The sequence below is a fragment of the Achromobacter semiaridum genome, from assembly GCF_053543755.1.
The window spans coordinates 66,676-119,154 of record NZ_JBLVOL010000048.1; the positions used below are offsets into that span (position 1 = coordinate 66,676).

General features: G+C 62.6%; 63 protein-coding genes and 1 pseudogene. 16 read left to right on the forward strand and 48 right to left on the reverse strand.

All coding sequences use genetic code 11. The features are described 5' to 3' along the window. From ACNPP0_RS14715 to tssA, 7 genes are all read right to left on the reverse strand, one after another. Positions 1–341: type VI secretion system baseplate subunit TssF (locus ACNPP0_RS14715; protein ID WP_448706308.1), on the reverse strand; the 341-nt coding region annotated here is incomplete at its 3' end. After that, positions 341–919: a type VI secretion system baseplate subunit TssE gene (gene tssE, locus ACNPP0_RS14720; protein ID WP_442880282.1), complete on the reverse strand. Its 579-nt coding sequence runs from the start codon at positions 917–919 to the stop codon at positions 341–343. The genes tssE and ACNPP0_RS14715, both read right to left, overlap by 1 nt. Beyond that, entirely contained in the window at positions 919–1,779 is an 861-nt protein-coding gene (locus ACNPP0_RS14725) for a type VI secretion system accessory protein TagJ (protein WP_448706309.1), read from the reverse strand. Before ACNPP0_RS14725 ends, tssE begins: the two co-directional genes overlap by 1 nt. 12 nt (positions 1,780–1,791) lie before the next feature. Further along, the gene (tssD, locus tag ACNPP0_RS14730; protein ID WP_046807432.1) at positions 1,792–2,277 is read right to left on the reverse strand and encodes an Hcp family type VI secretion system effector; all 486 of its coding nucleotides are present in this window, start codon (positions 2,275–2,277) and stop codon (positions 1,792–1,794) included. 50 nt (positions 2,278–2,327) lie between these two features. Beyond that, complete coding sequence (gene tssC / locus ACNPP0_RS14735; RefSeq protein WP_046807433.1) at positions 2,328–3,830, reverse strand: type VI secretion system contractile sheath large subunit; 1,503 nt, start codon at positions 3,828–3,830, stop codon at positions 2,328–2,330. 31 nt (positions 3,831–3,861) lie between these two features. Then, positions 3,862–4,410, reverse strand: a complete 549-nt coding sequence (gene tssB, locus ACNPP0_RS14740; RefSeq protein ID WP_332609436.1) for a type VI secretion system contractile sheath small subunit — start codon at positions 4,408–4,410, stop codon at positions 3,862–3,864. Between the two features lie 41 nt (positions 4,411–4,451). Then, positions 4,452–5,564, reverse strand: coding sequence for a type VI secretion system protein TssA (gene tssA / locus ACNPP0_RS14745; RefSeq protein ID WP_448706310.1), 1,113 nt, complete (start codon positions 5,562–5,564; stop codon positions 4,452–4,454). A gap of 530 nt (positions 5,565–6,094) precedes the next feature. On the opposite strand from tssA, the gene ACNPP0_RS14750 reads away from it, so the two are divergent. Genes ACNPP0_RS14750 through ACNPP0_RS14770 form a run of 5 tightly spaced genes read left to right on the forward strand, consistent with a single transcriptional unit; the run spans position 6,095 to position 13,014 of the window. Beyond that, positions 6,095–8,482, forward strand: coding sequence for a type VI secretion system Vgr family protein (locus ACNPP0_RS14750; protein WP_448706311.1), 2,388 nt, complete (start codon positions 6,095–6,097; stop codon positions 8,480–8,482). Positions 8,483–8,489: 7 nt separating this feature from the next. Then, positions 8,490–8,918 carry a hypothetical protein gene (locus tag ACNPP0_RS14755; RefSeq protein WP_332609430.1) on the forward strand — a complete coding sequence of 143 codons (429 nt, stop codon included), beginning with the start codon at positions 8,490–8,492 and terminating at the stop codon, positions 8,916–8,918. Positions 8,919–8,921: 3 nt separating this feature from the next. Continuing rightward, positions 8,922–11,549: a DUF2169 family type VI secretion system accessory protein gene (locus ACNPP0_RS14760; RefSeq protein WP_448706312.1), complete on the forward strand. Its 2,628-nt coding sequence runs from the start codon at positions 8,922–8,924 to the stop codon at positions 11,547–11,549. After that, the gene (locus tag ACNPP0_RS14765; protein ID WP_448706313.1) at positions 11,546–12,604 is read left to right on the forward strand and encodes a pentapeptide repeat-containing protein; all 1,059 of its coding nucleotides are present in this window, start codon (positions 11,546–11,548) and stop codon (positions 12,602–12,604) included. The genes ACNPP0_RS14760 and ACNPP0_RS14765 overlap by 4 nt, the downstream gene beginning before the upstream one ends. Before the next feature lie 26 nt (positions 12,605–12,630). Continuing rightward, a complete protein-coding gene (locus ACNPP0_RS14770) occupies positions 12,631–13,014 on the forward strand; it encodes a DUF4150 domain-containing protein (RefSeq protein WP_046807439.1) in 384 nt (127 codons plus the stop codon). A gap of 15 nt (positions 13,015–13,029) precedes the next feature. Here the strand turns inward: ACNPP0_RS14770 and ccsB are convergent, their stop codons facing one another. From ccsB to ACNPP0_RS14785, 3 genes are all read right to left on the reverse strand, one after another. Next, on the reverse strand, positions 13,030–14,397 hold the full coding sequence (ccsB, locus tag ACNPP0_RS14775) for a c-type cytochrome biogenesis protein CcsB (protein WP_332609425.1): 1,368 nt from the start codon (positions 14,395–14,397) through the stop codon (positions 13,030–13,032). Between the two features lie 8 nt (positions 14,398–14,405). Then, complete coding sequence (resB, locus tag ACNPP0_RS14780; RefSeq protein ID WP_332609424.1) at positions 14,406–16,484, reverse strand: cytochrome c biogenesis protein ResB; 2,079 nt, start codon at positions 16,482–16,484, stop codon at positions 14,406–14,408. 119 nt (positions 16,485–16,603) lie between these two features. Continuing rightward, positions 16,604–17,305, reverse strand: coding sequence for a c-type cytochrome (locus ACNPP0_RS14785; RefSeq protein WP_104142798.1), 702 nt, complete (start codon positions 17,303–17,305; stop codon positions 16,604–16,606). A 221-nt stretch (positions 17,306–17,526) separates the two neighbouring features. Here ACNPP0_RS14785 and yihA point away from each other — a divergent pair, with 221 nt between their 5' ends. Continuing rightward, positions 17,527–18,150, forward strand: coding sequence for a ribosome biogenesis GTP-binding protein YihA/YsxC (yihA, locus tag ACNPP0_RS14790; RefSeq protein WP_006216506.1), 624 nt, complete (start codon positions 17,527–17,529; stop codon positions 18,148–18,150). After that, entirely contained in the window at positions 18,147–19,163 is a 1,017-nt protein-coding gene (gene hemB / locus ACNPP0_RS14795) for a porphobilinogen synthase (protein ID WP_332609422.1), read from the forward strand. Before yihA ends, hemB begins: the two co-directional genes overlap by 4 nt. Here hemB and ACNPP0_RS14800 read toward each other — a convergent pair. The 3 genes from ACNPP0_RS14800 to cutA all read right to left on the reverse strand — a co-directional run bounded on the left by ACNPP0_RS14800 (position 19,160) and on the right by cutA (position 22,437). After that, positions 19,160–20,035: a DMT family transporter gene (locus ACNPP0_RS14800; RefSeq protein ID WP_332610243.1), complete on the reverse strand. Its 876-nt coding sequence runs from the start codon at positions 20,033–20,035 to the stop codon at positions 19,160–19,162. The two genes, hemB and ACNPP0_RS14800, sit on opposite strands and share 4 nt — an antisense overlap. A gap of 129 nt (positions 20,036–20,164) precedes the next feature. Continuing rightward, a complete protein-coding gene (locus ACNPP0_RS14805) occupies positions 20,165–21,991 on the reverse strand; it encodes a protein-disulfide reductase DsbD (RefSeq protein WP_448706328.1) in 1,827 nt (608 codons plus the stop codon). A gap of 98 nt (positions 21,992–22,089) precedes the next feature. Continuing rightward, positions 22,090–22,437, reverse strand: coding sequence for a divalent-cation tolerance protein CutA (cutA, locus tag ACNPP0_RS14810; RefSeq protein ID WP_046807443.1), 348 nt, complete (start codon positions 22,435–22,437; stop codon positions 22,090–22,092). A gap of 192 nt (positions 22,438–22,629) precedes the next feature. On the opposite strand from cutA, the gene ACNPP0_RS14815 reads away from it, so the two are divergent. Then, positions 22,630–23,067: an HIT family protein gene (locus tag ACNPP0_RS14815; RefSeq protein ID WP_332609419.1), complete on the forward strand. Its 438-nt coding sequence runs from the start codon at positions 22,630–22,632 to the stop codon at positions 23,065–23,067. An 80-nt stretch (positions 23,068–23,147) separates the two neighbouring features. On the opposite strand, the gene rplQ is transcribed toward ACNPP0_RS14815, so the two are convergent. The 19 genes from rplQ to ACNPP0_RS14910 all read right to left on the reverse strand — a co-directional run bounded on the left by rplQ (position 23,148) and on the right by ACNPP0_RS14910 (position 33,328). After that, complete coding sequence (gene rplQ / locus ACNPP0_RS14820; protein ID WP_006216513.1) at positions 23,148–23,540, reverse strand: 50S ribosomal protein L17; 393 nt, start codon at positions 23,538–23,540, stop codon at positions 23,148–23,150. Positions 23,541–23,723: 183 nt separating this feature from the next. Continuing rightward, positions 23,724–24,710, reverse strand: a complete 987-nt coding sequence (locus ACNPP0_RS14825) for a DNA-directed RNA polymerase subunit alpha (RefSeq protein ID WP_006216514.1) — start codon at positions 24,708–24,710, stop codon at positions 23,724–23,726. Between the two features lie 213 nt (positions 24,711–24,923). After that, positions 24,924–25,547 carry a 30S ribosomal protein S4 gene (gene rpsD / locus ACNPP0_RS14830; protein WP_006216515.1) on the reverse strand — a complete coding sequence of 208 codons (624 nt, stop codon included), beginning with the start codon at positions 25,545–25,547 and terminating at the stop codon, positions 24,924–24,926. An 11-nt stretch (positions 25,548–25,558) separates the two neighbouring features. Then, positions 25,559–25,960, reverse strand: a complete 402-nt coding sequence (gene rpsK / locus ACNPP0_RS14835; protein WP_006216516.1) for a 30S ribosomal protein S11 — start codon at positions 25,958–25,960, stop codon at positions 25,559–25,561. 15 nt (positions 25,961–25,975) lie between these two features. After that, positions 25,976–26,341 (reverse strand): 30S ribosomal protein S13, encoded by a 366-nt coding sequence (rpsM, locus tag ACNPP0_RS14840; protein ID WP_006216517.1) that lies wholly within the window; start codon positions 26,339–26,341, stop codon positions 25,976–25,978. 43 nt (positions 26,342–26,384) lie between these two features. Then, positions 26,385–26,498, reverse strand: coding sequence for a 50S ribosomal protein L36 (rpmJ, locus tag ACNPP0_RS14845; RefSeq protein WP_003806928.1), 114 nt, complete (start codon positions 26,496–26,498; stop codon positions 26,385–26,387). A 34-nt stretch (positions 26,499–26,532) separates the two neighbouring features. Continuing rightward, positions 26,533–26,751, reverse strand: a complete 219-nt coding sequence (gene infA / locus ACNPP0_RS14850; RefSeq protein WP_003806927.1) for a translation initiation factor IF-1 — start codon at positions 26,749–26,751, stop codon at positions 26,533–26,535. Between the two features lie 8 nt (positions 26,752–26,759). After that, positions 26,760–28,085, reverse strand: coding sequence for a preprotein translocase subunit SecY (gene secY / locus ACNPP0_RS14855; RefSeq protein WP_039882533.1), 1,326 nt, complete (start codon positions 28,083–28,085; stop codon positions 26,760–26,762). Between the two features lie 14 nt (positions 28,086–28,099). Further along, positions 28,100–28,540, reverse strand: coding sequence for a 50S ribosomal protein L15 (gene rplO / locus ACNPP0_RS14860; RefSeq protein ID WP_013397002.1), 441 nt, complete (start codon positions 28,538–28,540; stop codon positions 28,100–28,102). A gap of 9 nt (positions 28,541–28,549) precedes the next feature. Then, on the reverse strand, positions 28,550–28,735 hold the full coding sequence (gene rpmD, locus ACNPP0_RS14865; protein WP_006216520.1) for a 50S ribosomal protein L30: 186 nt from the start codon (positions 28,733–28,735) through the stop codon (positions 28,550–28,552). Positions 28,736–28,738: 3 nt separating this feature from the next. Beyond that, positions 28,739–29,260 (reverse strand): 30S ribosomal protein S5, encoded by a 522-nt coding sequence (gene rpsE / locus ACNPP0_RS14870; RefSeq protein WP_006216521.1) that lies wholly within the window; start codon positions 29,258–29,260, stop codon positions 28,739–28,741. Between the two features lie 15 nt (positions 29,261–29,275). Continuing rightward, complete coding sequence (gene rplR / locus ACNPP0_RS14875; RefSeq protein WP_006227039.1) at positions 29,276–29,641, reverse strand: 50S ribosomal protein L18; 366 nt, start codon at positions 29,639–29,641, stop codon at positions 29,276–29,278. A gap of 21 nt (positions 29,642–29,662) precedes the next feature. After that, complete coding sequence (gene rplF, locus ACNPP0_RS14880; protein WP_105555708.1) at positions 29,663–30,196, reverse strand: 50S ribosomal protein L6; 534 nt, start codon at positions 30,194–30,196, stop codon at positions 29,663–29,665. Positions 30,197–30,208: 12 nt separating this feature from the next. Then, positions 30,209–30,604 (reverse strand): 30S ribosomal protein S8, encoded by a 396-nt coding sequence (gene rpsH, locus ACNPP0_RS14885; RefSeq protein ID WP_006216525.1) that lies wholly within the window; start codon positions 30,602–30,604, stop codon positions 30,209–30,211. Between the two features lie 10 nt (positions 30,605–30,614). Next, on the reverse strand, positions 30,615–30,920 hold the full coding sequence (gene rpsN, locus ACNPP0_RS14890; protein WP_006216527.1) for a 30S ribosomal protein S14: 306 nt from the start codon (positions 30,918–30,920) through the stop codon (positions 30,615–30,617). A 12-nt stretch (positions 30,921–30,932) separates the two neighbouring features. Beyond that, positions 30,933–31,472 (reverse strand): 50S ribosomal protein L5, encoded by a 540-nt coding sequence (rplE, locus tag ACNPP0_RS14895; RefSeq protein ID WP_006216529.1) that lies wholly within the window; start codon positions 31,470–31,472, stop codon positions 30,933–30,935. 12 nt (positions 31,473–31,484) lie between these two features. Next, the gene (rplX, locus tag ACNPP0_RS14900) at positions 31,485–31,805 is read right to left on the reverse strand and encodes a 50S ribosomal protein L24 (protein WP_006227036.1); all 321 of its coding nucleotides are present in this window, start codon (positions 31,803–31,805) and stop codon (positions 31,485–31,487) included. 11 nt (positions 31,806–31,816) lie between these two features. Then, positions 31,817–32,185 (reverse strand): 50S ribosomal protein L14, encoded by a 369-nt coding sequence (gene rplN / locus ACNPP0_RS14905; RefSeq protein WP_046807446.1) that lies wholly within the window; start codon positions 32,183–32,185, stop codon positions 31,817–31,819. A 354-nt stretch (positions 32,186–32,539) separates the two neighbouring features. Further along, the gene (locus ACNPP0_RS14910; RefSeq protein WP_442880306.1) at positions 32,540–33,328 is read right to left on the reverse strand and encodes an aspartyl/asparaginyl beta-hydroxylase domain-containing protein; all 789 of its coding nucleotides are present in this window, start codon (positions 33,326–33,328) and stop codon (positions 32,540–32,542) included. Positions 33,329–33,485: 157 nt separating this feature from the next. On the opposite strand from ACNPP0_RS14910, the gene ACNPP0_RS14915 reads away from it, so the two are divergent. Both ACNPP0_RS14915 and ACNPP0_RS14920 read left to right on the forward strand, forming a co-directional pair. Further along, the gene (locus ACNPP0_RS14915; RefSeq protein ID WP_332609407.1) at positions 33,486–34,913 is read left to right on the forward strand and encodes an NAD-dependent succinate-semialdehyde dehydrogenase; all 1,428 of its coding nucleotides are present in this window, start codon (positions 33,486–33,488) and stop codon (positions 34,911–34,913) included. A 185-nt stretch (positions 34,914–35,098) separates the two neighbouring features. Continuing rightward, positions 35,099–37,270 carry a metallophosphoesterase gene (locus ACNPP0_RS14920; protein WP_448706314.1) on the forward strand — a complete coding sequence of 724 codons (2,172 nt, stop codon included), beginning with the start codon at positions 35,099–35,101 and terminating at the stop codon, positions 37,268–37,270. A gap of 62 nt (positions 37,271–37,332) precedes the next feature. On the opposite strand, the gene ACNPP0_RS14925 is transcribed toward ACNPP0_RS14920, so the two are convergent. After that, positions 37,333–38,292: an AraC-like ligand-binding domain-containing protein gene (locus ACNPP0_RS14925; protein WP_448706315.1), complete on the reverse strand. Its 960-nt coding sequence runs from the start codon at positions 38,290–38,292 to the stop codon at positions 37,333–37,335. 159 nt (positions 38,293–38,451) lie between these two features. Between ACNPP0_RS14925 and ACNPP0_RS14930 the strand changes: the two genes are divergently transcribed. The 6 genes and pseudogenes from ACNPP0_RS14930 to ACNPP0_RS14955 all read left to right on the forward strand — a co-directional run bounded on the left by ACNPP0_RS14930 (position 38,452) and on the right by ACNPP0_RS14955 (position 44,161). Beyond that, positions 38,452–39,348, forward strand: coding sequence for an alpha/beta fold hydrolase (locus ACNPP0_RS14930; protein ID WP_448706316.1), 897 nt, complete (start codon positions 38,452–38,454; stop codon positions 39,346–39,348). Positions 39,349–39,370: 22 nt separating this feature from the next. Beyond that, complete coding sequence (locus ACNPP0_RS14935) at positions 39,371–40,543, forward strand: substrate-binding domain-containing protein (RefSeq protein WP_448706317.1); 1,173 nt, start codon at positions 39,371–39,373, stop codon at positions 40,541–40,543. Positions 40,544–40,558: 15 nt separating this feature from the next. Beyond that, on the forward strand, positions 40,559–41,329 hold the full coding sequence (locus tag ACNPP0_RS14940; RefSeq protein ID WP_332609402.1) for an ABC transporter ATP-binding protein: 771 nt from the start codon (positions 40,559–40,561) through the stop codon (positions 41,327–41,329). Beyond that, positions 41,326–42,078, forward strand: coding sequence for an ABC transporter ATP-binding protein (locus tag ACNPP0_RS14945; protein WP_448706318.1), 753 nt, complete (start codon positions 41,326–41,328; stop codon positions 42,076–42,078). The genes ACNPP0_RS14940 and ACNPP0_RS14945 overlap by 4 nt, the downstream gene beginning before the upstream one ends. Next, a complete protein-coding gene (locus tag ACNPP0_RS14950) occupies positions 42,075–43,085 on the forward strand; it encodes a branched-chain amino acid ABC transporter permease (protein ID WP_448706319.1) in 1,011 nt (336 codons plus the stop codon). The genes ACNPP0_RS14945 and ACNPP0_RS14950 overlap by 4 nt, the downstream gene beginning before the upstream one ends. 10 nt (positions 43,086–43,095) lie before the next feature. Then, positions 43,096–44,161: pseudogene (locus ACNPP0_RS14955) on the forward strand (branched-chain amino acid ABC transporter permease). Positions 44,162–44,220: 59 nt separating this feature from the next. Here ACNPP0_RS14955 and ACNPP0_RS14960 read toward each other — a convergent pair. From ACNPP0_RS14960 to ACNPP0_RS15030, 15 genes are all read right to left on the reverse strand, one after another. Then, entirely contained in the window at positions 44,221–44,661 is a 441-nt protein-coding gene (locus tag ACNPP0_RS14960) for a hypothetical protein (RefSeq protein ID WP_332609395.1), read from the reverse strand. A 151-nt stretch (positions 44,662–44,812) separates the two neighbouring features. Then, positions 44,813–45,298 (reverse strand): hypothetical protein, encoded by a 486-nt coding sequence (locus tag ACNPP0_RS14965; protein WP_448706320.1) that lies wholly within the window; start codon positions 45,296–45,298, stop codon positions 44,813–44,815. A 110-nt stretch (positions 45,299–45,408) separates the two neighbouring features. Then, positions 45,409–45,690, reverse strand: a complete 282-nt coding sequence (gene rpsQ, locus ACNPP0_RS14970; protein WP_006216549.1) for a 30S ribosomal protein S17 — start codon at positions 45,688–45,690, stop codon at positions 45,409–45,411. A gap of 2 nt (positions 45,691–45,692) precedes the next feature. Beyond that, positions 45,693–45,884 (reverse strand): 50S ribosomal protein L29, encoded by a 192-nt coding sequence (gene rpmC / locus ACNPP0_RS14975; RefSeq protein WP_003806912.1) that lies wholly within the window; start codon positions 45,882–45,884, stop codon positions 45,693–45,695. 11 nt (positions 45,885–45,895) lie between these two features. Further along, positions 45,896–46,312, reverse strand: a complete 417-nt coding sequence (gene rplP / locus ACNPP0_RS14980; protein ID WP_006216552.1) for a 50S ribosomal protein L16 — start codon at positions 46,310–46,312, stop codon at positions 45,896–45,898. 2 nt (positions 46,313–46,314) lie between these two features. Next, on the reverse strand, positions 46,315–47,109 hold the full coding sequence (gene rpsC / locus ACNPP0_RS14985; protein WP_006216553.1) for a 30S ribosomal protein S3: 795 nt from the start codon (positions 47,107–47,109) through the stop codon (positions 46,315–46,317). A gap of 9 nt (positions 47,110–47,118) precedes the next feature. Then, positions 47,119–47,448 (reverse strand): 50S ribosomal protein L22, encoded by a 330-nt coding sequence (rplV, locus tag ACNPP0_RS14990; protein WP_006227021.1) that lies wholly within the window; start codon positions 47,446–47,448, stop codon positions 47,119–47,121. 3 nt (positions 47,449–47,451) lie between these two features. Next, a complete protein-coding gene (rpsS, locus tag ACNPP0_RS14995) occupies positions 47,452–47,727 on the reverse strand; it encodes a 30S ribosomal protein S19 (RefSeq protein ID WP_006216555.1) in 276 nt (91 codons plus the stop codon). Between the two features lie 12 nt (positions 47,728–47,739). Continuing rightward, the gene (rplB, locus tag ACNPP0_RS15000) at positions 47,740–48,567 is read right to left on the reverse strand and encodes a 50S ribosomal protein L2 (protein WP_006216556.1); all 828 of its coding nucleotides are present in this window, start codon (positions 48,565–48,567) and stop codon (positions 47,740–47,742) included. After that, positions 48,568–48,864 carry a 50S ribosomal protein L23 gene (gene rplW, locus ACNPP0_RS15005; protein ID WP_006216557.1) on the reverse strand — a complete coding sequence of 99 codons (297 nt, stop codon included), beginning with the start codon at positions 48,862–48,864 and terminating at the stop codon, positions 48,568–48,570. It lies immediately after the preceding gene. Beyond that, complete coding sequence (rplD, locus tag ACNPP0_RS15010; RefSeq protein ID WP_006216558.1) at positions 48,861–49,481, reverse strand: 50S ribosomal protein L4; 621 nt, start codon at positions 49,479–49,481, stop codon at positions 48,861–48,863. Before rplD ends, rplW begins: the two co-directional genes overlap by 4 nt. A gap of 4 nt (positions 49,482–49,485) precedes the next feature. After that, positions 49,486–50,175 (reverse strand): 50S ribosomal protein L3, encoded by a 690-nt coding sequence (rplC, locus tag ACNPP0_RS15015; protein WP_052946063.1) that lies wholly within the window; start codon positions 50,173–50,175, stop codon positions 49,486–49,488. A 385-nt stretch (positions 50,176–50,560) separates the two neighbouring features. Next, the gene (locus tag ACNPP0_RS15020) at positions 50,561–51,328 is read right to left on the reverse strand and encodes an ABC transporter permease (protein ID WP_448706321.1); all 768 of its coding nucleotides are present in this window, start codon (positions 51,326–51,328) and stop codon (positions 50,561–50,563) included. After that, positions 51,329–52,117: an ABC transporter ATP-binding protein gene (locus tag ACNPP0_RS15025; protein ID WP_448706322.1), complete on the reverse strand. Its 789-nt coding sequence runs from the start codon at positions 52,115–52,117 to the stop codon at positions 51,329–51,331. Continuing rightward, positions 52,110–52,479: substrate-binding domain-containing protein (locus ACNPP0_RS15030; protein WP_448706323.1), on the reverse strand; the 370-nt coding region annotated here is incomplete at its 5' end. The genes ACNPP0_RS15025 and ACNPP0_RS15030, both read right to left, overlap by 8 nt.

Here is a 52,479-nt window from a genome sequence, read left to right on the forward strand (position 1 = left end):
GTGCCACGCGGCAATTCGAAGCCGCCCGCCAAGGTGCCCTCGTTCATGCTGGGTGCAAATTGCACGATCGCCATCGATGGCGTGGGCGCCAGATAGTTCGGGTACACCACTTCAAGCAAGCGCTGCGAGAAGCGCGGAAACTCCGCATCCATCTTCATCTGGATGCGCGCGGTCAGAAAGCTGAAGCCTTCCAGCAGGCGCTCGACGTAAGGGTCCGCGACTTCCGTCGCGTTCATGCCCAGCCGCCCCGCTACCTTGGGATGCGCCTGCGCGAATTCCGCCCCCAGCTCGCGCAGATACACGAGCTCGCGGTTGTAGTAGTCCAGCAGGCGGGCGTCCATCAGAGCCCGCCCAGATCGCGCAGGTCCATGTGGCCGCTTTCCAGATCGATGTCGGTGCGGAACAAGAATTCAAGCGGGTGCGGCACGCACCACAACATGCCTCGTATCTCCAGGCTGAGGACATTGTGATGTTCGAGCGTGCCCGTGTCCGTTACGCAACGCACCTCGACCGAGGAATCCAGGATGCGCGGTTCAAACGCGGATATCGCGTGGCGAATGGATTCTTCGACGTCGATCCAGTCAATCTCCGACATACGCTTGCCGGCCATCGCGCGCACACCGAAATTCACGGTCGACGTGGCAACCTGATGATGCGCCGACAAGTCCTGCGAGGTCTGCAAGTTGACGGTATTGAGCAACCAGCGCAGATCACGCAACACCGCCGCGCGCAGCTGCTCGTGCGTGAGCATGGCGCTGTCGCGAGGCTCTTCACGACGCGTCGGCTCGTTGTCCATCAGCCGGTCCAGCAACGACGGTTGCAGGCGGTCCCGCATGGCGCGCCGCGTACGCTCGGCAGACGCGCGTTGCGCACTTTGCACGGCGGGCCTCCAGCGGGCGGTGTCGTCGGCGTGGCCCATCACGCGAACTCCAGGCTGCGCAGATCAAGCAGCGCGAACTCGCCCGCGTCGGTCAGCCACATCTTCTGGCCCACGCCCGCGTAGGTGTCGGCATACAGCGGCCGCCACTCCGTGACCCGCCCCAGCTTGACGGGATCGGGCTGATCGATCATGCGAGCGCCCGGCGCCGGCGGGTAGCGAGCCGGCACCAGGCCTTGCAGCGTACGGCCGCCCACCAGTTCGATCTCGGCGCGTGACCACACCAGATCGCACAGACCTTCGGGCGCCAGCAGGCGCAGGCGTTTAAGCGCGGTGAAGGGCAGCCACACGTAGCGCCCAGCGCCCAGGAATTCGAAGACGGGTCCCAGGCGGCTGTCGCCGTCGCAAATCCACTGAAACGGCAGCAGCGTATCCGGCACACCGCGCGCCCCCTGCACCACCCCTTGCCCAACCCCCTGCATAACGCCTTGCACGGTGCCCCCGCGCGCATCAGCGTCCTGCAAGGCGCGGGAACGCTGCTCGGCGACCTCGTCCTTCGGACCCTGCCCGTCCCGATGCAGCGCCGACAGCAGGGCCTGCATCCACGCATCAGGCTCGGCCAACATGACGGGCTCGCCGTCGCCCGCCAGCACGGCTTCGCGCTCACGCTCTGCCGCGATGGCGCTGGCGTACAGCGCAACCATGGGCCGCGCCTGCGCACTCAGCGCGCCGCACACGCTTAGTTGTTCAGCGGCGCGTGCCCAGTCGCCCTGCACCGCCAACAATTGGAACAGTTGCGCGCGCAGGTCCGCGTCGGCCGGTCGGCGGCGAATCTGCGCCTGCACTTCGTCCAGCTGGCCAGACAGGCTGATCGCGCCGAATGGAACGGCAACCATAGACATCGTGGCCCCGCCCTAGCCGACTTCCTTGTTCTGCTTGATGTCCCAAGCCACCAGGCTTTCGGCCCCCTTGCCGCCCTTTTCCGTCTGCTCCCAATACTGCTGCTTGACCTTGGCGGCCTGGAACGCATAGTTCACCACCACGCCCTCGGCGCTACGGTCGCCGGAAATCTGCACCGAGGACACAAGCACGTCTTCCAGCGTGATCTTGGAATATTCGATCTGCTCGCCGCCCGCCTTGCAAAGCGACAGCTCGATCTTGCCCAGGTGCTTGCCGCTGGCGCAGTGCTTCATCACGGCAGGCGACGCCTTGTCGATGCGCGCCACCACGTGCAGGTCGTTGAAGCTTGCCTTGCCGGCGCCCAGGCCGCCGCCGCTGGCCAGGTTGCCCGGCTGCGTCGCGCCCCACGAGAAGGACACGATATCCGTCCAGTCCTTATGGTTGGCGTCTTTGGATTCACCGTTGGCGCCATCGATTTTCATGAACATATCCACAGCCACATCTGTCTCCTGAAGTTATCGGGCGCGGCTGCGCCCATCCTGTCTGACGCTCAGCCTTCGTTCTGCTTGAGCGAAGGCAGCTTGGACACCAACCGCAGCGACACCGTCAGCCCTTCAAGCTGATAGTGCGGCCGCAGGAAAAACTTGGCGGAGTAATAGCCCGGGTTGTCTTCGATTTCCTGCACCTGCACCTCGGCCGCCGCCAAGGGCTTGCGCGCCTTGGTTTCCTGCGACGAGTTCACCGGGTCGCCATCCACGTAATTCATGATCCAGTCGTTCAGCCAACGCTCCATGTCGTCGCGTTCGCGGAACGAGCCGATCTTGTCGCGCACGATGCACTTCAGGTAATGCGCAAAGCGGCAGCACGCAAACAGGTACGGCAGGCGCGCGGCCAGCTTGGCATTGGCCGATGCGTCGGCCTCGTAGTACTCGTGTGGCTTTTGGAGCGACTGCGCGCCGATAAAGGCAGCGAAGTCGGAATTCTTGCGATGCACCAGCGGCATGAAGCCGTTCTTGGCCAGCTCGGCTTCGCGCCGATCGCTGATTGCGATTTCGGTCGGGCACTTCATGTCCACGCCACCGTCATCGCTGGGAAAGCTGTGGCACGGCAGGTTTTCCACCGCGCCGCCAGACTCCACGCCCCGGATCGACGTGCACCAGCCGTACAACTTGAACGAGCGATTCACGTTCGCCGCCATCGCATAGGCCGAGTTGGCCCAGGTGTAGCGGTCGTGGTTGGCGCCGTCGGTGTCTTCTTCAAAGTCGAATTCGTCCACCGGATTCGTGCGCGCGCCGTAAGGCAGGCGTGCCAGAAAGCGCGGCATCGCCAGCCCGATATAGCGCGAATCCTCGGACTCGCGCAGACTGCGCCACGCGGCGTATTCGGTGTTGGTGAAGATCTTGGTCAGGTCGCGCGGGTTTGCCAATTCCTGCCACGAATCCATCTGCATCACATTGGGCGATGCACCCGCTATGAACGGGCAGTGCGCGGCGGAAGAAATCTTGGCGATCTCGCCCAGCAGCTCCACATCCGGCGGGCTATGGTCGAAGTGATAATCGCCCACCAGGCAGCCGATCGGCTCGCCGCCAAACTGGCCATACTCTTCTTCGTACACGCGTTTGAAGATGGGGCTTTGGTCCCAGCCCACGCCCTTGTGGCGCTTCAGCGTGCGCCCCAGCTCCGCCTTGGAAATGCTCATCACGCGGATCTTCAACAGCTCGTCGGTTTCGGTGTTGGTGACCAGGTAATGCAGGCCCCGCCACGCGCCTTCCAGCTGTTGGAATTCGGGATGGTGCATGACGCGGTTGATCTGCTCGGACAGCTTGCGGTCGATCTCGGCGATGATCGCCTGGATGGTGCGGTAGGCGTCCGACGACAGGCCGACGCCGCTGTTCTCAAGCGCCTGATGCGCCAGGGTGCGCACGGCGTGTTCCACCGCCTCGCGCGCCTGCTCGGTCTTGGGTTTGAATTCTTTCTTCAGGAGCGCGGACAGGTCGTCGGCTTCCAGGGTATCGACAGCGCGCGCGTCGGCGCGTTTGGCCACTGCGGTCATGGCATTCTCCGAATAGCGATTCCAGCGGAAACTAGGCGGCCGGGTCCGTGCCGGCGGGGTCGGATGCGGGCGGCGTGTCAGGCTTGGGCGCCGCCGCCAGCGCGTTCATCAGCGCGGGGTTCTTGAGTACGTTGCCGATCAGTTCCTCGGCGCCTGTCTTGCCGTCCATGTAGGTCAGCAGGTTGGCCAGCTGGGTCCGCGCGCTTAACAGCTCGTTCAACGCGCCGACCTTCCTGGCGACGGTGGCCGGCGAGAAGTCATCGATGCTCTCGAACGTGATGTCCACGTTCAGGTTGCCTTCGCCGGTCAGCGTGTTCTCGACCTGGAATGCCGCGCGCGGCTGGATCGAGCGCATGCGTTCATCGAAGTTGTCGATATCAATGTCCAGGAACTTGCGCTCGCCCACGTCGGGCTGGGGCGTTTCCGACTTGCCCGCCAGGTCGGCCAGCACGCCCATCACGAAGGGCAGCTGGATCTTGCGCTCGGCGCCGTAGATTTCCACGTCGTACTCGATCTGTACACGCGGCGCGCGGTTTCTGGCGATGAACTTCTGGCCGCTTCCTTTCAGGCTGGTCGCCATGGTGTTGTCTCCTCTTGTTGGTCTCTGGGGGCTGGCCCGCGCTACGATTCCGGCCGGCTGTCGGTGTCACGCGGCAGCCAGGCCTCGAATTGCTCAAGGCCCTGGGGCGCCAGGTTTTTGATGATGTCGTGAAAGCTCATCGGGATAAGTTGCTGGGTGCGACGAATGAGGTACGGCGCCGGATGCCCCGGCTCGTTGGCTTCGAAGTACGCGCACACCTTGCTCAACATGGCCATGGCGTCTTCGCGCGACTGGATGCGAGCGTCTTGCCAGCGCATGCCGGCCTGCGCAGCGGAAGTGCCCCGCGCCGGGTCCGCCGACCGCACGGCTTCGTCTTGGTGATTGCTGTGCTGGGCGCCTGGCTCATTGCCGATGCCCGCGCTGGCCGTCTGCGCGGCGGCGGCCATTCCAGGCCTGTCCGAAGAGGTCTGCCCCTCGCGCGCGGCGTCCAGCACAACGTTCAACGTGCGCAGGACCGCGCTGTAATCCGGCGTCCACGTGGCGCCCAATTTGTCCGTCACCAATTTCTGGATGCGGCGCAACGCATCGCCCGCGGCGGCCAGCGCCAACACATCGGCGTCGCGTTGCGCCCAGGCTTCGCGCAAGCGCGCCACAACCCGGGGACGGCCGCCCGGATAACAGTCGGCGTCCTGGCGGCTGCCATCCAGCAGCGCTTCGGTATCGCGCAAAGACAGCTGCCCGTGCACACCGTTGACCAGGCTGGCCGAGCGCACGCTGCGCGCGCAGCCCTGCATATCGCCGAACGCCGCCAGCGCATTCATGCGCGGCATGGGGTCGTCCTCACCCACGCTGTCCAGGCGCGGATGCACGGGTTCCCAATAACGTTCAAGGGTGTCGACGGCCAGCGCCAGGCCGTCCGCGTAGCCGGGTATCCCGCGGATCTCGGTCCAGGCACAGGTCAACAGGCTGATCACGCGCAGGTCTCGCGTGCGCTCAAGCAAGGCACGGGCCAGGCGTTCGACCTCGCGCCAGTCGGGCGGCTGCGCAGCGATGATGGTCGAGCCGAACTGCTGTTCGTCCCGGCCCGCCGCGGCTTGCTGCAACTGCAGAAAGTCAGCGTCGTATTCGAGGTCTTCCCCGCAGGGCAGACGTGAATCGAGTGTATTGAGGATATCGGCGAAGTCCATAGTCATTGCTTAAATGCCTGGGGATGCTGCCTGGAACCAACCACTACGCTCCGCGCTGCTTCACGGAAGGGAGAATTCTAGGCAGGTCTTTCCGTATGCAACCGACAACTCACAACTTCAGATTTTTCTTACAGATAGCTAACAAGCCACTAAACAAATGCACACTTCCCGCCCTGCTACGTTGATGTTTTGACATATTCCTTACGTGATACCGCTCTATCTGCAAGCGTTGTTACGGAGGCGTAAAAAACACAAAAGCATGTGATTGGCCTTCGCAGCCGCTTTGCGTGATGCCTACAATCGGCGCTCACGCTGGCAGCAGACCGGCGCGTAAACAGATTCACGAGACAGACGTCCCCGGCATCGGCGCTTTTTGCTTTTCACTTTTCGCGCGGCAGCGCCCGCCCTTTGCATGCGGCCACGGTGTGTGGCCGGCCATCCCATAGCAGTCATTACGATGCGCGTCGTTTGCGCGTCCGCGGCAACCCCACCTAGCAAGCGCAGCAGCAGTTGAATTCTCATAAGGAGACGATGAGATGGACCGCAACGTGCCAAGCGAACGCGTCGTCAAGGCGCATACGCCCCTGCCGCCCGGGCAATTGAAATTTCGCGGCATGCACGGCGCCGAAAGCCTGTCACAGCTATTCGAGTTCGAGGTTGAGCTGGTCTCGGAGTCGTATTCGCTGGACATGAAGTCGCTGCTTGGAAAACCGCTGACGCTTGAAATCGAAACCACGCCGGGCGCGCCGCGTTATCTCAGCGGACACATCACGCGTTGCGTGCTGGTGGGCCGCGAGAACAACACGTCGCGCTACACCATCTACCGCGCCACGGTACGGCCGTGGCTCTGGTACCTGACCCAAACGTCGGACAACAAAATCTTCCAGAACAAGAACGTGCCCGACGTGATCCGCGAAGTGCTTAAGGATTACAGCTACCCCGTTGAGTTCAAGCTGACGGAGACATATCGCAACTGGGAATACTGCGTGCAGTACCAGGAAACCGATTACGCCTTCATCTGCCGGCTGATGGAACACGAGGGCATCTATTTCTGGTTCCAGCACGACAACGGCAAGCACACGCTGGTGCTGAGCGACGACATCACGCAGCACGAGCCGGTTCCGGACTACGAGCAGATTCCGTATTACGGACCCGACCGCATCACGGTTCCGCGCGAAGACTACATCCACAAATGGGAAGTGGCCGAGCAGATCACGCCGGGTGCGTTCGCCACCACCGACTATCACCCACTGACGCCCGCCGCCAGCCTGGAAGCGCGGCGCAACAACCCCGGCGCCTATGACCACGGCGACCTGGAAATGTACGAATGGCAAGGCGGCTACACCAACCCGGACGACGCCGAACACTACACGCGCGTGCGGCTGCAAGACCTGCAATGCAGACAGGAGCAAAGCACCGGCGCGTCCAATGCGCGCGGGCTGGCAACCGGGCATCTGTTCACGCTGCGCAACCATCCACGGCAAGCGGAAAACCGCGAATATCTGGTCGTCAGCACCTACTACCGCATTCGCGAAACAGGCTACGCCAGCGGTCAGAGCGACCCTGGTGATTTTGATCTGGAATTCGTGGTGCTGCCTTCCAGCACACAGTTTCGCGCGCCGCGCGTCACGCCGATCCCGCGCACCCACGGCCCGCAGACGGCAACGGTGGTGGGCAAGCAGGGCGAGGAAATCTGGACCGACAAGATGGGCCGCGTCAAAGTGCAGTTTCACTGGGACCGCTACGGCAAGAAGGACGAGAACAGCTCGTGCTGGGTGCGAGTTTCCAGCCCCTGGGCGGGCGGCGGCTTTGGCGGTATCCAGCTGCCGCGCGTGCGCGACGAGGTGATCGTGGATTTTATTGGCGGCCAGCCCGACCGCCCCATCGTGATCGGACGCGTGTTCAACGCGAACAACCTGCCGCCGTGGGACCTGCCCGACAACGCCACGCAAAGCGGCTTTCTCAGCCGTTCGAAAAGCGGCACACCCGCCACCGCGAACGCGCTGATGTTTGAAGACAAAAGCGGCTGCGAGCGCATCTGGCTGCATGCCGAACGCGAGCTGTGCACCGAAGTCGAAGCCAACGAGACGCACTCGACCGACCTGAACCGCAACACTACCATCGGCCAGAACGACACCACCAAGATAGGCGGTTTTCGCGACATCAACATCACCGGCACCGACAACTTGAAGGTGGGCAAGCGCCGAGACGTGTACATCACGGGGCACGAGGAATACACCGTCAAGGCCTCGCGCACCGTCAATGTGAAAGACGGCCTGATGGACGAGAAGTTCGACAACGGCTTAAAGACCACCGTGGCCGCCAAGGGGGAAGAACGCGAGATCACGGGGCTGTTCAAGGAAACGTTGAAGACGGGCCAGGAGGTCAACGTCACCAGCGGCAATTCGCTGCATCACGTCAAGGACGGCACGCTGACCGAAAAGGCCAAGGGCAAGGTCGAAGTGCTGTCCACCGATGCCAACATGGACGTGAAGGCCAAGACCGCGATGCTGGTGCAATCGGAAACCGCCACGATGGACATCAAGTCCAAGGGCAAGGCGCACATCGAATCGGAAGGTTCCACGGTGCTGGTCAAGGCGCAGGGCAACATCATGCTGCAAACGCCGGCCGACGTCGTGATGGACGCCGCCAACGTGAAGGACCTGTCCAAGGAAAGCTGGTTGCAGGCCACGCCGTTCTCGATCGGGCTGGCGGTGGCCAAGGCGGAATTCGGCTTGCATCGACTGGCGTTGTTTCGCACCACGGTCATGCTGAACCTGTCGTTCACGAACTACGCGGCGGTCAGCAGCATTGGCCAGCTAGTGTCGTACCGCACGACCGGGTCCAGCTACGCGTTCGACCTTCAGAAGGCCGAACAGGTCGGGCTGGGCGCGTCCATGGTCGGCCTGTGGTCGATCATTTGAGACGCCCATGTCGGACTTCGTGACGGCTTGGCCGGACTGGGGGAAATGGGTGGTGCTGGGCTTGCTGTTGTCGGGCGCGCAGGCGGCCTACATGCTTCATCGCGAACGCCGGCGCCGGGCGGCCGGGCGCGCGGAAACCCAACGCCTGGACGCCGTGCGCGCCACGGGCGTGGCCAGCACGGCGCGCGTGATTGCAGCGCGCGACACGCGCACCCGCATTGGCGAGACGCTGTATTTCGTCATCGAGCTGGAGCTGGAGGTTGCCGCCACCGACGCCACGCCGGCATTTACGCGCACGGTACGCGTGCCGCTGTCGCCGCTGCATCTGGCCGAGTTCGGCGCGGGCAAGACCGTGCAGGTGCGCGTGCAGGCACGGGAAGGGTCGCAGGACCATGCCGCCGCCTATGACGTCGCCATTGATCAGCCCACCGGGTAGCCCATGAAGACCATCAAGCCTTTCCGCCTGGGCGTCCTGACGCGGCCCTACCGATGGCAGCGCCGCGATCTGTTGGGCGTGTCGGTCTTTGCGCTGGTCGATATCGCGCAGTCCCCCACGTTGTTGACCGACCAGGACCTTTGGAAGCTGGCCGCCGAAGAAGGCATCGGCGCGCTGGACCTGGCCACGCCCAAGCAGTACCCGGAAGTGCTGGTCTCGGGCCATGCCTACCCGCATGATGCCAGGCAGCCCGGCGCATGCGGTGTGCGCGTGCAGGTGGGCGCCATCGACAAGTCATTGCTGGTCTTCGGCGACCGCTACTGGATCGACGGCAAGGCGACCGCGCCGCAACCGTTCGCGCGCATGCGCCTGGACTGGAGCCGCGCCTATGGCGGCCCGGACGTCGCCGAGAACCCCGTGGGTATCGGCGCGCAGGACGAAGTCATCCACGGCGTGCGCACCCGCCGCCTGCCAAACATTGAACATCCTTTGCAGCGCATCAGCGTCCCCGGGCAACGCGTGGCGCCCGCGGGCTTTGGCGCACTGCCCGTGGAATGGCCGCAGCGCGCCTCCCACATGGGCCGTGACTACGGCCAGGAATGGCTGGAGCACGACTATCCGGGCTTCGCACGCGACATGGACTGGCGTTTCTTCAACGCGGCGCCGCCCGACCAATGGGGACCGGCCAACGCCGAGCTTGCCGGGGGCACAGACTACGCGCTGTGGAACCTGCATCCGGAACAAGCAGTGTTGCGCGGCCAGCTGCCGCGCTGGCGCGCGCGCTGCTTTGTCAGCCGCCAAGCGGATGGCAGCGCGCTTGAAGAGGTTTCGCTGCGCCTGACCACCGCGTGGTTTTTTCCCGATCACACGAAGATGGTGCTGATCTGGCACGGCGCGGTGCACGTGCGCGAGGATGACGCGGCGGATATTCGCCACATCATGCCCGCGCTGGAACACGCTGATCAGCCGCGCGACGTCAGCCATTACCAGGACGTCGTGCGGCAACGCCTGAGCCCGGAGCTGGGCCCGGTGTATGCCTTGCTGGACACGCAGCTTGTCCCTGAAGAGCTTTGTGGCGGCGGGTTGGAAGGCGATGCGCAAGCCTTGACCCTGCGTGCCACCAACAGGAATGTCCACGCCGGCCTGGCGCGCCGCCACGCGCGCGAACGCGAGTCGCTATTGGCGCAGGGCCTGGACCCTGATCTGTACATGGCGCCGTTGGAGCCCCCGCCTACAGCGCCCAGACTTGCCGATTTGCCACAAACGATATTGCGCATGCAGCAAGAGCTCGAAGAGGCCAAGCGCCTGTCCGGGGGGCCGGGCGCGCGAGCGCTGGCCGATCCCAACCTGCCGCGGATGGCCGAGGTGGCCGGCGTGGACATGGACGCGCTGCGCCGGCAAGAGGCAGACGGCACGCTGCCGTCGGGCTTCGATCCGCGCAGGATAATACGACACATCGCCGAGTTCGATGCCAGCCCGCATGCGCAGGCCAAACGCGCATCGGCGGATAGCCCGGCATCCCTGCCACCGCTGGCCGACACGCTGGGGCCGCAGGTGCATCAGGCGTATCAACAGTCGGCTCACCATTTCGCTCCGCCCCCGCCCATGCCGCCGTTGCGCGCGCAGCGCACGCGCCGCAAGCTGGACGCGCAACTGAAAAACAACCGCGACTGTCGCGACATGAATCTGACCGGTGCGGATCTATCGGGTATGGACCTGTCGGGCGTCAATTTTCAGCGCGCGATTTTCGCCGGCGCAAAGCTCGCGGATACGCGGCTGGACGGCTGCGACCTGACTGATGCCGTGCTGACCGGCGCGGACTTGAGCCGCACAAACCTGTCCGGTGCGAACCTGACGCGCGCCAACCTGGGCCGCACGCAATGCGTGGGCACCCGCTTCGCCCAAAGCCAGTTCAAGGAATGCACGTGGGACCACGCGCAATGCGAAGACTGCAATTTTGCCGAAAGCGCATGGCAGCTGGGGCGCTTGCATCAGGCGCGTTTGATACGTTGCGACTTCAGCCGCGCCAGCTTCAGCCAATGGGCGGCGATGAGCGGCACGTTCGAAGACTGCGGCTTTCGCGACACGCGGCTTGAGCAGTGCGTGTTCATGCAGGGCGCGCTTGCCAATGCGGACTTTTCCGGGGCGTCGTTGGTGCGGCTGAGCTTCATGGACGTGGCGTTTTCAGGCTGTTTCAGCATGGAAAACGCCACGCTGGACGGCTGCGCCTTCGCGGGCCGTGTCGAGCTGGCGGGCGCCCGGCTGCGCGGCATGCAGTTCAAGCACGGCAGCGCGCGCGGCGCGACGCTGACGGGCGCCGACCTTTGCGGCGTCACCCTGAACGCCTGTGACTTTTCCGAGTGCCAGCTGCAAGACGCCGACCTGAGCGGCTTGACCGCCCCCGACACACACTTCGTGCGCGCGGATTTCACCGGCGCCCGGCTACGCAATGCCAACCTGATCAACAGCTTGCTGGGCAAGGCCATCTTCTTGCGTGCCGACCTGACGGGCGCGAACTTTTTCCGCGCCGATGTCGCGCAAACGCAAATGGACGACAGCACCGGGCTGGACCACACCTACACGCAAGGTGCCAAGCGCTGGCCCGCCCGGCAACCGGAGCAGCCCGCATGAACATCGACAAGTTGCTGGACAGCGTGCGCCATGGCGAGCCGATACAACACATCAGCCTGGCAGGCGCCGATCTGGCCGGGCTGGATCTGGCGGGGGGTTTTTTCGATCACGTTGATTTCACGGGTGCGCGGATGGCGGGCAGCCAGTTGCAGGACAGCCAGTTCATCAGCTGCGACATGGGCCACGTGGATGCCGTCGGCGCCACCCTGGATACCGCGCGCTTGCTACGCTGCCACGCACGGGATGCAAAGTTCAGCGGCGGCCGCTTTCATGGCGCGAGCTTCACGGAATGCGATCTGACGGGCGCCCGGCTAGACCAGGCCGCCCTGTACGAATCGTCTTTCACCGCCACGTCGCTGGAGCGCGCATCGTTGCAGGCCGCTTGCGTGGAACGCTCGGTGTTTTCACGCGGCACCTTCGCCAACGCCGATCTGACGCAAGCGCAGCTTGGCTACACCCTGTTCCATCAGCTGGACCTGCGCAGCGCCACGCTGACGGGCACCAATGCCGCCAGCACGATGTTCGCGGAATGCAATCTGACGGAGCAGCGCTTTGCCGGGCAGTCGTTTGCGTTGTGCCATTTCACCGATTGCCAGCTGGACGCCGCGGACTTTCGTCAGTGCGATTTGCGCCAGTCGGGCTTCAAGGGTTCATCGTTGCGCGGCGCGCGCTTTACCGGCGCTTGCGCACCGCAGGCCCTGTTCCCCCAGGCCGATCTGGCCGGGGCGGACTTGCAAGGCGGTCGCTTTGACGGCGCCATCTGGGCCGAGGCCACGCTGGACGGCGCGAACTTTCGCGACGCCAGCCTTTGCCTGTGCATATTTCAGCGCGCGCGCTGCGCCGGTACGGACTTTCACGGCGCCCAACTGACGGACGCGGATTTTTCGCTGGCTGACCTGGAAAGCGCCGATCTGCGCGACGCCACTTTCCTGCGCACGCGGATGCATCGTGCGCTGACGCGCGGTGTGCGCTGGTCGCAGCGCCACGGCATCATCGAAAACGACGCGCCCCTGCTTGAAGCCGAACTGTGGTCGGCGGCACGCGCAAACCTTTGATCCCTATCGCAACAGGAGTGCAAACCATGCAAGTGCTCTGTCAGCTACCCAGCGTCGGCTTGGGATTTCCCGACGTCTGCAAGACGCCCGTGCCGCCGGTGCCGCACATTGACGTGTCGACGTCATCCATGGGAATTCCGGTGGTGTGGAACGTGTGGTTGAGCTGCATGCCGATGCACAACATGGTCACGACAATACCCGTAACGCTGGGCGACACCGCCGGCGTGGGCGGTGGCGTGATATCCCAGACATTCATGGGGCAGGCGCGCTACATCACCGGGGCGTTCACCGTGCTGGTGCGCGCCGCGCCGCTGGTGCGGGTGACCAGCCTGACGTTGCAGAACACGATCAACACGCCGGGCTTCAAGGCGGCCACGCCGCAAAAATCGATGTTTGCGTTGGCGGCGTGACGCGCTTGGGGCGAATTACAGCTGGCCGTAGGAATGCAGGCCGGACAGGAACATGTTCACGCCCAGGAACGCGAAACCGGTGATGAGCAGGCCCATCAGCGACCAGTAGGCCGCCATGGTGCCGCGCAAGCCCTTGATCAGGCGCATGTGCAACCAGGCTGCGTAGTTCAGCCAGACGATGAGCGCCCAGGTTTCCTTGGGGTCCCACTGCCAGTAGGCGCCCCAGGCGTCCGCCGCCCACAGCGCGCCAAGAATCGTCGCCACGGTGAAGAAGGCGAAGCCGATGGCGATGGCGCGGTACATGATGTCGTCCAGCACCTCCAGCGAGGGCAGCGCGGCGGCAATACGGCGGCGGCCCAGCAGGATGGCGCCCACGATCACCGCGCCCACGCCGAAGTACAGCATCCACGTGGCCGACAAGCCGTCGGTGCGGAATACCATCGGCTCGGCGCACAGCAACACACCCAGGATGAACAGCGGCGCCAGCTTGGCCCACGACGTGGTCTGGCCATGCTGCTTGATCAGGTAGGCAAAGCCCACCATCGCGGCCAGCGAAAACGTGCCATAGCCGATGAAGTTGGCCGGCACATGCAGCTTCATCCACCAGCTTTTCAGCGCCGGCACCAACGGTTGGATCTGGCCGGCATCGCGCGTGAAGGAATACCACAGCAGGAACACGACGGCCGAAGTCACCACCAGCAGCACGAATCCGCCTAGCGCGCGCGTGGCGTACTTGCGTTCGTAATACAGATAGAACAGCGCGGTGATCAGCGAGAACAGCACGAAGACTTCGTACAGGTTGCTGACGGGAATATGGCCCAGGTCGGGGCCCATCAGATGGCCTTCGCGCCAGCGCACCAGCAGGCCGGTGACCCCGGCGAATACCGCGCCCCACGTCAGCGCCGTGCCCAGCCACGCGGCGGTGGGGCTGAATACGCCGATCCAGTAGCAGACCATGGCCAGCGCAAACAGCGCGCACATCCACAAGATGGCCGACTGCGAGGAAAACAGGTATTTCAGGAAGAACACTTGCTCGGCGCGGGCCAGGTCGTTGCCGTACAGCATCAGGGCCAGCCCCGCCGCGATGGCACAGGCGACCATCAGGCGGCGCAGCGGACGCCACAGCCAGCCCATCCAGGCCAGCGCGGGCACGGTGCCGCACAGGATGATCTTCTCGTAGTAGTCCATCGCGTTGCCGTGGCGGGTCAGCGCGAAGCCGGCGCCCACTGCCAACAGCAGGAAGAAAACAACGTCGGTCCAGTCCGGCTTGCCGCGACGGGCGCGGTTATCGCCCGTTTCAGACAGGCTGTCTTGCCACAGGGTATCGGGCGACGCGTTCAACGTGTCCGGCGAGGAGGGGTGCGGGGTGGTCGTAGTCGACATAAATAACCTTAAGGCCTCTTCTGGCGCAGCAGCGCCTGCTTGAAACGTTCAAACTCCTGATTGAAGTCGAGTGTACGCTTCTGGGACGTCATGGCCGCCAGAACGCTGCTGCCGCTGCCTTGCGGCTTGACCCAGATCCAGACGCGGCGATCGCGGATGTAGAACATCGAAAACACGCCCAGGACCAGCAACAGGCTGCCCAGGTAAACCGTGTTCTTGCCCGGCGTGCGACTGACCTGGAACACGCTGGCCTGCACATGGTTGAAGTCCGCCAGCGACAGGAACACCGGCGCCGGATAGACCGTCAGGTCGGACAGCGCCGCCACGGCCAGGCGCGACCAGACGGCCGCGCGTTCGCCATCCGGGCCTTCCACGGCCACGGCCGGCAAGCCGGCGCGCTCGCGCTCGATGGCGCGCAATTCGTTCATGCTGGCCCCGATCAGCCGGATCACCACATCCGCGGCGCGTTCCAGGTCGGCGGCGGGCGTGTTGGCTTGCAGGAATGCGGCCACGGCTTGCAGGCCGCCCGAGGCAAAGGTTTCCAGCGCGCGCTCCGCGGCGGTTTGCAAGGGCTGGCGGTCGGCGCCGGACGGACTGTTGCGTTCCGCGAAACGACGAGCCGCTTCGCGGCGCGCGGCCGGGTCGGCCAAGGTGGCGCGCAAGCGCATGAATTCACCGATGGAACTGTCGTCGTCGGCAGGAATGCGCAGGTAACGGAAGGGCTCGGATGCATTGTTGCGTACCCCGGCCAGGAAGACGGTGGCGCCGTCCAGTTCCATGGGCAGCATGTAGTTCTGGAATTCATGCGCCTGGCCGGCATCGTCGATCAACTTGTATTCGACGCTGGGCCCCACGTTGCGCAGGTTTTCGTTTTTCTTGCCCGCGGCGCTGCCGGACACCGAGGCCACGTGCTCGGCAAAGCTCTGGTTGGCGCCCTTGGGGTCGCCGCGCGTCAGGTCCTCGACGTTGATCGGGCGCATGGCCGTGATTTCCACGCCCATGCCGCGCGGACCACCCGACGTTTGCGCCGTCACTTCGCTGGTCTTGCCGACCGTGCCGTTCACCGAGAAGGTCGCGGCATTGGCGCCGACCAGCGGGTAGCCCTTCAAGACCACCGTGCTGCCGCCATCGTCAAAACTGGACTGGTACACGGTCATGCCCTTGAAGCGCAGCGGCTCGTTGACCTCGATGGTGGAATCGAAAGTCTTGCCCGTATCCGGGTCGGTGACTTCAACTTCGCTGGCAAAGCGGCTGGGCATGCCGGTCGAGTAGTAATCGACCACGAATTTCTTCAGCTTCAACGTGAAAGGCATCGGCTGCACCAGGGCGCCGTCGCCCACCATGACCACGGCCGTGCTGGCCTGCCCGCCTTCGGGCACCAGCACGCTGGCGCGGAAACTGGGGTTGTTGACCGACAAACGGCCGCTTTCGGGCACTTCCGAAATCAGCATGTTGTCCACAATGGGCTGCTTGCCGCCGAACATGACCTGAAGCCGTACCGGCAATTCGCTATCGAGCAGCCCGCCGATGCAGATGATGACCATGGCCGCGTGGGCGAACACATAGCCCAGCCGGTTGGCGCTGCCCTTCTTGGCGGCCAGCAGCACGCCGTCGGCGTCCTGCCGCTGCCGTACGGCATAGCCCAGACGCTCAAGCAACGCTTTCAGGCCGGCCGATGTCTGTGCCACGTCGGTGGGTTCGTCGGTTTCCACACGATGCGGGAAGGCGCGCAGGCTGCTGGCGCGCACGTGCTCGCGGAAGGACCGCGCGTCGCGCAGCATCTTGGGCGCGTTGCGGATCAGGCACACCGAGGTCGACACGACCAAAAAGCCCATGATCAGCAGGAACCACCAGCTGTTGTAGACGTGCCAGATGGAGAATTTGTCGAACACCTCGTACCAGAATGGGCCGAACTGGTCGATGTAGTTGCTGGACGAGCGGTTCTGCTGCAACACCGTGCCCACCAGGCTCGCCACGCAGATGAACATCAGCAGGCTGACGGCGAAACGCATCGAACCAAGCAGTTCGAAGAAGTCGCCAGGCAGGCTGCGCAAAGAGGGGCGGGTGTGGGTTCGTGTTGAATTCATGAAAAAAGGGGGGCCGCGCGATCGGCTACCCCCCTCATAGACAGCGCGCAACGGAATCAGGTTCCGTCACGCTCAGGTTGCATGAACGCGGACCAGCCGCGCGTGTTGCCGGCGTTGGCCTACCGCAAGCCCGCTGCGTAGTCGGACACGGCCTTGATATCGGCATCCGACATGCGGTCTGCGATCGCGAACATGATTTCGTTCTTGCGGTCGCCGCTGCGGAACAGCTTGAGCTGCTCTTCGATGTACATGGGGAACTGCCCCGACAAGCGGGGGTACTGGCTGGGCATGCCCGCGCCGTTTGCAGAGTGGCACGCCGCGCACGCCGGCACATTGCGTTCCGGCAAGCCGCCGCGCCAGATCTTCTGGCCCAGGTCCACCAACTTTTCCTGGCCCGCCGTGGCGGGTTCTTTCAGGGGTTGTTGCGCCAGGTACAGCGCAATGTTCTGCATGTCGGCCGGTGTCAGGTTCTGCGCCATGGCCGTCATCGGGGTCGGATTGCCCCCCGCGCCATTGCGCACGGGCAGCTTGGCACCCTGCTTGATCTGGAAGTCGGCCAGTTGCTTGGCCAGGTATTCGTGGGGTTGCGCGGCCAGGTTGGGGTTCACCGGGATGGTGCTATTGCCTGCCGCGCCATGACAGGACGCACAGGCAATGATGCCCCGCGAGGCGTCGCCCTGGTCAAACAGCTGACCGCCCTTGGCGGCATCTGGCTTGGCCGGGCCCGCTGCGCCGTCGGCGGCGAAACTGGGTGTAGAGAAGGCGGAGGCGCCGAGCAACAGCCCGCTCGCAACCAACATCCGGGACAGCACACGCTTCATGAAGACCTCGACGATCACATCGATCAAGGCGCAAAAAGGCGCCCACGCCTACCCCGCACACCCTGGAAAACCGTATCGAACCTCTCTGCCCGTTCTGCCTGCCAAGTTGCCGCAGGCACCTAAACAGTAAGCAAAAAAGACGGCTCCGCGCACGGGGACCACTGTTGCAAACGCCGGATTATACAATAGGGCTCGAAACCAACCGTATCCAAAGCCCATCCGTGTCCCTCCTACATCGCGCCTCCTTCCTTACCTCCGCAGCTCGCCTCGACCAGTTGCCGGCCGCCGGCGCTCCCGAGGTCTGCTTTGTCGGCCGCTCGAACGCCGGCAAATCCACGGCCATCAACGTGCTGTGCAACCAGCGCCGTCTTGCGTTTTCCAGTAAGACGCCGGGCCGCACGCGCTTGATCAACATGTTCGGCTTGCCCGACCCGCTGGATCCGGAAGGCCACATCGGTTTTCTCGTTGACTTGCCCGGCTACGGCTATGCGTCTGTCGCGCGCAACGAAAAAGAAAAATGGGCGGACATCCTCGGCGGCTACCTGCGCGACCGCGAGTCGCTTGCGGGCATCGTGCTGCTGATCGACATTCGCCGCGGCGTCACCGAGCTTGACCGCCGCCTGGCCAACTTCATCGCCCCCACCGGCCGCCCCGTGCTGGCGCTGCTGACCAAGGCCGACAAGCTGCCCTATGGCCAGCGCATGCGCACCGTGTTCTCGGTCCGCAAGGACCTGGCCGACATCGGCGCCCTGCACACCATCCCGTTTTCGGCGCCCGAGCGCATCGGGCTGGAAGAGGCCGGCGCCCACATCGAAAATTGGATTTCCCCCAAGGTCGAATCATGAACCCGCAGATCATTACCCCTGAATTTCCGGTTTCCCGCCCCCGCCGCCTGCGCCGCGACGACTTCACCCGCCGCCTGGTGCGCGAGAACGCACTGACGGTCAATGACCTGATCTACCCGGTGTTCGTGGCCGACGGCACGGGCATCGAGCAAGCCGTGCCGTCCCTGCCCGGCGTGGTCCGCTATTCGCTGGATACGCTGCTGCCCGTGGCCGAGAAATGCGTTGAACTGGGCATCCCCGTGATGGCGCTGTTCCCGGTCATCGACCCGTCGCTGAAGACGCCCGACGGCATCGAAGCGACCAACCCGCGCGGCCTGATTCCGCGCGTGGTGGGCGAGCTGAAAAAACGTTTCCCCGAGCTGGGCATCCTGTGTGATGTGGCGCTGGACCCGTACACCAGCCATGGCCAGGACGGCGTCATCGACGAAAACGGCTACGTCATCAACGAAATCACGGTCGAGATCCTGGTCAAGCAGGCGCTCACGCAGGCCGCGGCCGGCGTGGACATGGTGGCCCCCAGCGACATGATGGATGGGCGCATCGGCGCGGTCCGCAAGGCGCTGGAAGCCAATGGCCACATCCACACGCAGATCATGGCCTATTCGGCCAAGTACGCCAGCGCGTTCTACGGCCCGTTCCGCGACGCCGTGGGCTCGGCCACCAACCTGGGCAAGTCCAACAAAATGGCTTACCAGATGGACCCGGGCAACCTGGACGAAGCACTGCGCGAAGTGGCCGCCGACCTGCAAGAAGGCGCGGACATGGTCATGGTCAAGCCGGGCATGCCGTACCTGGACGTGCTGCGCCGCGTGAAGGACACCTTCCGCGTTCCCACGTTCGCCTACCAGGTCAGCGGTGAATACGCGATGATCAAGGCCGCCGCCGCCAATGGCTGGCTGGACCACGACAAGGTCATGATGGAAGCGCTGCTGGCGTTCAAGCGCGCCGGCGCCGACGGCATCCTGACGTACTTCGCCATCGAAGCCGCGACGCTGCTCAAGGCCCAGCGCTAAGCACTTTTGGGGTCAGGCGCCGGCGTGGTCCGGCGCAGTCCCAGCCACGTTCCTCCGAGCACGCAGGCCAGCCCCAACACATGGGTCAAGGTGACGTGTTCGTCCAGGAACAGCGAGGCGAACAACAGCCCGAATATCGGCAACCAGTTTACGAACAAGGCGGCGCGGCTGATGCCCAGCCGGGCGATGCCGGCGTTCCAGATGATGTTGCTGACGCCCGAGGCGATCACCGCTGAAAACAGCAGGACCAGCCACGGCCACCACGTCATCTGCCAGGTGTCGGTCTGGTACGAAGACGGCGTTACCAACGCGTGCGCGACCAGCATCAGCCCGCCTGCCAGGTACATGTACCAAAGCATGCCCAGCGGGTCCATCGTGCGCGACATGCGCTGGATCACCAGTCCGCCGAACACGAACACCAGCACGGCCACGAACACCACCGCGTCGCCCCAGCCGTTAAGCCCGAATTGCGCGCCGCTGGCGGCCACCACCATGCCCACGCCCAGCAGCCCGAGCAGAGCGCCGCAGATGCGTACCAGGGTCAGTTTTTCACGATAGAACAGTGCGGCCAGCAGTGCCGACAACAAGGGGCTGGTGGCCATGATCAGCGTGCCGTTGGCGGCCGAGGAAAACCGCAGCCCGGAGACCAGCGCCACCTGGTGCGCGTACACCACCAGAAAGCCCGCCAGCGCCACCCAGCCCAGTTCCACGCGGCCCAGCTTGGGCACGCGGCCACGGCGGGCCTTGATGATGAGGGTGACGGTGATGAACGCAACCACGATCCGCACGGCGGCAAGCGCCTGGATGTCCATGTGTTGCGTGAGGTACTTGATGGAGACGATGTTCAGGCCCCATGTGGCCATGACGAACATCAATTGAACATAGATCAGACCGTTACGGTCGTGGCTTGCATCAACTGTCGGGGACGTCACGGGCGCCGGCCTGGAGGGAGTGGGATGCGCCGCCCACGCAGCGCAGCCGCCATGGTATATCGCCCGCCGTCAGCGCACCAGCACCTTGTCCAGCGATTCCGTGAAGCGCTTGGCGTCCTGGAAACCCACTACGCGCGCATCCGGAAGTTCCTTGCCGCCCGGCTCGAAAAACATGATTCCCGGCGGGCCGAACAACCGGAAACGCTTGAGCAGCGCGCGGTCGTCGGCGTTGTTTGCCGTGACGTCGGCCTGCACCAGCAACATGCCCGACATGCGCTGCGCGACACCGGGATCGCTGAACGTGAAGCGCTCCATTTCGCGGCACGACACGCACCAGTCCGCATAGAAGTCCAGCATGACAGGTTGGCGGCTTTGCGCCAGCAGCGCGTCCAGCTCTGCGTTGTTGCGCACGCGCGTGAATTGCATTTCGCCCTTGGCGACGGCCGTGGCCGCCGGCGCGTCGCCACGTGCGGCCAGATGCGACAGCGGCTGCAAGACATCGCGGCCGCCGCTGGCCGCGCCCACCAGCCAGGCGGCAGCGGCTAGCGCCAACAGCAGCCCCAGCCCCTTGGCGAACATGCGACTCGCACCGGCGCCCGCGGGCAAGGCGTCAAACGCGCGCAGCATCACGGCGGACACGGCGGCCAGGAAGGCCCAGCCCGTCATCTGCACCCAGGTCGGCACCACCGGGATCAGCATCCACCACGCGGTCGCCAGCAGCAGCATGCCGAACAGGCGCTTGACGCCATCCATCCAGGGGCCCGCCTTGGGCAGCAAGGCGCCCGAGGACGCGCCCACGATCAGCAAGGGCCCGCCCATGCCCCAGGCCATGGCAAACAAGGCCGAGCCGCCCAGGACGACGTCGCCCGTCTGCGAGATATACAGCAGCGCGCCCGCCAGCGGCGCGGCCACGCACGGCCCGACGATCAAGGCGGACAAGGCGCCCATCAGCAGCGCCCCGGTGTAGCGGCCGCCCGGCACGCGTGACGAGCGTTCGGACAGCTTGGCCTGGACGCCGGACGGCATCTGGAACGTAAACACATCGAACATGGCCAGCGCCAGCACGGTCAGCAGGATGGCGAAGAGCGTCAGGATCCAGGGGGTTTGCAACCAGGCGGCCAGGCCGGCGCCGCTCAGGCCGGCGGCCACGCCCAGGGCGGTGTAGACCACCGACATGCCCAGCACATAGGTCGCCGCCAGGGCCAGGCCCCGGCCGCGCGTGGGCCTAGGTTGCGCCACGCCACCCAGCACGATGGACGACAGGATGGGAATCATCGGCAACACGCAGGGCGTGAAGGCCAGCAACAAACCCAGGATCAGAAACACGCCCGCCGTCTTGGCCCAACCCAAGCCGCCCAGCGCATCGGCCAGGCCGGTATCGCCCGCGTTGACCAGGGCGCCAAGGCCGGTAGCGGTGGACGTTGAAGTGGACTGCCCGGCTTGCGACGATTGCCCGACTGTGCCGAGCAGGCCACCCGCCAAGGCGTAGCCGCCCGCCACCGGCGTCAGCTTGACGCTGCTGTCCATCGGCGGATAGCACAGCCCGGCGTCGGCGCACCCTTGTCCGGTCAACGTCAGGGTGAAAGGATCAGTGCCCGAGCCCACCGGCACGCGAATCAGGACGTCCTTGTGGAAGACTTCCATGTCCTTTTCGAAAGTCGGATCGTACTTGACCTCGCCCTTCGGATAGACGGCCTCGCCCAGCGTCGTGGCACCGGCCGGGCTGATCGTGATGCCGAAACGCTCGCGGTACATGTAGTAGCCGGGCGCAACCTTGTAGCGCAGTTCCAGCGTGTCCGGTGCCGCCATCCGCGCGCTGAACACAAACGCTTTTTCGGGTTCAAGAAAGTCGGCTTCGGCGTGCGCCGCCTGCCAACCCAGCAGCAACAGCATCATTGCCAGCAATGCCAGACAGCGTCCGATCAGGGTGCGCGCCGCGCGAGGGGCGTGAATCGGGCGCCCGGGCGCGTCGACGATACCGGCAGGTTGAAACATCAGTCTCTCTTGTTTTTGGTGACGGCCGTTTGTTCTCGCACCCAATCGAGATAGGGCGCTGCGCCGCCAATGACCGGCAGCACGATAATTTCGGGCACATCATAGGGATGCATCTGCGCCAGGGCCTGAACAACGGCTTGATGACGGGCGTACGTGGTTTTGATATGGATGGGGACTTCTTCCGTCCCCTCGACCTCTCCGTTCCACAGATAGATGGACAGGCCCGGCGCGCCAAGGTTCACGCAGGCGGCCAATCCGTCTTCCACCAGCACGTGCGCGATGCGCTTGGCCAGCAAGAGGTCGGGCGCATTGCTGATGACCAGCACGACGTCGTCATCGCGCAACATGGAGGCTCCTTGAGGTAACCGTGTGGGATGTAACTCGGGGTATTTTATCGATATTGCGGCAAAGGTCGGACCTCAACGCCCGGACCCGTTCGGACCCGTTCGAACCGGCCCACCCAGCCCGAACCTGCCTGCCCACGTCCACATAGCCGTATCGATGGCCGCCACCATGCCACCCGCTTTTACGAGGCCCGCATGCCAGACAATTGCCTGTTCTGCCGGATCGCCCGGCACGAGATCCCCGCACACATCATCCATGAAGACGACCGCTTGATGGCCTTCCTGGATATTCAGCCGGTACGTCCGGGGCACACGCTGATCATTCCGAAGCAGCATTACCCGTACTTCGAGGACATGCCGGCCGATCTGGCGGGGCACATCGTGAACCTGGGACAGAAGCTGGGACGCCACATGAAGCGCCTGTACGGCGTGCAGCGTGTGGGTTTCGCGTTCACGGGCATACACGTGGCGCATTCGCACGCGCACGTCATTCCCATGCATCACACGCAGGACGTCACATCCACCGCGTATATCGAACAGCAGGACCTGACCTTCAAGATGCCGCCGCAACCGCCTCAAGAGGCGCTGGCAGCGACGGCCGAACAGCTGCGAGGGGAACTGCACGCGTCGTAACGCCAATCGCGTGGTGGGCGCACAAATAAAACAAGGGCGGGTCCGAAGACCCGCCCTTGTCGCTTATCTAGCAACCGAATTTATTCGGCGCTGTCCGCAGCGGCTTCATCAACTTCCGGACGGTCAACCAGTTCCATGAAAGCCATGGGAGCGTTGTCGCCTTGACGGAAGCCCATCTTCAGCACGCGGGTGTAGCCACCGTTACGGGCCGCGTAGCGCGGGCCGATTTCGGCAAACAGCTTCACCACCGCATCGCGATCGCGCAGACGGGCAAATGCCAGACGCTTGTTCGCCAGCGTGGGCTCTTTGCCCAGCGTGATCAGGGGTTCGATGACGCGGCGCAATTCTTTCGCCTTCGGCAGCGTGGTCTTGATGGCTTCGTGAGTGATCAACGAAACGGCCATGTTGCGGAACATGGCAAGACGGTGACTGCTGGTGCGGTTGAGCTTACGCAAGCCATTACCGTGACGCATGATAAGTTTCCTTTGAATCTAAAGATGGCGTTCGCCATCGGGTTGCCGGCTCTTCTATCGACCTGCAATCAGGCCGCGGTCCGGTAGAAAACGGTGCATTTTACGACGAATTCGCAAACCGCCCGACGGGGTTGCCGGGCGTTGCAGGTGGCGCCCTGTTGCCAGGGCGCCACCCGTTAAAACTCAGGGACGCTCCAGACCCAGGGGCGGCCAGTTCTCGAGCTTCATGCCCAAGGTCAAGCCACGTGCAGCCAGAACTTCCTTGATTTCGTTGAGCGACTTGCGACCCAGGTTCGGGGTCTTGAGCAGCTCGTTTTCGGTACGCTGGATCAGGTCGCCGATGTAGTAGATGTTTTCGGCCTTCAGGCAGTTGGCCGAACGCACGGTCAGTTCCAGGTCGTCGACCGGACGCAACAGGACCGGGTCGATCTGCGGCGTGCCGCGAACCGGAGCTTCGTACGAATCACCAGCGCCTTCCAGCGCGGCGAAGACCGAGATCTGATCCATCAGGATGCGAGCCGACTGGCGCACCGCTTCCTCGGGCGAAATCACGCCGTTGGTTTCGATGTCCAGAACCAGCTTGTCCAGGTCGGTGCGCTGTTCCACACGGGCGCTTTCCACCGCGTAGCTGACGCGGCGAACCGGGCTGAACGAAGCGTCCAGAACGATACGACCGATGGTGTGGGTGCGGTCTTCCGACAGCGCGCGCACGTTGCCCGGCACGTAGCCGCGGCCCTTTTCAACCTTGATCTGCATTTCCAGCTTGCCGGCGTCCGTCAGGTTGCAGATGGCATGGCCGGGGTTGATGATCTCGACGTCGTGCGGCAGTTCAATGTCGCTGGCCAGCACGGTGCCCGCGCCAGTCTTGCGCAGAACCAGGGTCACTTCGTCGCGATTGTGCAGCTTGAAAACCACGCCCTTCAGGTTCAGCAGGATGTCGACGACATCTTCGCGAACGCCCGGGATGGTCGAATATTCGTGTACCACGCCCGTCATTTGCACTTCGGTCGGCGCGTAGCCGGTCATCGAAGACAGCAGGATGCGGCGCAGGGCGTTGCCCAGAGTATGACCGTAGCCACGCTCGAACGGCTCCATCACGATCTTGGCATGGTGCGTGCCGACCGGTTCGACTTCAATGGAGCGCGGCTTCAGAAAACCTTGAGTGGACATTTACTGTGTTCCTTTTCAATACCCTCGGCTCGTTACACCGATAAGGCTGATGGACAGGTGAAACATGAAACTCGATCAGCGCGAAAGCGCTGGCCGATACTTACCGCAAAGCCCGCCCCACCAGAAGGCGGAAGGCGGGCTGCTGCGAGACGTGCAAACGGGTCGCGAGACCAGTAGCCGACACACCTGCGAAGGAGGCGTCGGCTGACCTGATTAACGCGAGTACAGTTCGACGACCATCGATTCGTTGATGTCGCGAGCGACGTCAGCGCGATCGGGGACCGACTTGAACGTACCGGTCAGCTTGGTCGCGTCGACTTCCACCCATTGGGGGATGCCGATGCTGGTGGCCAGGTCGAGCGATTCCTTGATACGGCCTTGCTTCTTGGCCTTTTCACGGATCGAGACGACGTCACCAGCCTTGACCAGCATCGAAGCGATGTCAGCCGTATGGCCGTTCAGTTCGATGGCGCGGTGGCTGACCAGCTGGCGAGCTTCGGCGCGCGTCGAGCCGAAGCCCATGCGGTAGACGACGTTGTCCAGGCGCGATTCCAGCAACTGGATGAGGGTTTCGCCGGTGTTGCCACGGCGACGCTCTGCTTCAGCGAAGTACTTGCGGAATTGCTTTTCCAGCACGCCGTACATGCGCTTCAGCTTTTGCTTTTCGCGCAGCTGCAGGCCGTAGTCGGAAGTGCGGGCACCCGAAGTGCGGCCGTGTTGGCCAGGCTTGGAATCCAGCTTGCACTTGGAATCCAGCGAGCGACGGGCGCTCTTCAGGAACAGGTCAGTACCCTCGCGGCGCGAGAGCTTGCATTTGGGTCCAATATAACGTGCCATGTGGATTCCCTTTAGATACGACGACGCTTCGGCGGACGGCAGCCGTTGTGCGGAACGGGCGTGATGTCGGCGATGGACGAGATCTTGATGCCCAGCGCGTTCAACGCGCGGACCGACGATTCGCGGCCAGGACCGGGGCCCTTGATGCGCACTTCCAGCGTCTTGATGCCGTATTCCAGCGCGACGCGGCCAGCCGTTTCAGCGGCGACTTGCGCGGCAAACGGGGTCGACTTACGCGAACCCTTGAAACCAGCACCACCCGAAGTGGCCCACGACAAAGCGTTGCCCTGACGGTCGGTGATGGTGATGATGGTGTTGTTGAACGAAGCGTGAACGTGCGCGATGCCGTCCGAGACGTTCTTCTTAACCTTTTTGCGCACGCGCGAAGCGCCGCTGGTGGAAGCTTTCGCCATAATCCAGTTCCTCGATTATTTCTTCAGGGACGCAGCAGCACGACGCGGGCCCTTACGGGTCCGGGCGTTGGTGCGAGTGCGCTGGCCGCGCACGGGCAAACCGCGCTTGTGACGCATACCGCGGTAGGTTCCCAGGTCGATCAAACGCTTGATCGAGAGCTGTACTTCACGACGCAGGTCGCCTTCAACCGTGAACAAACCAACATGTTCGCGGACGCGTTCCAATTCAGCGTCGTTCAGATCCTTGACCTTTTTGTCAAAGGGTACGTTTGCCGCTTCGCAGATTTTGCGAGCGCGCGTACGACCAATGCCAAAAATGGCGGTCAGTCCGATCTCGGCGTGCTGTTGCGGCGGGATGTTAATGCCAGCAATACGGGCCATGACTATTCCTTGAATAAATCTGTTGCGTAGTCGCTAACCCGAGTTAGCCTTGACGCTGCTTGTGACGCGGGTCGGTGCAGATAACACGCACCACGCCGTGACGTTTGATAACTTTGCAGTTGCGGCAGATCCGCTTAACCGATGCCATTACTTTCATGGTTGACTCCTAATTTTCCGTAATCCGGTTCCGCTCATTTGGAGCGGAAAACTATCCTGGCTCGCGTCAGATCATAGGGCGTGAGCTCCACTGTGACCTTGTCACCCGGCAGGATCCGGATGTAATGCATACGCATCTTGCCGGAAATATGGCCCAACACCACGTGGCCGTTTTCGAGCTTGACGCGAAATGTCGCGTTCGGGAGGTTCTCAAGAACCTCGCCTTGCATCTGAATGACGTCGTCCTTGGACATTCTTTTGCTTACCGCATCGGCAAACCCGCGCCCTTGAAGTTGGCCTTCTTGAGCAACGAGTCGTACTGGTGAGACATCATGTAGGCCTGAACCTGTGCCATGAAATCCATCGTCACCACCACAATAATCAACAGAGACGTACCACCGAAGTAGAAGGGAACGTTCCAGCGCATCACCAAGAATTCCGGCAACAGGCACACCAACGTAATGTAGATGGCACCTGCGAGCGTCAAACGCATTAGGATCTTGTCGATGTAGCGCGCTGTTTGTTCACCCGGACGAATGCCCGGAACAAACGCACCACTCTTCTTCAGGTTGTCCGCCGTTTCGCGGCTGTTGAACACCAGAGCCGTGTAGAAAAAGCAGAAGAAAATAATCGCGACGGAGTACAGCGTGATGTAGAGCGGTTGACGAGGCGACAGGGCCGCAGCCAGGTCACTAAGCCAGCGCATGTTCTCACTGCTGGAGAACCAGCTCGTGATCGTGGCCGGGAACAGAATGATCGACGATGCGAAAATCGGCGGAATCACCCCTGCCATGTTCAGCTTCAGCGGCAAATGCGAGCTTTGACCACCGTAGACCTTGTTGCCGACCTGACGCTTGGCGTAGTTCACCGTGATCTTGCGCTGTCCGCGTTCCACGAACACCACAAAAGCGGTAACCAGCACCACCAGAGCCACAATGAACAGTGCCGAAAGCACGGACATCGCGTTGGTGCGGACCAGGTCCAACAGTGCAGCCAGCGCCGCGGGCAAACCCGCAACGATACCTGCGAAGATCAGGATGGAAATCCCGTTGCCCAGACCGCGTTCCGTGATCTGTTCACCCAGCCACATGACGAACATGGTGCCAGTGACCAAAGTCACAACGGTCGTGAAGCGAAACAGCATACCCGGATCGATCACCAGTCCCTGTTGGGACTCCAACGCCACCGAAATGCCCACTGCTTGCACCAGCGCCAGCACGACTGTGCCGTAGCGGGTGTATTGGGTAATCTTCCGACGACCGGATTCGCCCTCTTTCTTGAGCGCTTCCAGCGACGGCACCACCACCGACATCAACTGCATGATGATGGATGCCGAAATGTACGGCATGATCCCCAGGGCAAAAATCGAGAAACGCGAGAGCGCCCCACCCGAGAACATGTTGAACAGGCCCAGGATCCCGCCCTGGTTCTGGCGGAACAAGTCCGCCAGCGCATCCGGATTAATACCCGGTACGGGGATGTGTGTACCCAAACGGTAAACCACCAGGGCGAGCACCAGGAACACCAAACGGCGCTTCAAATCACCGTACCGTGCTCCGGTTTTGCCCAATGCCTGCGCGTTAGCCACTCGTCACCTCGTGATCAAGCAAGCGAGCCGCCCGCGCCTTCGATGGCGGCGCGAGCGCCGGCCGTCGCGGTAATGCCCTTGAGCACTACCTTGCGCGAGAGTTCACCCGACTTGATGACCTTGGCGTAACGAACCGCCTGACCAATCACGCCAGCCGCCTTGAGCACTTGCACGTCGACTTCGTCGATGGGCAAGGCTTGCAGGTCCGACAGACGGACTTCGGCGTACAGGTGCTGACCGAGCGGGGTGAAACCACGCTTGGGCAGACGACGCTGCAGCGGCATTTGACCGCCTTCGAAGCCAACCTTATGGAAACCGCCCGAGCGCGACTTCTGACCTTTGTGGCCACGGCCGGCGGTTTTACCCAGACCCGAACCGATACCACGGCCGACGCGGCGCTTGGCGTGCTTGCTGCCCTCAGCGGGCTTCAGCGAATTAAGTTGCATATCCGACATGGTGATTCCTTAGGCTTCCGAGACGGAAACGAGATAATCCACCTTACGGATCATCCCACGCACCTCGGGCGTATCGACCAACACGCGGCTGCTGTTGATGCGGCCCAAGCCCAAACCGCGAACCGTATCACGGTGCGATTGCTTGGTACCGATCACGGAGCGCACGAGGGTCACTTTGATCTGCTTCTGAGCCATGATTTACCCCAGGATTTCTTCGACCGACTTGCCGCGCTTGGCAGCAACATCGGCCGGGGTCAGGGAAGCGCGCAGACCGTTCAACGTGGCGCGAACCATGTTGTAGGGGTTGCTCGAGCCCAGGCTCTTGGCAACCACGTTACGCACACCCATCACTTCAAAAATAGCGCGCATCGGGCCGCCGGCGATAACGCCAGTACCTTCAGCAGCGGGCGAGATCAGCACGGTAGCGGCGCCATGCTTGCCAACCACGGTGTGGTGCAGCGTGCCGTTCTTCAGAGCAACCTTGAACATGCCGCGACGGGCCTGTTCCATTGCCTTCTGGACGGACACCGGCACTTCACGCGCCTTGCCCTTACCCATGCCGACGCGACCATCGCCATCGCCAACCACGGTCAGCGCGGCAAAGCTCATGGTGCGACCACCCTTGACCACTTTGCTCACGCGGTTGACCGCGATCATCTTTTCGCGGAGGCCGTCATCGTTCTCTTTTTCCGCGGCGTTCTTGCCTTGTACTTTAGCCATTTGACAGATCCTCGCTTAGAACTTCAGGCCGGCTTCACGCGCGGCATCGGCCAGCGCTTTCACGCGGCCATGGTAACGAAAGCCCGAGCGATCGAAAGCGACCAGTTCGATACCGGCAGCCTTGGCCTTTTCGGCCACGCGCTTGCCAACCAGGGTCGCAGCGGCAGTGTTGCCGCCTTGACCGGTTTGGCCGGCCAGTTGCGCACGCACTTCGGCTTCCACCGTCGAGGCGCTGACCAGAACGCGATCGCCTTCCGGCGAAATGATGTTGGCGTAGATGTGCTGGTTCGAGCGGAAGACCGAGAGGCGGTGAACGCGCAGCTCGTTGATCTTCCGGCGGGTCGGAACCGCACGACGCAAACGGGAAACTTTTTTGTCCATGATTCGTCCTTGCGTGCGCCGTTATTTCTTCTTGGTTTCTTTGATGACGACGCGTTCGTCCGAGTAACGCACACCCTTGCCCTTGTAGGGTTCGGGTTCGCGGTACGAGCGGATTTCAGCGGCCATCTGACCGACGACTTGCTTGTTGGCGCCCTTGATGACGATTTCCGTCTGGGTGGGGCATTCGGCCTTGATACCGGCCGGCAACTGATGCAAAACGTCGTGCGAGAAACCGAGCTGCAGCTTAACGGCATCGCCTTGGATCGAGGCGCGGTAACCCACGCCAACCAGGGTCAGCTTGCGCTCGAAGCCCTTGCTCACGCCGGTAACCATATTGGCCACCAGAGCGCGCACGGTACCCGACATGGCATTGGCGTGACGAGTTTCGTTGGCGGCGGCAAACGTGAGCTTGCCTTCGTCCATCGCAACCGTGACGTCGCCAGTCAGGGCTTGAGTCAGGGTGCCCAGCGGGCCCTTGACGATGATCTGATCCTGCTTGATGTCAGCTTCGACACCCTTCGGCAGTTCGACCGGATACTTAGCGATACGTGACATTCGAATTTCTCCTTAGGCCACGTAGCACAGCACTTCGCCGCCGACGCCGTTGGCGCGAGCCTTACGGTCGGTCATGACGCCGCGCGAGGTCGAAACGATAGCCACGCCCAGGCCGTTCATGACCTGAGGAATGCTGGTACGGCCCTTGTAGATACGCAGACCGGGGCGCGAAACGCGTTCGATGCGTTCGATAACCGGGCGACCAGCGTAGTACTTCAGGGTGATCTCGAGCTCAGGCTTGGCCTGGGTGCCCTTGATTTCAAAGCTGTCGATGTAGCCTTCGTCTTTCAGCACAGCGGCAATTGCCGCCTTCAGCTTCGAGGAGGGCATGCTCACCGTAACTTTGTCCACTTGCTGCGCATTGCGAATGCGGGTCAGCATATCGGCGATGGGATCGCTCATGCTCATAATGTATCTCCTACCAGCTGGCCTTGGTGATGCCGGGGATTTCGCCCTTCATCGCCATTTCACGCAGTTTGTGACGCGTCAGGCCGAACTTGCGGAACACGCCGCGCGGACGACCGGTGACCACGCAACGGTTACGTTGGCGCGTCGGATTGGCATTGCGCGGCAGCTGTTGCAGCTTGAGCCGAGCTTGGTAACGTTCTTCGTCGGTCTTCGACTGGTCGTCGATGATCGCCTTCAACTCAGCGCGCTTGGCAGCGAACTTGTCAGCCAGCTTGGCGCGCTTGATGTCGCGATTGATGAGGGAAAGTTTAGCCACGTCATCAGCCCCTTAGTTACGGAACGGGAAGCTGAAGGCCGTCAACAGCGCCTTGGCTTCTTCGTCGGTCTTCGCGGAGGTGGTGATGCTGATGTTCAGCCCACGCAGCGCGTCGATCTTGTCGTACTCGATTTCGGGGAAAATGATTTGCTCTTTCACCCCGATGTTGTAGTTGCCACGGCCGTCGAACGCACGACCCGAGATACCACGGAAGTCGCGCACGCGAGGCAGCGCGACCGCAACGAGGCGATCCAGGAATTCGTACATGCGTTGACCACGCAACGTGACCATGCAACCAATCGGGTAGTTTTCGCGGATCTTGAAACCGGCGATAGCCTTCTTGGTCTTCGTCACGACAGGCTTTTGGCCAGCGATCTTGGTCAGGTCCGACACCGCGTGTTCGATAACCTTCTTATCGGACACGGCTTCCGAGACACCCATGTTCAGGGTGATCTTGGTGATGCGCGGCACTTCCATGACGCTCTTGTAGCCAAACTTGGCCTGCAGGTCGCCAGCGACCTTGCTCTTGTAGAAATCTTGCAAACGAGACATGTCTATCGCCCCTTACGCCTTGGCGCCGACAACGGCACCATTGGAACGGAACACGCGGACCTTGCGACCTTCGACTTCTTGAACGCCCACGCGGTCGCCACGACCGGTTGCGGGGTTGAAGAGCGCCACATTCGAGATGTGGATCGGCATGGTCTTTTCGACAATCCCGCCCGGGTTGTTAGCCATCGGGTTGGCTTTCACGTGCTTCTTGACGATGTTGACGCCTTCGACCAGAACGTGGTCAGCATCAACACGAGCCAGCACGGTACCGCGACGCTTCTTGTCGCGGCCGGTCAGGACGATGACTTCGTCGCCTTTACGAATGTTATTCATCGTAGGGCTCCTTACAGCACTTCCGGGGCCAACGACACGATCTTCATGAACTTCTCGGTACGCAGTTCACGCGTAACGGGTCCGAAGATGCGGGTGCCGATGGGCTCCAGCTTGGCGTTGAGCAATACGGCGGCATTGCCACCGAACTTAATCAGCGAACCGTCTTTACGGCGCACGCCCTTGGCGGTACGAACCACCACGGCATTGTAAATTTCGCCTTTCTTGACGCGTCCGCGCGGAGCCGCATCTTTGACGCTCACCTTGATGATGTCGCCGATACCGGCATAACGGCGCTTGGAGCCACCGAGCACCTTAATGCACATGACATGACGCGCACCAGTGTTATCGGCCACGTCCAGCGTGGTCTGCATTTGGATCATGATTTTTCCTGTTCCAACTTAACTGGAAATACTGTTTTCCCGGGGTTTTCCCCCCGAGGAACTCTGCAATTCCTGCCAGTTTTGGTCCCGTCAGGTCTGCCGCCCTGCTTTTGTGTTGTAGACCTAGAGCTTTCGCTCTACCTCTGCAACGGGTTGGCAACGCAACGACCCTGGGTTGAAATCCTGCGGGTATTCCCCCAACTCGATGAGCTAAATCTTCCTTAACTCAATCGACAATCTGGGAAAGCTGATCATTCTAGCGTGGTTAAATTTTGAGCGCAAGTACTTTGTTGGTATGACGCACAAAAGACCACGCTCCCCAATAAGGGGAACGGTTTGCGGGCCCTCTGCCCCCTATTTCTGGCGGTAGTAGCCCTTCTCCCAGGCATCGTGATTGGCCTTGCCGCGACGGATTTCGTCCGTGAACGGAGCCGCTCTGAGCACCAGGCGATTCAGCCATTTTACCGGAACGCGGCACGGCCTTTCGAAGTCGACGAACAGCACAGCCCGTAACCCGTCAGTGTCGTTGTGGACTTGATGCGGATACAGGTCATCGAAGACCACGGCGCGGCCTTCCCGCCAGCTATATCGTTCACCCCCGACCTCTATCCAGCAGCGCTCGGCCGGCTTGGGCACGACCAGCCCCAGGTGCAGGCGCAGCACACCGTTGTAGGGGCCGGTATGAAGGGGAATCCGCTTGCCCGGTTCCAGAATCGAGAAGAACGCGCTGCGAATACCCGGAATCCCCGTCAGCGCGCGGGCGGTTTCCGGGCAGCGCGCCAGGTTGCGTTCCGAGCGCAGTCCGTACCCCATGAAGACAAACGTCTTCCATTGATCGTCGGACGTGATCATCCCGACGTCCGGGGATATCTCGTGAAATGCCGGCAGATGCTGGCGTTCGGCCAGCAGTTCGGTGAGCTCGGCGCGAATGGCGGCGGTCCGGGCTTCAAGCGCGGGTATCCACGGGAACTGGTCATTCTGGAAGATCGGCATGTCGCCCACCAGCGACGACCGCGCGATCCGGTGACGCAGCCAATCGATGAAGCGAAAAAGCACGCGCGAGTACAGACTGGGTTTGATGCCGGAAAGCGCGTCAACGGGTTGCACGATGGGTAGGGAATCAGGCTGCTTAGGATGGCCCATTGTGTCCAAGGCCGCCCCGGCTTGCAAGACTTGGCCCCTTCCATTGGCTCCAATCCTGCGCGGCGGATTGGACCTCCCCGCATCGCGCAAGCTGGTTTAGACTGGCGTGGGCGACATGCGATCGCACTCCACTCCTATTTCGCAAGGAAAGACAGGCATGTATGAACAGTTGGCGCTGTATATCGACGGCGAATTCATCTCCGGCGAGGGTAGGCGCACCCAGGACGTCATCAACCCGGCCACGCTTGAAGTGCTGGGCCAGCTGCCTCACGCAACTGAAGCCGATCTGGACCGTGCGCTAGCCGCCGCCCAGCGCGCGTTCGAATCGTGGAAGAAGTCTTCTCCCATGGATCGTTCGGCTATCCTGCGCAAGGTCGCCACGCTGTCGCGCGAGCGCGCCAAGGAAATCGGCCGCAACATGACGCTGGACCAAGGCAAGCCGCTGGCCGAAGCCGTGGGCGAAGTCACCTCTTGCGCTGAACACGCCGACTGGCACGCCGAAGAATGCCGCCGTATCTACGGCCGCGTGGTCCCGCCCCGCAACCCCGACGTGCGCCAATTCGTCGTGCGCGAACCCATCGGCGTCTGCGCCGCGTTCACGCCCTGGAACTTCCCGTACAACCAGGCCATCCGCAAGATCGCCGCCGCGCTCGGCGCCGGTTGCACGGTGGTCCTCAAGGGTCCGGAAGATTCACCTAGCGCCGTCATGGCGATTGCGCGCATGTTCCACGATGCCGGCCTGCCCAAGGGCTGCCTGAACATCGTGTGGGGCGAGCCCGCCAAGATCTCCGACTACCTGATCCGCTCGCCGATCGTGCGCAAGGTGTCGTTCACCGGTTCCGTGCCGGTGGGCAAGCAGCTGGCCGCACTGGCCGGCGCGCATATGAAGCGCGTCACGATGGAACTGGGCGGCCATTCGCCCGTGCTGGTGTTCGACGACGCCGACATCGACCGCGCCGCTGAAATGCTGGCCAAGTTCAAGGTGCGCAACGCCGGTCAGGTTTGCGTGTCGCCCACCCGCTTCTACGTGCAGGAAGGCGCCTACGAACAGTTCCTGGCCCGCTTCTCGGACGTGCTCAAGAACATCAAGGTCGGCGATGGCCTGGAAGCCGGCACCGACATGGGCCCGCTGGCCCACGAACGCCGCGTGCCCGCCATGAGCGCCTTCATCGACGACGCCAAGAAGCATGGCGGCAAAGTCGTGGTGGGCGGTGGCCCGCTGGACCGCAAGGGCTTCTTCTTCGCCCCCACGGTTGTGACCGAACTGCCCGACAACTCGATGCTGATGACCGAAGAGCCCTTCGGCCCCGTGGCGCCGGTGGTCCGCTTCAAGGACACCGACGAAGTCCTGCGCCGCGCCAACAGCCTGCCGTTCGGCCTGTCGTCCTACGTGTTCACCAATTCGTTGAAGACGGCCACCAAGGTCTCCAACGGACTGGAAGCCGGCATGGTCAACATCAACCACTTCGGCAGCGCGCTGGCCGAGACGCCGTTTGGCGGCATCAAGGACAGCGGCATCGGCAGCGAAGGCGGGCTGGAAACGTTTGACGGCTACCTCGTCACGAAATTCATCACGCACATCTGATCGGTTTCGACCCTTCAACTCAAAAAGCCCCGCAAGGGGCTTTTTTTCGTCCCGCGGCCGCCGGTCTTCGCGCGGCGTCGTTTCATGATGCTGTCATGCACGTCCGGGAACATTGCGCCTCGCTGACAGGCAGCTGACCGCCCCAAGGGGACTGCCTGCCCCACTCTTCAGGATCAGATCGCGCAATGAACGCCCTTTCCCGTTTCGCCCGCACGGCCGGCGCCGCCACCCTTGTGGCCCTGCTTGCCGCTTGTGGCGGCGACGATGACGACAACAACAATCCCCCGGTCGCGGAGGCGCCCCCGCCCGTCACGGAAACGCCGGCCGCGCCGCCCGCCCCCCTGCAAGTGGCGTTCATGCCCGACATCCACTTCCATGATGTGTACGCCGACTTCAAGGACGGATCGTTCCCGGGCATTCCCAACCCCAAGCATGGCGACAACGCAACGATCCGCACGATGTATGCGCAGTTGACGTCGACACGGCTGTTCAACGAAAACTACTTCGCTTTCCTGGCCGCCCTGGACGATGCCGTTGCGCGCGGCGTGAAGTACATCGCGCTGCCGGGCGACTTCTCGGATGACGGCCAGCCCGTGCACATGCGCGGCCTGGTGAAGATCATGGACGACTATTCCAGGAAACACGGCATTCAGTTCTTTGCCGCCCCCGGCAACCACGACCCCAACCGGCCCTTCAACCAGGCGGCCGGCAAGAGCGACTACCTGGGTCTGGACCCCACAACCGGCGCCATCGGCTTCTCGCAACCGATCTACAGCCGCGGCGGCAACGCGGCATGCAGCACGCCGTACAGCGGCGACTGGGCGCGCATCGGCAACACGTACTGCACGGAAGAAGTCCTGCACATGGGCTACGCCGGCATCACGGATGCGCTCAAGCAGCATGGCTTCATGCCGCAGCCGCAAAACGTCTATTACGAAACACCGTACAGCACCTACAAGTACGAAGACTACGACTACACCACGGCGTTGGATCAGGCTAACTGGATCAACCGCCAATACGAGATCTGCGCGGAAGGAACGGGCGGCCCCAACAAGCCGCAGCACTACACGCTATGCAAGATGGTGCCCGACACGTCCTACGTGGTTGAACCGGTCAAGGGCCTGTGGCTGGTCGGCATTGACGCCAACGTCTACGTGCCGACGGGCGTCGGCGCCAACGACTTCACCGGCTCGGGTGACCAGGGCTACAACAAGATGCTGACGCACAAGGCCCACGTCATCAAATGGCTGGCCGATGTCGTTACGCGCGGCAAGGCGCAGGGCAAGCAGGTCATCGCGTTCAGCCACTTTCCGATGTCCGAGTTTTTCAACGGCGCCTCCGACGATATCGAGGCGCTGTTGGGCGCCAACAAGATGCAGATGATCCGCCGCCCGGCCGAGAACACGACGCGCGCCCTGGCCGAAACCGGTCTGAAGGTGCACGTGGGCGGCCATATGCACTTCAACGACATGGCGGCACGCAATTACGGCGGCAACTCGGCGCTGTTCAATATCCAGGCGCCGTCCATGGCGGCTTACGTGCCCGCCTACAAGCTGATGACGCTGCAAAGCGCGGACAAGATCGAAGTGCAGACCATCCGCCTGGACAAGGTGCCGCGCTTTGACGAGCTGTTCGACCTGTATCGCGCCGAAAACGCCTACACCACGCCGCCCCGGTGGGACGTGTCGATCCTGGACGCTAAGGACTACGGTGACTTCACGTATCGCTACATGAGCGAGCTGGTGCGCCTGCGCCTGCTTAACGACGACTGGCGTTGCGAGATGCGCGAACTGGTCAAGAGCCCGCTGACCGGCGCCGACCTGCTGACGCTGTCGCAACTGCAAACCAGCGTGACGCTGAAGGAACTGGCGAACACCGGCAATCAGAGCAATCTGACGCCGGCCTTCTTTGCCTGCCTGTCGGACGGCGGCGGCACCGGCGCCAGCAATGCGGCGTTTGCCGGCAACCTGGCCGACGCCCAAGCGCGTGCACAGGCCCTGGCGCAAGCCAACGGCATGCAGCTGTCGGACTTCGCGCAGTGGAAGGCACTGGACATGGCGGGCGACTTCGTGCGCATCGCCAACGCGGGCGACCTGGCCTTTGCGGACATGCCGGCCCAACGCGCCAGCCAGTACAAGCTGCTGGCCCAGGCGCTGGCCAACACGAACGCGTCGGTTCAGATGAGCGGCAACAGTGTCAGCAACGCCAATACGCTTGCCGACCTGTTCAAGGCGCGCTTCAAGCCGCTGATGGCGATCATGCTGAAGCTGGCGGCGGGTGCGCCGTCCGAGCACATTCGGCTGGACCTGACCAGCAACAGCATCGTGGATCTGTCGAATCGGCCGTCACCGTTCTAAGCGCGCGCTGAACGGCTGACTGGTAAGACAAGACGGCTCATTCGTGAGCCGTCTTTTTTGATTCAGCAACGTGCGCGCAGATCGCGCGGGGTGATGCCGAAGCGGCTCTTGAACAGCCGGCTGAAGTGCGACGGGTGTGAAAAGCCAACCTGATAGGCCAGCTCGGCGATGCCGCGGTGCCGATGCCGCGGGTCCAGCAGCAGCTCGCGGCATTTATCCAGGCGCTGATCGAAGATGAATGATTCCACCGACAGGCCGCCCGCGCGCAGAATGCGGTGCAGATACGCCACCGACACGCCGCAGCCTTGCGCCACGTGCTGCGGCGACAAGCCCGGGTCGGCCAGGTGCCGGCGGATGTAGGCCAACACGCGCTGGCGATGCGCCAACGTAACGCTGCTGTCGGTTTCAGACGCATGGCCCTGCCCCGCCTGCACCAGGAACAGCACGATCAGGTCAATCAACCTTTCGCCAAGCTCGGTCACTTCAGTGTCAGACCAGCTGCCCATGCCCTTGAAAAGGTGGTCCATGAAACCGGCCAGCATCGCACCACGCGGCGAGCCGTCATCGATGCGCAGCTTGTGGAAAGCGCCGATGCGTGAATCACGCTGCGTCAGCGCACTGCGAGGAAACGACACGCTCAGGCTGCGGTAGCCGGCCTCCCCCTGCGCCGTGGCCTGATACGGCAGGCTTTGGTTCATCAGGTAAACGCAACCCGGCTCCACCTGAAAATCTCGCCCTTGTTGCCGCACGGCCAGCGGCCCCGCCAGCGGCATGCCAAACGTATAGAACTCCTGGTCCAGCCGCGACACGTTGCCGGCCGTGCGCTCCAGCTTCTGTCCCCGATAGTGCAGGTCATTGAACTGCAGGCTGGCGCGGCGCGCGTAGCGCACATGGCCGGCGAAATGGTCGGGTTTGCCGCGGTGCACCTCAAACGGACCGAACGCGTCGGCCAGCGCCGCCCGCCATTGCTCGCACCCGTCGGCGCCGGCGGTGGCCGATATGGCGAATTCCGTGTCGGACATGTCGCGGTCTCCTGTACGCGGCCCAGCGCAATTTGATCTTGCGTCTACAAGCTCTTGATTCACCCTGCCCTGGGGTGCGCGGCGCATTGTGCATGCGTCTGGCGCAAGTCTATATTCAGCCCGATAAGCACACAACCTGGACAACCCGGGAGGAGACTCATGGCAACCGAGCCCGCAACGGCCGCCCGCCACACGCCGGTATCGCGCTATGCGCGCTGCGAAGGACGCGAGCTGCACTACATGGAATGGGGCGCACCCGATGCGCCGCCCGTCGTGATGTGGCATGGCCTGGCCCGCACGGGCCGGGATTTCGACGACTTGGCTGAGGCGCTGGCGGGCGACTACCGCGTCATCTGCCCCGACACGATCGGCCGCGGGCTGTCGCAATGGAGCCCCGACGCGGCGGCCGAATACTGCCTGGATTTCTATGCACGCCTGGCACGCGCGCTGGCCGATGGTCTGTCGCTTGTGCGCATGCGCTGGGTCGGCACATCGATGGGCGGCGCCACCGGCATGCACGCGGCCGCCACCACCTTGCGCGACCGGATTTCGCATCTGGTCGTCAACGACATCGGACCCGAGCTGCCCAAGCCGGCCATCGAACGCATCCTGGCGTACGCGGGCAACCCGCCCGCCTTTGATACCGTCACCGAACTGGAAGCCTGGCTGCGCGTCGCCTACCAGCCCTATGGGTGGCAAAGCGATGCGCAATGGCGGCGCATGGCAGAAACGTCGGTGCGGCGGCTGCCCGATGGCCGCGTCACGCCGCATTACGACCCCGCCATCGTCGGGCAGTTTCGCCATCACCCCAATGACTATGACCGCTGGAGCGGCTACGACTCTTTGCGCATGCCGGTGCTGTTGCTGCGCGGCGCGCAGTCCGACCTGCTGCTGCCGGAAGTGGCTCACGCCATGACACAGCGCGGTCCGCGCGCAACGCGCATCGACTTCCCTGATTGCGGCCACGCCCCCGCACTGAACGTCGCGCCGCAGATCGATGCCATCCGCCAATTTCTTGCCACGCCGAATCACACGGCTAACGCTTGCGCCCATTGATACCAATACCAGGAGACTTCCCATGAATCGCATACTGCTCGCCGCGCTGGCGGCACTCTGCATGACCTCGGCGGTGGCCGCCAAGGATTTTGTCGTCGCCCACGTGTACGACAAGACCGGCCCGCTGGAGGCCTATGCCAAACAGACGCAGAACGGCTTGATGCTGGGCCTGGAGTACGCCACGCAAGGCACGATGACCGTGGCCGGCCGCAAGATCCGCGTCATAGAAAAGGACAACCAGGGCAAGCCCGACGTTGCCCGCGCGCAGCTGGCGTCGGCCTATGCGGACGACAATGCCGACATCGCCGTGGGCCCCACGTCGTCAGGCGTCGCGTTGGCCATGCTGCCCATCGCCGAGGAATACGAAAAGATCCTGCTGGTCGAGCCCGCCGTCGCGGATTCGATCACAGGCGAAAAATGGAACAAGTACATTTTCCGCACCGGCCGCAACTCGTCGCAGGACGCCATTGCCAACGCGGTCGCGTTCGACCAGGCGGGCACATCCATCGCCATGCTGGCGCAAGACTACGCGTTTGGCCGCGACGGCGTGAAGGCCTTCAAGGGTGCGTTGAAAAACGCCAAGATCGTGCACGAGGAATACCTGCCGGCCAACGCCACCGACTTCACCGCCGGCGCGCAACGCCTGTTTGATGCGCTGAAAGATAAACCCGGCCGCAAGATCATTTTCATCCTGTGGGCAGGTGCCGGAAACCCGTTCAAGATCGCCGACCTGGACCCCAAGCGCTTCGGCATTGAAATTGCCACGGGCGGCAATACGCTGGCCGCGATGACGCCGCTGAAGTCCCTGGCCGGCATGGAAGGCGCCACGTATTACTACTACGGCATTCCAAAGAATCCCATCAACGATTGGCTGGTTGCCGAACACCAGAAACGCTTCGGGCAGCCGCCCGACTTCTTCACGGCCGGCGGCATGTCCTCGGGCATCGCGATCGTGGCAGCGCTGAACAAAACCGCGGGCAACGCCGACACCGACACGCTCATCAAGGCGATGGAGGGCATGAGTTTCGACACGCCCAAGGGCAAGATGACGTTCCGGCCCGAAGACCATCAGGCGATGCAGTCGATGTACCACTTCCGCATCAAGAACGATCCTTCCGTGCCGTGGGCCGTGCAGGATCTGGTCAAGGAAATCACGCCCGATCAGATGAATGTGCCCATTCAGAACAAGCCTTGAAGGCCGGTTGCCGCCATGCTGGAAACCCAATCGCTTACGATCCGCTTCGGCGGGCACGTGGCCGTCAACAACGTCAGTTGCCGCTACGAGCCGGGCACGCTGACGGCCATTGTCGGCCCCAACGGCGCGGGCAAGACAACGTACTTCAACCTGATCTCCGGCCAGTTGCGCGCCAGCGCAGGGTCGGTGAGTCTGAACGGGCGCGACCTGACGTCGCTATCGACCCCTGCGCGCATGCACGCGGGGCTGGGCCGCGCATTTCAGCTGACGCAGCTGTTCCCTCGCCTTTCCGTGCACGAGAACGTGCGGTTGGCGCTGCAATCGCGCCAGCAAGGCCTGAGCTGGCGTCAGATTCGCTTCTGGCGGACTTGGGACGATGATCGCAAGCTGCTGGCACGCGCTGATGCACTGCTTGAACGAACCCGCTTGTCCGCACGCCGCGACCAGGCTGCCGCCGACCTGCCGCACGGCGATCAGCGCAAGCTGGAAATCGCCATGTTGATCGCGCTGGAGCCACAAGTGTTCATGTTTGACGAGCCCACGGCCGGGATGAGCGTAGACGACGTACCCGTGGTGCTGGAGCTGATTCGCGAGCTGAAAACCGACCCGTCGAAAACGATCCTTCTGGTAGAGCACAAGATGGATGTGGTGCGGGAATTGGCCGACCGTATTGTGGTGCTGCATAACGGCCAATTGATGGCTGATGGCGAACCCGCCGCCGTCATCGCCTCGCCCATCGTGCAGCAGGCATACCTGGGTATCGCGCCCGTGGAGACCCCGGCATGAGCCCGCCGCCGCTGCTGGAATTGAAGGGCGTGCACACGCACATCGGCGCGTATCACATCCTGCACGGCGTCGATCTTGCCGTGCCCGCGTCGGCGGTCACCATGCTGCTGGGTCGCAACGGCGCAGGCAAGACCACGACGCTGCGCACGATCATGGGATTGTGGCGCGCGTCGCAAGGCCAGATTCGGTTCGACGGCGCGCCCGTCGGCGGGCCGGGCACGCGCACATCGCCGCCCGACATGGCTCGCATGGGCATGGCCTACGTGCCCGAGAACATGGGCATCTTTGCCGACCTTTCCGTCAAGGAAAACATCTTGCTGGCCGCGCGCCAGGCCCGAACCGTGGCGCAGTTGGATACGGTGCGATTGGAATGGATCTTCGGATTTTTTCCGGCACTGAAGAAATTCTGGCTGCACCCCGCCGGCAAGCTGTCCGGAGGGCAGAAGCAGATGCTTGCCGTCGCTCGCGCCATCATCGAACCGCGCCGGCTGCTGCTGATCGACGAGCCCAGCAAGGGCCTGGCGCCCGCCATCATCCAGAACATGATCGACGCCTTCATCGAACTCAAGCAGGCGTCCACCACCATTTTGCTGGTCGAGCAGAACTTCAACTTCGCGCGGCTGGTCGGCGACCATGTGGCCGTCATGGATAACGGCCGCGTCGTTCATGCGGGCGACATGCAGGCGCTGGCGCAAGACGACGCACTACAGACGCGGCTGCTGGGCCTGTCGCTGGGAAGCCATCAATGAGCACGCTGGATATCGATACACCCTTGCCGCGCGTACGTGCGGATCTGCGCCCCGTTCTGCTGGTGCTGGCGCTGGCCGCGCTGGCGCTGCCCTTGGTGGGTTCGTTCTCAACCTGGATCACGCTGACGCTGGCGGGCCTGGCAATGGGCATGATCATCTTCATCGTTGCGTCAGGCATGACGCTGGTGTTCGGGCTGATGGACGTCCTGAACTTCGGCCACGGCCTGTTCATCGCCATTGGCGCCTACATGGCGGCGACCGTGCTGGGCGCGATGTCCGACTGGACCCAGACAGGCAGCCTGTGGATGAACCTGGCCGCCGTACTGCCGGCCATGATCGTGGGCATGCTGGTGGCAGGCGCCGTCGGTCTGGCCTTTGAATGTGTGATCGTGCGCCCCGTGTATGGGCAGCATTTGAAGCAGATCCTGATCACGATGGGCGGCATGATCATCGGCGAAGAGATCATCAAGATGATCTGGGGTCCGCAAACCCTGTCACTGCCGCTACCCGAGGCGCTGCGTGGCGCGTTCCTGCTGGGCGATGCGGCCATCGAGAAATTCCGTATCGTTGCCTTGGCTGTCGGCGTGCTGGTGCTAGGTGGGATGCTGTGGCTGCTGAACCGTACCAAGCTGGGGCTGTTGATCCGCGCGGGCGTCGAAGACCGCGAAATGGTCGAAAGCCTGGGCTACCGCATCCGCCGTCTGTTCGTGGGCGTGTTCGTCGCGGGGTCGATGCTGGCGGGGCTGGGCGGCGTGCTGTGGGGCATGTACCAGCAGTCGATCGTGCCGCAACTGGGTGCGCAGGTGAACGTGCTGATCTTCATCGTCATCATGATCGGCGGCCTGGGTTCGACGGTCGGCTGCCTGATTGGTGCGTTGCTGGTCGGCTTGATGGCCAACTACACCGGCTTTCTGCTTCCCAAGGCGGCCCTGTTCTCGAACATCGCGCTGATGGTCGCCATTTTGTTGTGGCGGCCGCAAGGCGTGTATCCGGTCACCAACCGCTAGGAGCCCAGACATGTCATTTCGCCTGCTCTCCGGCGACCCGCCTCGCAGCCCGCTGCTGGCGCTTGCGCTGATTGCAATCGTCGCCCTGCTTGCTGCCGCGCCCTTTCTCTTTCCCGGTCCCAAATCGCTGGCGGTGGCGGCCAAGATCCTGGTGTTCGTGATTCTGGTCGCCAGCTATGACCTGCTGCTGGGCTACACCGGCATCGTGAGTTTTGCGCACACCATGTTCTTCGGCATTGGCGCCTATGGCGTGGCAATCGCCAGCATCCGGATGGAACCGGGGTGGACGGCGGTGTTCAGGGGTGGGCGCGGGCCTAGCGGTATCGCTGGCTTTCGCCTTGCTGATCGGCCTGGCCAGCCTGCGGGTGCGCGCCATTTTCTACGCGATGATCACGCTGGCGGTCGCAGCCGCGTTCCAGACATTGGTGTCGCAATTGTCGGACCTGACAGGCGGCGAAGACGGGCTGAACTTCAAGGTGCCGCAGCTGCTGCGGCCGGCGTTCCGGCCCTTTTCCGAACCGGTGTTTGGCGTCACGATCGACGGCCGCATCATCACTTACTACCTGATTGCCGCGGTCTGCGTGGTGTTGTTCCTGATGCTGCTGCGCATCGTCAATTCGCCGTTCGGCCGCGTGCTCCAGGCCATTCGCGAAAACCCCTTCCGCGCCGAGGCCATCGGCTACCGCACCGTGCTGTACCGCAGCCTGTCGAACCTGCTTGCCGCCGCGTTCGCCACGCTGGCCGGCGCGCTGTACGCGCTCTGGCTGCGCTACAACGGCCCGGACACCACGCTGTCGTTCGAAATCATGCTGAATATCCTGCTGATGCTCGTGATTGGCGGCATGGGCACGATGTATGGTGCGGTGGTGGGCGCCAGCCTGTTCGTATTCGCGCAAAGCTATCTGCAAGACGGCCTGCAAATCATCCACGACGCGGTGACGGGCGTTGCGCCATTGGCGTTGTTATTCGAACCTGACCGCTGGCTGCTATGGCTGGGGATTCTATTCGTGGTGTCGGTGTATTACTTTCCGACGGGAATCGCGGGGCGATTGAGGGAGTTCGCGCGGCGGCGCTAACGCCCTCAAGGGCCTCCGCGTGCCGGCATGCGCCCATGCCCCGCGCTAGGCTTGTCGCCTTATTTCACCTTGCTGCTTACGCGATCCAGGTCGCGGCTAAGCTGGTCAATCTGACGCTGCATCGCGCTGAACTGCCGCTCGTTCGCGCTGTTGCTGTTGCTGCTGCTACTGCGGCTGCTGTCGCTTTGCTTGCGCTCCAGTGAGGCAATCTTTTTGTCCTGATCGTCCACCTTGCGTTGCAGCGCGCGGTTCTCGTTTTTCAAATCGTCCAAGGTACGCGTTTGATCCCGGACCTGATCCATCGTCCTCTGCAACTCCCTGACTTCCATGCCGGCGCGCGCCCGGCTATCGCTCCCAACGACCAGCACGCTGTCGTGGATGGGCCGAGAGATCTCCACATCCTTGAAAACAATGTTTTGTGCGCTTGCGAATGTTGAGAAACCCGCGCCCGCCAACACCATGAAACCTGCTATGCCAAGCTTGCCCGCGGACCTGATCATGTTGCCACTCCTGTGGTCAGAATTGTCAGCGCAATGGGTGCGCTGGCTGGATTTATATCAGGAGCCATGGGGGTTGTAACAACGCAGGCACCAATAGTGGCTACGCTGCGTTTCAAAGCCGGCAAGGACCAGGCAGCAACCGCGGCGACGGTCACTTTCCGCTCTGGCGCAGCGTGTCCGCCTCGCGCCGCAGGCTGTCGACTCGCCGCTGCATCTCGTCGATCTTGCCTCGGTCAAGCTGCGAGCCAGCCGGCGTAGGCTGCAAGGGCCGCATCGTCGAACCCGTATTCAACGGCATCATGGCGGGCGCAGCCCCAGCGGCGTTGGCCGGCTTCTGGGTGAACAGGCGCTCCAGCAATAGCAATTGATTGCGCTGATTCTCCAGGGTCTGTTCCTGCGAGGCCAGCGCTTGCTCGTCCTCGTCATCCGATCCGAAGATGGCGGCGTGGTCACGGGACCCGGGAGGCAGCTTCACGCGAGGCTCGGGCCCGGCGTTCAAGACGTTCTTACCGACACGGGCGTCATCGGGTGGCGCCGCCGGGCCGTTACCTGCGCCCGCATCCACCGCTTGCGCGGCGGCGGTACCAGCCAAACAAAAGGCGGCCACAAGCACATTGGCCCGTACGGTACTGCGCATGATGTTCCTGACCCGCATCGGCATCGATCTCAAGGACAAAAAAAACGGCAAGGGGTTTAGCCCTTGCCGTTTTATATCAGAACGGCGAACCGTTCCGATGACTGCTTCACTTAGATGATACGTGCGGCTTCAACCAGACGCACCACACGCCACGACTTCGAGCGCGAGATGGGACGGCCTTCAGCGATTTCAACCGTATCGCCTTCGTTGTATTGGTTCGATTCATCGTGCGCCTTGTACTTGGCGGAACGCATGATGATCTTGCCGAAGATGGGGTGCTTGACGCGGCGCTCAACGAGCACAACGACAGTCTTGTCCATCTTGTTGCTGACGACCTTGCCAACCAGCGTACGCTGGCGCTTGGCCACTTGGGTGTTTTGAGTTTCGCTCATGTTTATTTCCCTGCCTTCTCGGTCAGCAAGGTACGAACGCGCGCAATGTCGCGACGCACGTTGCGCAGCTGGCTGGTGTTGGCCAGTTGCTGCGTGGCCTTCTGCATACGCAGACCGAATTGTGCCTTCAGCAGGCTTTCGAGCTCTTTGCCGAGCTCGGCGGCGTCTTTCGAACGGAGTTCGCTAGCTTTCATGTTAGTACTCCTTAAGCACCGATATGACGCGCGACGAACGTGGTCGAAATCGGCAGCTTGGCAGCGGCCAGGCGGAAAGCTTCACGCGCGATCTCTTCGCTCACACCTTCCATTTCGTAGAGCACTTTGCCGGGCTGAATTTCAGCGACCCAGTACTCAGGATTGCCCTTACCGTTACCCATACGGACTTCGGCGGGCTTTTGCGAGATGGGCTTATCCGGGAAAATGCGAATCCAGATACGGCCGCCACGCTTGATGTGACGATTGATAGCACGACGAGCGGCTTCGATCTGGCGAGCGGTCAGACGGCCACGGCCGGTGGCCTTCAGACCGAATTCGCCGAACGACACGTGGGTACCACGAGTCGCCAGACCGGTGTTGCGGCCCTTCTGCTCTTTGCGATACTTTCTGCGAGAGGGTTGCAGCATGGTTATTCTCCTTCAGGCGCCGGAGCAGCGTCCGCCTTGCGGGGACCACCACGACCACGACCACCCGGACGACCGGTGCGAGCACCGTCCGGACGATCACCACGCGGAGCGCGGCGCGGACGACGTTCTTCTTCGCGCGGGGCAGCGGTTTCCGGCGGCAATTCGCCGTTAGCCAGCATGTCGCCCTTGTAGACCCAGACCTTGATGCCGATCACGCCATACGTGGTGTGGGCTTCGGAGGTGCCGTAGTCGATGTTGGCCTTGAGGGTGTGCAGCGGCACACGGCCTTCGCGATACCACTCGGTGCGAGCAATTTCGATACCGTTCAGACGGCCCGAGCTCATGATCTTGATGCCTTGGGCACCCAGACGCATCGCGTTTTGCATCGCGCGCTTCATTGCGCGACGGAACATGATGCGCTTCTCGAGCTGTTGCGAGATCGAGTCGGCGATCAGTTGAGCATCGGTTTCCGGCTTGCGGATTTCTTCGATGTTGACGTGCACAGGCACGCCCATCAGACGCTGCAGATCAGCCTTCAGGCTTTCGATGTCTTCGCCGCGCTTGCCGATCACCACGCCCGGACGAGCCGAGTAGACGGTGATGCGGGCATTCTTGGCCGGACGCTCGATGATCACGCGACCAACGGAGGCGCTCTTGAGCTTCTTTTTCAGGTACTCGCGAACGCGAATGTCTTCGGCAAGCATCGTGCCGAAGGCCTTGTCGTCGGCGAACCAACGCGAGGACCAATTACGGGTGACCGCGAGACGGAACCCAGTGGGGTGAATTTTCTGACCCATCGTGACTCCTTAAGCTCCGACCTTGACCGTGATATGGCAGGTCTGCTTCTCGATACGGTTGCCGCGGCCCTTGGCGCGAGCGGAGAAGCGCTTCATCGACTGAGCCTTGTCCACAAAAATCGTGGTGACTTTCAGTTCGTCGATATCGGCGCCGTCGTTGTGCTCGGCGTTGGCGATGGCGGACTCGACAGCCTTCTTCAGGATGACGGCAGCCTTCTTCGGCGAGAAGGTGAGGATTTCCAGGGCACGGCCGACCTTCTGGCCACGGATCAAGTCCGCAACCAAACGGGTCTTCTGTGCCGAGATGTGCACCCCACGGATAATGGCAGTAGTTTCCATCGCTTACCTCTTCGCCTTCTTGTCCGCAGCGTGGCCCTTGAACGTACGGGTCAGCGCGAACTCGCCCAGCTTGTGACCGACCATGTTCTCGTTGATGTACACGGGGACATGTTGCTTGCCGTTGTGGACCGCGATCGTCAGACCGATGAACTCGGGCAGGATCGTGGAACGACGCGACCAGGTCTTGATCGGCTTCTTGTCTTTGCCCGCGACGGCCGTGTCCACCTTTTTGATCAGGTGAGCATCGACAAACGGGCCTTTCTTGATCGAACGTGACATAGTGTTCGCCTCTTACTTGCGCTTGCGCCGTTGGACGATCATATTGTTCGTCCGCTTGTTGCGACGGGTCTTGAAACCCTTCGCCGGGGTGCCCCACGGGCTGACCGGCTCGCGTGCTTCACCGGTACGGCCTTCGCCGCCACCGTGCGGGTGATCCACCGGGTTCATGGCAACGCCACGAACCGTCGGGCGGATACCACGCCAACGCATTGCACCGGCCTTGCCGATTTGGCGCAGGCTGTGTTCTTCGTTACCGACTTCACCAATGGTGGCGCGGCATTCGATGTGCACACGGCGAACTTCACCCGAGCGCAGACGAACCTGAGCGTAGATGCCTTCGCGAGCCAGCAGGACGGCGGAAGCGCCGGCCGAACGGACCATTTGAGCACCCTTGCCAGGCAGCATTTCGACGCAGTGAATCGTCGTACCCACCGGGATGTTGCGGATCGGCAGCGTGTTACCAGCGCGGATCGGAGCATCGGTGCCCGACAGCAAGGTAGCACCCACTTCCAGACCACGCGGAGCGATGATGTAACGACGTTCGCCGTCGGCGTAGCACAGCAGAGCAATGTGCGCCGTACGGTTGGGGTCATATTCCAGACGCTCGACCTTTGCCGGGATACCGTCCTTGTCGCGACGGAAGTCGACGACGCGGTAGTGTTGCTTGTGACCACCACCACGGTGGCGGATCGTGATGTGACCGTTGTTGTTACGGCCAGAACCACGGGTCTTCTTTTCCAGCAGCGGCGCGTAGGGCTCACCCTTGTGCAGGTTCGGGCTAACAACCTTCACCATGCCACGGCGGCCAGCCGATGTCGGCTTAACTTTTACGAGGGCCATTTACTTCACCTCCGCAAAGTCGATTTCCTGGCCGTCCTTGAGCGACACGTAAGCCTTGCGCTCATTACGGCGACGGCCAACGAATCGGCCAAAGCGCTTGACTTTGCCCTTACGGTTGAGGACCTGCACGGACTCGACCTGCACTTTGAAGAGCAGTTCGACGGCAGCCTTGATTTCCGGCTTGGTAGCGTCAGCCACGACACGGAAAGCGACTTGCTGATTCTTCTCAGCGACGAACGTGGCCTTTTCGGTCACGATCGGAGCCAGAATGACTTGCATCAAGCGTTCAGCGTTCATCCCAGCATCTCCTCGAGTTGAGCGATGGCCGGCTTGGTGATCAGCACTTTCTTGTAGTGGACCAGCGACAACGGATCGGCATAACGGGGCTCGACAACAGCAACGTGCGGCAGGTTGCGGGTGGCGAGGTAAACATTCTCATCAACGCTGTCGGTGATGATCAGGACAGAGTCCAGGCCCAGGCTCTTCAGCTTTGCAGCAGCAGCCTTGGTCTTGGGCGATTCCAGATCAAACGATTCGACAACGGCGATACGGTCTTCACGAGCCAGTTGCGACAAGATCGAACGGATCCCGGCGCGGTACATCTTCTTGTTGACCTTCTGGCTGAAGTTCTCTTCGGGCGAGTTCGGGAAAATCCGACCACCGCCACGCCACAGCGGCGACGAAGTCATACCAGCGCGTGCGCGGCCGGTACCCTTCTGGCGCCAGGGCTTCTTGGTCGAGTGCTTAACTTCGGCACGATCCTTCTGAGCGCGGTTGCCGGCACGGGCATTGGCTTGGAAAGCCACCACGATCTGATGAATCAGCGCTTCGTTAAAGTCACGGCCGAAGATCGTATCGGGCGCGCTGAACGTAGCAGCGGCCTGACCTTGGTCGTTCAGGAGCTTGAGATCCATTTACTTACGCTCCCTTCTTGGCCGGGGCCTTGATGGCCGGGCGCACGACGATGTCGGCGCCAGCGTGGCCGGGGACAGCGCCCTTGACCAGCAGCAGGCCGCGCTCAACGTCAACGCGAACGACGTCGAGGTTTTGAACGGTGCGGGTGACATCACCCAGGTGACCAGCCATCTTCTTACCCGGGAACACGCGGCCCGGATCTTGAGCTTGGCCAATCGAGCCCGGGACGCGGTGCGAACGGGAGTTACCGTGCGACGCGCGTTGCGAACCGAAGTGGTGACGCTTGATGGTACCGGCGAAGCCTTTACCAATGGTCGTGCCCGTCACGTCGACCTGTTGGCCGGCTTCGAACACGGATTCCACGGCGATCACGGAACCGGCTGCAAATTCAGCAGCGCGAGCGGGATCAAGGCGGAATTCTTTGAGGATGCTACCGGCTTCAGTGCCGGCTTTGGCGTAGTGGCCCGTTTGCGGCTGAGCCACACGCGAGGCACGACGAGTGCCATAAGCCACTTGGATCGCGGCGTAGCCGTCGGTTTCCAGCGACTTAACTTGGGTCACGCGGTTGTTAGACACGTCCAGCACGGTTACCGGGATGGATTCACCTTCCTCGGTAAAAATGCGGGTCATGCCGACCTTGCGACCCACCAGCCCCAGCCGGTGAGCGGCGGGCGTGGGTGTCGAATTCGACATCGTTTTCTCCATTCCTGACTGCGATTGGTCAGGGCTAATCAGGCAAAAGGTAACGGCCTTTGCCCTACGACTATGTTCAACCTGGTTGGTTTTGCCTTAGAGGTGCCTTTGCCTTGCAGCAAAGATTCAAGCCAATCCGCCCATAGTTAGACTCGCCACAAAATGGCAAGCTTGGCATATTAGCATGATTTTTTTAGGTGGCACAAGCACTTAGCCGGCTTTGGACAGGGGAAAGTGGGCTGTTTTGCCACACCTCAAACAGGAAGAATCGGTTGCCGAAACCGTTCCCGATTGGGTGCCCGACGGGCCGCCCCGCGAACTGGGCGCCCATGGGACAGTGAGTGGCCGCTTACCGGGCAACGGCACGCGCCTCCGAGCCAACGAATCACGCCACTTTCCCGGCCCTGCCCGACTCGTGCCAGGGGATCAGCACCTTGCGAAGCGAACCCACCGCGAAGTAAAGCACAAAGCCGATCATCGCCAGCAGCAGTACTACGGCAAATAGCGTGTCGACCTCCATGTCCTGCAACTTGACGGTGGCCAGGTAACCCAGCCCGCGCGAGCCGGCCACAAACTCCGACACCACCGCGCCGATGATGGACAACACGATCGCCATTTCCATACCCGTCAATATATAGGGCAGCGACGCCGGTATCACCAACAGGCGGAAACGTTTGCGGCCGGTCGCGCTGCCCACCTGAAAGACCTCGACCAAGTCGGTGTCGACCGATTTCGCCCCCAGGTAGCTATTGGCAAACACGGGAAAGAACGCCAGCAGCGCCGAGATCACGATCTTGGATTCGATGCCAAAGCCGAACCAGAGGATAAAAAGCGGGATAAGCGCGACCTTGGGTGTCAGTTGCAAGGCGACGACGAACGGCTTGAAGATCGTATCCAGCAGTTCGACCCTGCCCAGCACCTGGCCGATAAACGTACCCAACACCACCGCGATCACGAACCCGCCCAGACACTCGACCAGCGTCGTGTAGATGTGGAAATAGGTATCAGGCCGCCGCATCAACTGCACCAGCGCGGCCAGCACGTTCTCGGGCGGAGGCAGCACCAGCGGCGACACGTCAAAAAGCGTCACATAGCTTTTCCACAGGACAAAGAACACCAGCACGGAACCGAGTTGAATGGCGATGCGTGTCATTCAGATCTCCAGGTGTTTGCGCAGTTCGGCGCACAGCCGCGCGTATTCGGGGTGTTCGCGCAGCTTGGTACGCGGACGCGGCAGATCCACGCGGATCTGCGCAGCCACACGGCCCGGACGGGCGGACATGACGATGACGCGGTCGGCCAGATGTACGGCCTCGCTGATCGAGTGAGTAATCAGGAACGCCGCAAAGCGCTCGCGCATCCAGATGCGTTCGGCGTCCGCAATGATCTGCTCGCGGGTCAGTGCATCCAACGCACCGAAGGGTTCATCCAGCAACAGCAACTCGGGGTTTGAGAACAGCGCCCGCGCGAAGGACGCGCGCTGGCGCATGCCGCCCGATAGCTCCGACGGATTGCGCTTTTCGAATCCGCCAAGGCCCACCATGGCGCACAACTGGCGAGCGCGTTCCAAGTCTGCGCGCGTAGCCCCCGTAGTCATCAGCTTGGGCAGTGCCACGTTCTGCTCGATATTCAGCCATGGCAGCAGACGATGTTCTTGAAACGCGACGCCAAAGCGAACCGGGTTGGAAGCACCCCGCCCCGGCCAGGCGATCTGGCCTTCGCTGGGCGACTCCAGGCCACACAGCAGCCGCAGCAAGGTGGACTTGCCGCAGCCTGACGGCCCGATGATGGCCACGAATTCGCCCGGCGCGATATGTTGGTTCACCCCTTGCAAGGCGATGGTCACGCCCGAGTCGGTCTTGAATTTCTTGGTGACGTCGATAAAGCGGACGATCGCCGTGCCCGCATCCACCGCCGGCGCTATGGATAGGGCTTCAGGCAACAGCGCTCTCCCAGATGTCGTTGGTATAGAGCTTGCGATCGGTCGTGCGCATCAGGCCGGCGTCCAACAGCAGTTTGCTGCCTTCCTGCCATTGCTTGGGATCGTTGCGCACCGCCTGTTCCGCGCCATGGCTCAGCCAAAGTTCGCGGTTGCCGCGCAGGTCTTGCAGTGCGATATCGGTCTTATCGATACCTGGGATATCGAACGCGTCGCCCATCAGCGCGATGGCTTGCATCAAGGCTGCGTCATCCATCGTGGCCAGTTCCCTCACGGCTTGCACCACGCCACGGGTGAAGGCGACATAGGCGTCACGGTTTGCCGCCAGTTCGCTTTCGCGCGCCACATAGACCTGGCCGGGGGGG

What these genes read in the sequence shown, in the direction of transcription:
- tssE (WP_442880282.1), bottom strand. Translation starts at nt 919, where the DNA reads ATGGGCCACGCCGACGACACCGCCCGCTGGAGGCCCGCCGTGCAAAGT.
- ACNPP0_RS14725 (WP_448706309.1), bottom strand. Translation starts at nt 1,779, where the DNA reads ATGTCTATGGTTGCCGTTCCATTCGGCGCGATCAGCCTGTCTGGCCAG.
- tssC (WP_046807433.1), bottom strand. Translation starts at nt 3,830, where the DNA reads ATGACCGCAGTGGCCAAACGCGCCGACGCGCGCGCTGTCGATACCCTG.
- tssB (WP_332609436.1), bottom strand. Translation starts at nt 4,410, where the DNA reads ATGGCGACCAGCCTGAAAGGAAGCGGCCAGAAGTTCATCGCCAGAAAC.
- tssA (WP_448706310.1), bottom strand. Translation starts at nt 5,564, where the DNA reads ATGACTATGGACTTCGCCGATATCCTCAATACACTCGATTCACGTCTG.
- ACNPP0_RS14750 (WP_448706311.1), top strand. Translation starts at nt 6,095, where the DNA reads ATGGACCGCAACGTGCCAAGCGAACGCGTCGTCAAGGCGCATACGCCC.
- ACNPP0_RS14755 (WP_332609430.1), top strand. Translation starts at nt 8,490, where the DNA reads ATGTCGGACTTCGTGACGGCTTGGCCGGACTGGGGGAAATGGGTGGTG.
- ACNPP0_RS14760 (WP_448706312.1), top strand. Translation starts at nt 8,922, where the DNA reads ATGAAGACCATCAAGCCTTTCCGCCTGGGCGTCCTGACGCGGCCCTAC.
- ACNPP0_RS14765 (WP_448706313.1), top strand. Translation starts at nt 11,546, where the DNA reads ATGAACATCGACAAGTTGCTGGACAGCGTGCGCCATGGCGAGCCGATA.
- ACNPP0_RS14770 (WP_046807439.1), top strand. Translation starts at nt 12,631, where the DNA reads ATGCAAGTGCTCTGTCAGCTACCCAGCGTCGGCTTGGGATTTCCCGAC.
- ccsB (WP_332609425.1), bottom strand. Translation starts at nt 14,397, where the DNA reads ATGTCGACTACGACCACCCCGCACCCCTCCTCGCCGGACACGTTGAAC.
- resB (WP_332609424.1), bottom strand. Translation starts at nt 16,484, where the DNA reads ATGAATTCAACACGAACCCACACCCGCCCCTCTTTGCGCAGCCTGCCT.
- ACNPP0_RS14785 (WP_104142798.1), bottom strand. Translation starts at nt 17,305, where the DNA reads ATGAAGCGTGTGCTGTCCCGGATGTTGGTTGCGAGCGGGCTGTTGCTC.
- hemB (WP_332609422.1), top strand. Translation starts at nt 18,147, where the DNA reads ATGAACCCGCAGATCATTACCCCTGAATTTCCGGTTTCCCGCCCCCGC.
- ACNPP0_RS14800 (WP_332610243.1), bottom strand. Translation starts at nt 20,035, where the DNA reads ATGTTCGTCATGGCCACATGGGGCCTGAACATCGTCTCCATCAAGTAC.
- ACNPP0_RS14805 (WP_448706328.1), bottom strand. Translation starts at nt 21,991, where the DNA reads ATGATGCTGTTGCTGCTGGGTTGGCAGGCGGCGCACGCCGAAGCCGAC.
- cutA (WP_046807443.1), bottom strand. Translation starts at nt 22,437, where the DNA reads ATGTTGCGCGATGACGACGTCGTGCTGGTCATCAGCAATGCGCCCGAC.
- ACNPP0_RS14815 (WP_332609419.1), top strand. Translation starts at nt 22,630, where the DNA reads ATGCCAGACAATTGCCTGTTCTGCCGGATCGCCCGGCACGAGATCCCC.
- rplQ (WP_006216513.1), bottom strand. Translation starts at nt 23,540, where the DNA reads ATGCGTCACGGTAATGGCTTGCGTAAGCTCAACCGCACCAGCAGTCAC.
- ACNPP0_RS14825 (WP_006216514.1), bottom strand. Translation starts at nt 24,710, where the DNA reads ATGTCCACTCAAGGTTTTCTGAAGCCGCGCTCCATTGAAGTCGAACCG.
- rpsD (WP_006216515.1), bottom strand. Translation starts at nt 25,547, where the DNA reads ATGGCACGTTATATTGGACCCAAATGCAAGCTCTCGCGCCGCGAGGGT.
- rpsK (WP_006216516.1), bottom strand. Translation starts at nt 25,960, where the DNA reads ATGGCGAAAGCTTCCACCAGCGGCGCTTCGCGCGTGCGCAAAAAGGTT.
- rpsM (WP_006216517.1), bottom strand. Translation starts at nt 26,341, where the DNA reads ATGGCCCGTATTGCTGGCATTAACATCCCGCCGCAACAGCACGCCGAG.
- rpmJ (WP_003806928.1), bottom strand. Translation starts at nt 26,498, where the DNA reads ATGAAAGTAATGGCATCGGTTAAGCGGATCTGCCGCAACTGCAAAGTT.
- infA (WP_003806927.1), bottom strand. Translation starts at nt 26,751, where the DNA reads ATGTCCAAGGACGACGTCATTCAGATGCAAGGCGAGGTTCTTGAGAAC.
- rplO (WP_013397002.1), bottom strand. Translation starts at nt 28,540, where the DNA reads ATGTCGGATATGCAACTTAATTCGCTGAAGCCCGCTGAGGGCAGCAAG.
- rpmD (WP_006216520.1), bottom strand. Translation starts at nt 28,735, where the DNA reads ATGGCTCAGAAGCAGATCAAAGTGACCCTCGTGCGCTCCGTGATCGGT.
- rpsE (WP_006216521.1), bottom strand. Translation starts at nt 29,260, where the DNA reads ATGGCTAAAGTACAAGGCAAGAACGCCGCGGAAAAAGAGAACGATGAC.
- rplR (WP_006227039.1), bottom strand. Translation starts at nt 29,641, where the DNA reads ATGGACAAAAAAGTTTCCCGTTTGCGTCGTGCGGTTCCGACCCGCCGG.
- rplF (WP_105555708.1), bottom strand. Translation starts at nt 30,196, where the DNA reads ATGTCACGTATCGCTAAGTATCCGGTCGAACTGCCGAAGGGTGTCGAA.
- rpsH (WP_006216525.1), bottom strand. Translation starts at nt 30,604, where the DNA reads ATGAGCATGAGCGATCCCATCGCCGATATGCTGACCCGCATTCGCAAT.
- rplE (WP_006216529.1), bottom strand. Translation starts at nt 31,472, where the DNA reads ATGTCTCGTTTGCAAGATTTCTACAAGAGCAAGGTCGCTGGCGACCTG.
- rplX (WP_006227036.1), bottom strand. Translation starts at nt 31,805, where the DNA reads ATGAATAACATTCGTAAAGGCGACGAAGTCATCGTCCTGACCGGCCGC.
- rplN (WP_046807446.1), bottom strand. Translation starts at nt 32,185, where the DNA reads ATGATCCAAATGCAGACCACGCTGGACGTGGCCGATAACACTGGTGCG.
- ACNPP0_RS14910 (WP_442880306.1), bottom strand. Translation starts at nt 33,328, where the DNA reads ATGGGCCATCCTAAGCAGCCTGATTCCCTACCCATCGTGCAACCCGTT.
- ACNPP0_RS14915 (WP_332609407.1), top strand. Translation starts at nt 33,486, where the DNA reads ATGTATGAACAGTTGGCGCTGTATATCGACGGCGAATTCATCTCCGGC.
- ACNPP0_RS14920 (WP_448706314.1), top strand. Translation starts at nt 35,099, where the DNA reads ATGAACGCCCTTTCCCGTTTCGCCCGCACGGCCGGCGCCGCCACCCTT.
- ACNPP0_RS14925 (WP_448706315.1), bottom strand. Translation starts at nt 38,292, where the DNA reads ATGTCCGACACGGAATTCGCCATATCGGCCACCGCCGGCGCCGACGGG.
- ACNPP0_RS14930 (WP_448706316.1), top strand. Translation starts at nt 38,452, where the DNA reads ATGGCAACCGAGCCCGCAACGGCCGCCCGCCACACGCCGGTATCGCGC.
- ACNPP0_RS14935 (WP_448706317.1), top strand. Translation starts at nt 39,371, where the DNA reads ATGAATCGCATACTGCTCGCCGCGCTGGCGGCACTCTGCATGACCTCG.
- ACNPP0_RS14940 (WP_332609402.1), top strand. Translation starts at nt 40,559, where the DNA reads ATGCTGGAAACCCAATCGCTTACGATCCGCTTCGGCGGGCACGTGGCC.
- ACNPP0_RS14945 (WP_448706318.1), top strand. Translation starts at nt 41,326, where the DNA reads ATGAGCCCGCCGCCGCTGCTGGAATTGAAGGGCGTGCACACGCACATC.
- ACNPP0_RS14950 (WP_448706319.1), top strand. Translation starts at nt 42,075, where the DNA reads ATGAGCACGCTGGATATCGATACACCCTTGCCGCGCGTACGTGCGGAT.
- ACNPP0_RS14960 (WP_332609395.1), bottom strand. Translation starts at nt 44,661, where the DNA reads ATGATCAGGTCCGCGGGCAAGCTTGGCATAGCAGGTTTCATGGTGTTG.
- ACNPP0_RS14965 (WP_448706320.1), bottom strand. Translation starts at nt 45,298, where the DNA reads ATGCGCAGTACCGTACGGGCCAATGTGCTTGTGGCCGCCTTTTGTTTG.
- rpsQ (WP_006216549.1), bottom strand. Translation starts at nt 45,690, where the DNA reads ATGAGCGAAACTCAAAACACCCAAGTGGCCAAGCGCCAGCGTACGCTG.
- rpmC (WP_003806912.1), bottom strand. Translation starts at nt 45,884, where the DNA reads ATGAAAGCTAGCGAACTCCGTTCGAAAGACGCCGCCGAGCTCGGCAAA.
- rplP (WP_006216552.1), bottom strand. Translation starts at nt 46,312, where the DNA reads ATGCTGCAACCCTCTCGCAGAAAGTATCGCAAAGAGCAGAAGGGCCGC.
- rpsC (WP_006216553.1), bottom strand. Translation starts at nt 47,109, where the DNA reads ATGGGTCAGAAAATTCACCCCACTGGGTTCCGTCTCGCGGTCACCCGT.
- rplV (WP_006227021.1), bottom strand. Translation starts at nt 47,448, where the DNA reads ATGGAAACTACTGCCATTATCCGTGGGGTGCACATCTCGGCACAGAAG.
- rpsS (WP_006216555.1), bottom strand. Translation starts at nt 47,727, where the DNA reads ATGTCACGTTCGATCAAGAAAGGCCCGTTTGTCGATGCTCACCTGATC.
- rplB (WP_006216556.1), bottom strand. Translation starts at nt 48,567, where the DNA reads ATGGCCCTCGTAAAAGTTAAGCCGACATCGGCTGGCCGCCGTGGCATG.
- rplW (WP_006216557.1), bottom strand. Translation starts at nt 48,864, where the DNA reads ATGAACGCTGAACGCTTGATGCAAGTCATTCTGGCTCCGATCGTGACC.
- rplD (WP_006216558.1), bottom strand. Translation starts at nt 49,481, where the DNA reads ATGGATCTCAAGCTCCTGAACGACCAAGGTCAGGCCGCTGCTACGTTC.
- rplC (WP_052946063.1), bottom strand. Translation starts at nt 50,175, where the DNA reads ATGTCGAATTCGACACCCACGCCCGCCGCTCACCGGCTGGGGCTGGTG.
- ACNPP0_RS15020 (WP_448706321.1), bottom strand. Translation starts at nt 51,328, where the DNA reads ATGACACGCATCGCCATTCAACTCGGTTCCGTGCTGGTGTTCTTTGTC.